This is a genomic window from Paenibacillus montaniterrae, from assembly GCF_018403185.1.
GTDB classification, from domain to species: domain Bacteria; phylum Bacillota; class Bacilli; order Paenibacillales; family Paenibacillaceae; genus Pristimantibacillus; species Pristimantibacillus montaniterrae.
Genome location: NZ_BOSE01000004.1, coordinates 403,510 through 461,180, shown reverse-complemented (window position 1 = coordinate 461,180; position 57,671 = coordinate 403,510). Strand labels below are relative to the sequence as shown.

Sequence of the window (57,671 nt, the reverse complement as noted above, 5' to 3'; positions counted from 1 at the left end):
AAGAAATTATTGAGGATGTAAATGTGACCTCTTTCCCTGATCTCGTTTATATGAATTTGTCTGCGCTGCAGGATGTTAGTGGATTAGAAGGAAAGGTTACAGGGGCAATGCTGGATATTAACAGTAGCTCGGAGCCCCTTTCGCTTGTTCGTTTACTGGAACGTACCATTGAGTCGCCGATTGCTTACCAGCTTGTCACAGAGAGTGATTTGGCCAAGCAAAATGCCGAGGGTTTGCGTTCGATTTCTTTCATTGTGATAACTGCCTCCTTAATTGCCAGTCTTGCTATTGTCCTAAGCAACTTTAACCTCATGCTGCAAAGTATTGTACTGCCAATGATTGTTTTACATAGTAACGGTGCTAATAAAAAACAGCTGTTTTCTATTATACTGTATCAACTTGCTGCTGTTATTGGGATAGGAAGTGTTGTTGGAGTCGTTATTGCAGCATTGCTTAGCATGTCCAGCTCAGCACTTCTGGAGCGAATATTTTCTATTTCGAGTGTTGAGACTTATATGGACTGGGGATCGCTTTTATTTTATATGGTGATTTATGGGGCGTTATTGTTTATATTGTTGTTGCCTCTGTTAGCTCGTGGTTTCTCTCAGCTACCACTTCAACATCGCAACATGGTGAAAGAAAAGGAAAGAGGGTTGTCAAAGCCGATTCAGAATTTTTCGTGGCTGCTGCTATCGGGTTCAGTTATTCTAATTATTAGTATTTTATTTTTTTCAGGCCCTGTATTGCTCTATTTACTTGCAGGCATAATGTTTGCCTGCGGAATATGGCTCCTGCTTCCGACTATTTTTCATCATTGGCTTTCGTTTAAGATAAATAGCATTATCCGAAAAAAACAAAAAGAGAAAATTATTGCTTTTCAGTACTTATCACTTTATTTTAAGCAAAATGTATTAATCATTATGGCAATCGCGATTTCTATTAACGTGCCTGTAATTGGTTTTACTGTTTTTGATACTGCCAAAAAAGCAAACATTAATATTGTGAATGAAGAGTTTGTTGCGGACATTCATTTGTACAGCAGTAGTATTACAGTAGCTTTACCAGAGCATGCGGCATCAGATGTGTCACAAATAGAAGGTATAAAAACAGTCATACCAATCAGTCAAGATGACTGGGCTTCGGTCATAAATGTGAAGGCGGTAGAGGAAGAGCAACGGTATGTAAATCTGTACTATAAAAAAAGCGATTTGCAGCAGTTGGCAGGTAAAGGACTTCTGCCCGCTTTACCTAAGGATTTATCCAATATCGTCGTTTTAACAAAGGATTATGCCAAGGAACTGGATGTTGTTGTAGGTGACCAATTGCTTTTGCTTGATCCTGAGCATGATGATCAGCAGCTTGGAAATCTTGAAGTTGCTGCCATAGTTGAAGGATACTTACCTGGTTCAATGAGTATTGACAAAATAGCATATGTAGATGCAAATCAATCTATCATCGGTGCTGACCAAGCGTCACCTGCAGGAAGTCGGGCAAGAGAATGGAACACGCTGCTTCTTTACATAGAAAACGAAAGCCGAGAGGCTATCTTTGAAGAATTAGAGGCGTATGCCTCGTTTTATACCAATGTCCGCTTCGGCGACAAACAACAAGCTTTGAGCTCGATGGAAGAATTTGCAAATCAAAGATTTATTTTTCTATATTCGATAGTTGCGGTTACCTTACTTGTAAGTGCAATTGGTATTTTTTATACAATGAAGGCCTTCGTATACCAGCGACGAAAAGAGTTTGCGATCTTATTTAGCATGGGCCTGACGTTTAACCAGGTGCGTAGAATGCTAGCATTGCAAATTTGCTGGTTTTGCTTTATTGCCAGCTTAACAGGTGTCGTGACAAGCATAGCACTTTCAGGAGCCTTACTGCTGGCAATGGAAAGTCCTATGATTTCAATCTCCTGGATATTTATATGCAGTATAGTATTAGGACTGATTGGATTTGGCTATATGCTGTCGTGGGTGCTTTCGCGAGACCTGCGCTCAGCATCGATACCACAATTAATGAAGAACGTATGAATGAAAAAGCAGGTACATTTCTCATCCAGAATAAGATGAGAAAATGTACCTGCTTTTATTATTGCGATTACTTAAAATGTTGACTGATTCTATATAAGATAAATCGAGATGATTGCTAAATCAACTTCCGCTTACTTCTCCTGAAACACAAACTTCTCAATGACGTGCGCGACGCCGTCCTCGTTGTTGTCCAGTGTGATATAGTCAGCGATGTCCTTCAGGCTTGGTACGGCGTTACCCATTGCCACGCCTAGTCCGGCTACCGATATCATTTCACGATCATTCCAGGCGTCGCCAATTGCGATCGTTTGCTCCATTGTGCAGCCGATATGCTGAGCCATAAATTGCAGCGCATGTCCTTTTGTACCTTCCTTATGCATAAACTCCAAAAAGTGCGCCTTTGATTTTGTAATATGCAGCTGATCGCCCAGCATGTCCTGAAGAATGCTTTTATGATGATCAAGCACCTCAGGCTCGTCAATGATCAGCATTTTATGATTAGGCTTGTCAATCAACTGTTCAAAATCAGGCTCGATTACATATGGGATATTGGAAAGCTTGGAATAAGCCTGAATACGAGCATTATCTTCCGTTCCGTACAATACATCATTTACATACAATTGCAAATGCAGCCCATGCTCCTTTGCGTAGCCAAGCAGCTTGCGCGCTGCGTCAACGGGCACATTTCGCTCATAAAGCACCTTGCCGTCAATCAGAGTTTTGACTAGCGCTCCCTGATAGGTGATAATAGGTACATTGAGTTCAATTTGTTTGGCAATTTGTTGAGCGGAAGCAAACATTCTGCCTGTAGCCAGTGTCACGGTAACACCCGCTTCAATGGCGCGCTCAAGCGCTTTTTTTGTGCGCTCTGTAACTTGGATCTCATCGTTAAGCAGTGTATCATCGATATCGATGGCGATTAATTGATAAGTCATTGTCGTAAAACTCCCTTCAGCCTGCTGTACATGTACATAATCTTGATTGTAACGAAAACCATACCGACATACAAGGAGAAACAACGATGGAACAACATTTCGACCAACCTAAGCAAAACAAGTCAGGCAACAAGTTTAATCAATACCTTATTCTGCTCATTGTAGTCGCTTTAATCGGCGGATTTTTTGGCGGTCAGGCGTGGGCCAAGCGCCAGTACTCCATTATGGAGGTGGAAGACTTTGATCTGCTGCAAGCCTCATATAATCGTATTCACGAAAAGTTTTTGTACGATATTGACGATGAGCAATTAATCAACGGGGCGATTTCCGGGATGGTAAGCTCGCTTGAGGATGAATATTCGCAATTTTTACCCGACGAGCAGGGTGAGAAATACGTGGAATCGTATCAGGATAATTTTTACGGAATAGGGGCGGAAATTAGAAATGATAATGGACGCTACTTTGTATCTTCGCTAGTAAAGGATATGCCGGCAGAAAAGGCTGGACTGAAGCCGGATGATGAAATTGTTGAGGTTGACCGCGAGTCTATTGAAGGTCTTGACTTTAATGAGCTGCTCGGCAAGGTACGAGGCGAGAAAGGGACGAAGGTTATTATCGGGGTACTAAGAGCAGGCTCGGAGGAAGTGTTGGAATTTGAAATTGAGCGTGCGGAAATTCCACTGCATACGGTTTATTCGGAGCGGCTTGAGCAGGATCTCGGCTTGATTTCGATTACCCGCTTCAATAAAAATACAGATGTTGAATTTGCTGAAGCGCTGCAGCAGCTTGAGGCAGAAGGCGAGCTTAAAGGCTTGATTATTGATTTGCGCTCCAATCCGGGCGGCTTGCTCGATGAAACGGTTGCGATCGCCAACATGCTAGTTCCGCAAGGAAAGAAAATTCTTGACGTTGTCTATAAAAATGCAAGCAGAACGACCAGCTATGTTTCCAAGGCGCAGGAGGTTTTCGATAAACCGATTGCGGTGCTGATCAATCAATATTCTGCTAGTGCCAGTGAGGTGCTAAGCGCGGCCTTAAAGGAATCGGCAGGCGCATATATTGTTGGTGTAACCTCATATGGCAAAGGCGTCGTGCAAAGCTTTGAGCCATTTAATGAAGGATCGGTGCTCGTGTTAACAGAAGCGGAGTGGAAGACACCGAGCGGCAACGGCATCCACAAGGTAGGCGTAGAGCCAACTCATGTTGTTGAGCTGCCAGACTATGCCAATCTGCACAGAATTCCGTCTGATGTCGAGTTGAAGCTAGGCAGCTATGGCGAGCATGTTGAGCTGTTAAAGCAGTATTTGCAAGTTCTGGGCTATGAAGCATCTGATGAAGGCATATTTGATGAGCAAACCGAGCAAGCCTTGAAGCAGTACGAGCAAGCCAAAGGACTTCCTGTCGATGGCGTTTACTCGGCACAGGATGGAGCGGCAATGGTCGAGGATATTGGGGCAAAGCTTGCAGAAAACGATACTCAATTGAAGAAAGCAGAGGAGCTGCTGCAGCAGTCAGCGCAATAAGCGATACTGTAAGCAGTAGTGCTGCATGAAATTATAGCAAATGGGAATAGTAAAGCTGCATACTCACTAAGGCAAAAGCGAGCCGCATGTGAGCATGCAGCTTTTTGCATGCAAGGAACTGCCATTTTGTCAAATTAGATTGACTTTCTCGTTGATAATCATTATCATCATCTATATTGGAATTCGCGATGCTAAAGGACGGGAAGGTGCAACATGAAGATCAAGTATTGCAAACGCAGCTTGGAGCAGGGACTGAAGCCTGTTTACAAGCGAATAAAGAAGAAATTCCCCGAGGTCAAACAGAAAAAGACGGGCTGTCTCGGTCAATGCAAATCATGTAAATCCGGCTGCTTTGTTATGATCAAGTCACAGCCTTTGGTAGCCGCGTCTCCCGATAAGCTGTACAAAGCAATTAAGAAGGTTGTTGGATAAATGTTTGCCATAAAATACTAAAACTACTTTTCTTGTTTTAATTTCTATGTTAGAATTATTACAAATAAGAAAAGCGAGGTGCACAACAATGAAAGACCAATTAGCTAAAGCACTTAATGATCAAATGAATTATGAATTTTATTCCGCTCATGTGTATCTGGCAATGGCAGCATACTGTTCCTCTGAAAATTTGGACGGTTTTGCAAACTTCTTCCTCGTGCAGGCAGAGGAAGAACGATTCCATGGCATGAAAATTTATAAATTTTTGAATGATCGCGGCCAGCGCGCAACGATTCAAGCACTTGGCGAGCCTAACAATACGTATTCCTCGATGGTGGACGTATTCGAGCAAGGCTATAAGCATGAGGTAGCCAATACGAAACGCTTCTACGATCTTTCGGATTTGGCGATTCAAGATCGCGAGCATGCAACCATCAACTTCCTGAAATGGTTCATTGATGAGCAGGTTGAAGAAGAAGCATTGTTTGATGGTATTATTACAAAGCTGAAACGCATCGATCAAGACAGCAACGCCTTCTATATGATGGATGCAGAATTCGCTGGACGCAGCTTTGATCCAGCGGCAGAGGAATAAAAAAGCGCAGCAGCAAGCGCGGTCATCATGAATAAACATAAGCTTAGCCTGACTCAAGCCGTATCAATTGGCGAGAGTCAGGCTTTTATTTTGCTTCTTTTTTGCTTCCGATTTCGCTACAATAGTAAAATGAGCTTATTGCACAAGTTTAGCTATCAACATTTTATAAGATGAGGGTGTACAAAATGAAGGTCGTACTTTCGACATTAAATGCTAAGTTTATTCATACATCGCTTGCGCTGCGCTGCTTGAAGGCGTACAGCGGTCATAAATTTGATATGGATATTGCCGAATATACCATTAAGGACCCGGCGATGAACATCGTTTCTGATTTGTTCTCGCGCAATCCTGACGTAATCGGTTTTTCCTGTTACATTTGGAACATTGAAGAGACGATTGTTGTTATTAATATGCTGAAAAAGATCAAGCCGGAGCTGCAAATTGTGCTAGGCGGCCCAGAAGTCAGCTACGATACGGATTACTGGATGGAGCGTCTGCCTGACGTTGATTTTATTGTTATGGGGGAAGGCGAGGAGACGTTTGATCATTTGCTGACGGAGATTGCAACGACGCAAAAATACCATATGGTATTTGGCATCGCTTATCGCAAGCAGCTAGATAGCGGAAAAGAAATTCGCATCAATCCGGGGCGGCCGAAGCTTGATCTCAACACGCTGCCTTCGCCGCATCGCTTTGTTGAGGATTTGCCGCAGCTTGGCAATCGCATCGTTTACTTTGAGACAAGCCGCGGCTGTCCGTTCAGCTGCCAGTTTTGCTTATCGAGCATAGAGGTTGGCGTTCGCTATTTCGATATCGAGCGGACTAAAGCAGATTTGCTATATTTGATCGACAGCGGCGCGAAGCTGATTAAATTTGTCGATCGCACCTTTAATATTAAGCGGGATTATGCGCTGGAAATGTTCAAATTTTTAATTGAAAATCATCGCGGCTGCGTGTTTCAGTTTGAAATTACCGCAGATATTATGCGGCCCGAGGTGCTGGATTACTTGGCTGAGCACGCTCCACCAGGCATTTTCCGCTTTGAAATCGGCGTGCAGTCGACGAATGATCCGACGAATTTGGCGGTACAGCGCAGACAGAATTGGTCCAAGCTTGTTCGCACGGTCACGAAGGTTAAGGAGTCGCAGAAGATCGATCAGCATTTGGATTTGATTGCAGGCTTGCCGCTCGAAAATTATGATACCTTCCGCGGCACGTTTAATGATGTATTTGCGCTGCGCCCTGAGGAGCTGCAGCTTGGATTTTTGAAGATGCTGCGCGGAACCGGCTTGCGCAAAGATGCTGACAAGTGGGGCTATATCTATATGGATCATGCGCCATATGAAATGCTCGGCAACGAGCTGATGCCATTTGCCGACATTGTACGGATTAAGCGGGTAGAGGATGTGCTGGAAAAATATTGGAACGCTCATCGCATGGATCATACGCTGCTTTATTTGGTCGATCATGTGTTCAGCTCGCCGTTTGACTTCTTCCAAAGCTTCGGCGACTATTGGGAGGCGCAGGGCTGGCAGAAGATCGGGCATCAGCTGGAGGATTTGTTCTCGCGGCTATGGTCGTATTTGAATGCAGCGAAGGAAGCGGGACAAGAGCTGGATTTGCCTGTTATTGTCGGTTTGATGAAGCTGGACTATTATTTGAACCATCGCTATAAGCCGCGCAAGGTATGGTGGGAGCAGGAGCTTGACAGAGCCGAATGGTCAAGCTTGCTTAAGGCTCTTGCCGAGCGGCCGGAGCAGGTGAGTGAGCAATTTGCCAGCTACGGCTATCAGGAGCGCGAGCTGCAAAAGCATATCGTGATGGAGAAGGTTCCGTTTGATATGCCGCATTATTTGGCGACTGGCGAGCTGATCACAGGTGACGGGGTAGAGTCGCTGCTTATTATGATGTATGTGCAGGAGCAAGGCGAGCAGAAGCCAACTGCCAAGCCGTATAGCATACGGCTGTCAGGCGCAGAGAGAAGTAAAACATTTTAAGGAAACTGAGTATCGCTATTGAAGTGAAACAACGTTTTCGCTAACTGTAAAGAATATGAGACACAGAATGCTCATAATAGCGTTATAGAATTCGTTAAAGGTGCACGTCCTATTGTCAACCTATGCTGTTATTACTTATCAGTCTAGGCTAGCAACCATATATGGCGGAAAACAAAGGAGCTATGCCTTGGAAATGCCTTGCCAGTTTTAGACGAACTGGCAAGCTCATTTCCTGCATAGCTCCTTTTCACTTTTTATGCTGCAAAAAGCTGTTACACGCTCGGTACAACTGAACGCAGCACGGTCAGTTTGCCGTCCAGTGTGTAGGCGCCTAGTGTTGCAGGAAGCAGGAAGCATTCGCCTGCTTTAATTACTTGCTGCTGATTGCCCCAAGCAATGCTGCCTTCGCCTTCGGCAATGACGAGAATTTCAAAGCTGTCGCTCGATGTGGCTAGCTCTGTTGTGTTGGTAATGATCCCTTTATCGACCTTGAAGTAAGGCGAGGTTGCAATAGTCAGCCACTCGCCAGCCTGCATCACGCTCGTATCGCAATAGGTTGCTCCCGCTCCCTCGTAGGCAATAACCGCTAGCGAGTCCTCGATATGCAGCTCGCGCAGCTTGCCGTCTAGTCCCGGACGATTGTAGTCGTACAGACGGTAGGTTGTGTCAGAGTTCTGTTGAATTTCAGCAACGACCACTCCTGAGCAAAGCGCATGCACAGTACCTGCCGGGATATAGAACGCATCTCCAGCTTTAACCGGCACCTCCTGCAGCAGCTCCATGACATGGTCGCCTTCCAGCGCAGCTGCAAGCTGCTGCTTCGTAACCTGATCTTTAAGGCCGTATATAATTTTGGCGCCAGGCTTGGCCGATAGAATGTACCACATTTCAGTTTTGCCCAGCTCGCCTGCTGGCAGCCTGTCATAATCGTCGGTCGGGTGAACCTGCACAGATAGGTCATCATTGCAGTCAAGCAGCTTGATCAGCAGCGGGAAGCGCTGGCTTTTGCCTGACAAGCCATTTTTGCCAAACCATTGCTGGCCGAACTGTTCGCGAATTACATCGAGGCCTGTGCCGGCAAGCGGCCCGTTAATCACTTTAGTAATACCGTTCGGATGATCGCTAATCATCCAGCCCTCGCCAATCGCGCCTTCTGGCGGAGTTAAACCGAAGCCCTCCAAGGCTCGTCCACCCCAAATACGTTCCTTGAATTGCGGCTCGAACTGCAACGGATATGGAACAATCTCGCCTGGCTCGAACAGCTCAAGCGACTCGCCATCCGGTCCATAGAAGAAGAAATACTTTGAGCCGTCTGGCAATACAGTAAGCGCATCATCCTGCAGCTTAACCTCAGGCAGCTCCTTCATCCGCCTAAATTCCTGCTCAATCTCGCTGACGGTGAAGGCGATATGATGCACCTTGCCTTCAGCAGGCAGCTCGGAGTTATACCCTTGAATCAGCTCAAGCACAGTGTCCTCGGAGTCTGGATAAGCGAGAAATGCCAGCGTAATCACACCGTTGGAATGCGGCATTGTGCGCAAATGCTTCATGCCCAGCACCTTCGTATAGAAGGCGACAGACGCTTCAATATCTTTGACCATAAGGCCTACATGCTCAAGTTTTTTAATAGCCATATAAGTTCTCCTTTACTAGTGACAGTATGTTATATGTATAAATTAGTGCCTAAACCGCAGCAGCATTGCCTTTTCGCTCAATTGCAATCAAATATGGAGCATTTGGCCGCTGAGGCTGGCGGTAAAGCACGCAATGCGCCAGCTCATGCGGCAGTGAACTGGCCCACTGCTCGACGACTTGTGCTTCAACATCGCCGCCTGCATGTCCAGGATAAAGCGTGCATGTCATAATGCCGCCGGCACGAAGCAGCTGCAAGCCTTGCTGCAAAGCCTGCAGCGTAGAGGTTGGCTCCGTAATAATGCTTTCATCGCCGCCTGGAAAATAGCCAAGATTAAACATAATCGCAGCAACAGGGCTAGCCGCATAGCCTGCCATATTGGCATGACTGTCCTTAATCAGCCTCACCTGCGCCAGCTTATGCTGCTCATCAAACGCCGCCAGCCTACGTGCCGTTTTGTCGAGCGCCTCCTGTTGAATATCGAAAGCGAGCACGCAGCCTTTAGGGCCGACCAGCTCAGCAAGCATAAGCGTATCAACGCCGCCGCCTGCTGTCGCATCAATTACGGTTTCACCGCGCTCAACTCGCTCACTAATCCAGCGCTGTGCCATAGTCAATACAGAATAAAAGCCCATCGCGTTATTCTCCTGGCACCCAAAGCTTGCCCTGCCAGCTGTTGCGTCGCTCCAGCTCGCGGTCAATCGCATTAAGCACTTCCCATTTTTTCAAGCTCCACGTCGGACCAATCAACAGCTCGCGCGGCGCATCGCCGGTGACGCGGTGAACGATCATCTCAGGAGGCAAAAATTCGAGCGTATCGACAACCAGCTTTACATATTCGTCCTGCTCGAGAAAGCGAAGCAGGCCAGCTTCATATTGCTTGACCATCGGTGTTTTACGCATCAGATGCAGCAAATGAATTTTAATGCCCTGCACATCCATTTGTGCCACTTGACGGCCTGTTTCCAGCATCATCTCATGCGTTTCCTGCGGCAACCCATAGATGATATGGGCACAGACGCGAATGTTGCGCTCACGCAAGCGCCGCACTGCATCGAGGTAGCAGGCTGTGTCATGCGCGCGGTTAATGAGCTGGGAGGTTGATTCGTGCACCGTTTGCAAGCCCATTTCCACCCACAGATAGGTCCGTTCGTTCAGCTCGGCCAAATAATCTACAACATCATCGGGCAGACAGTCTGGTCGAGTAGCAATCGACAAGCCGACCACGCCGGGCTGCTCTAAAATGACTTCATAATAGTCACGCAGCGTTTCAACTGGCGCATACGTGTTGGTATAAGCTTGAAAATAGCCGATGTATTTGGCATCGGGCCATTTTTGATGCTGGCGGTCCCGAATGGTGTTGAACTGCGTGACCAAATCATCACGGCGGCGTCCAGCGAAATCGCCTGAGCCGCGCGCGCTGCAGAAGGTGCAGCCGCCCTTGGCAATCGAGCCGTCGCGATTGGGGCAGGTGAAGCCCGCATCCAGCATGACTTTAAACACCTTTGTTTGGAATTGCTCGCGCATTTCATAGTTCCAGGTATGAAATTTTTTTTCTCCCCAAACAAGAGGCTGATCTGTGGTGCTTTGTATATTAATCATCTTTTACCATCCTTTTCGCAACTTCATCCTTAATTGTAACGAAAAATGAAGCGAAAAGCCATGTTTTCTATTAGCTGTCTAACACAATGTTCGGAAATGATTAGCAGCCCAAAACGATGCTGGAAACTTGATAAATATTACATGATATGTTATATTAAAAGTGCGATAAATCAACAAACTAACCTTACATGAACAATTTGGAAACGGATACAGCTTCGCATAATTTTCTTCATTTTTCATATCCTATAAATGAGGTGATTACAGATGGAAAAAACTAAAATTCCACATGGTGACGAAGTGGTAACAGTTGAGCTAACAGTTAAGGAGTTGATTGCACTTACTGGTGTACGCTTGTATGACAACAATTCCTCGAAGATTTCAGCATATAAAAAATTGAACCATACATTAGAGAAGGCATGGAGCGCGGACAAGGAAGATTCTGCACTAGCCTAAGCTGATGCTTGAACGATGCCTTCTCAGCAATACAAAACATAGGGCTGATTGACTCTCCTTGAGCGAGAGGTTCAATCAGCCCTTTTTCTAACGATAAGATTCTATCAGATTGAAATGAATTAATTTACAGGGATGAATTTCCACTTTTGATTATCGCCGCCCCAATAGCTGTATTGGATCACATTTGAGCCGTTTTCAGTTCCGGATGCATCAAGTGCTCTGCCGCTATTGCGATTAACGATGCGATAGGAGTCATTGCCGACATAGATAATGCTCCACTGCTGATTATTTCCTCCCCAGTAATCGTATTGAATGACATTGCCGTGATTCTCGGTCGAGGATTGATATACATCAAGCGCCTTGCCGCTGTTGACATTACTTATTTTATAGTAGCTGCCTGCTGCTTCTACAGTCCATTTCTGATTGTTGCCGCCCCAGTAGCTCCAAATCGCTACATTTGCTCCGTTTTGCGTAGATTGATCTGCCACATCAAGCACTCTGCCGCTGGCAACATTAACGATTTGATAGTTCGTTCCTGGTGTAAATTCACCGCCTGTCGTACTGCCTGTCACAGTGCCGGCAGCCGTATCAATATCGATGCTCGGATACCAGTTCATCTCGAGCGTTGTGCTGGTAGGGAAGGAAAGCGGCAGCCAAACATAGCGTGAATGGTTGACTGGCTCGCTCCAAGCGCCTGCCCAGCGATCTCCCATATATAAATAAGAAGTCGTATTGCTGCCCTCGATCGGAATGACGTAAGCGGACTGCGAGCCATAGGTTGTGGAGTCGCCAAAATTAACCGGGTTGCTCCACGTGCCTTCAATGCTCGATGCGGTTGCATATTTCGCTTGATTCGGATTCCAGCCGGTTGCACCGGATGTAATCATAAAATACGTTGCGCCGCGCTTGAATACGGCAGGCGCTTCACGATACTGCCCCTTCCAAATCGTTTGGATCAGCTCATCGACGCCTGTAAAATCCTCAGTCAAGCGAAAGATGTTCATATCTGAATTTGCAGCCGTTCCTTTAGTAGAGGAAAAGAGATATGCTGTTCCGTTATCATTGAAAACGGTCATATCACGAGATTCATAGCCAAGCGGGCGGAAGCTGCCATGATACGTGTAGGGGCCTTCGATGTTAGTGGCTGTGGCAACTGCCACTCTTCCTTCTGAATAATCGACTCCGTTTTCCTTGTGCATCCACATCACATATTTGCCTGTTTGGCTGTTGTAAAGCAGCTTCGGCCGCTCAATATTTGCAGTAGCCAGCTCGCCGCCCATATTTTTGCTAAGCAAATGAGCGCGGAACTCCCAATTTTTCAGGTCAGTGGAACGATAGAGGGAGACAAGGTTTGTCCCGTCGCGATTTTCACCAAGCCAGTAATAGTAGCTGCCAACCTTGATCATACCTCCACCATGTGCATGGACGATGTTGTTGTTCGTATCGCGAAACTGAATGCCATTTACAACATTTACCGATGCTGCATAAGCGTGCTGTGAAAAAGCAGTCGAGCCGAGGATGCCAATCATCATACATAGCGCCAGCAGAAAGCCAATCCATTTTTTGCTGCTTAAGACTGACAAGGATTCAATCATGTTTCATTCCTCCTTAAAATGTGGTTGCGCCCTTTGTCCAATATTGAGACGTTTGTGACTGGGCAGTTCAAGCGTAGCAAGTTCGCTCCATAGCTGACAATTGAACAAACCGAATATTTGTTCATAAAGATGAGTTTTTTGATTTCATAAATTTGCTTTATTTGTAAAATATTGATCTTCGCCAATCTTTTAAGCAATACCATGGCATTGAAGACTAGCAAAAGGACTTTACAAGGGAGCGGAAGTTATGCACAATTATATCTGAATTGTGAAGCTGGACTGCAATGAAGATAAGGAGACAGGCACATGCGCTTAAGAGGTAGAAAAGGAATTTTAGAAAGCATCGCGTCGCAGACGGATCTGGTCGTACTGGATGCTGCGCAATACAAAGGGAAATGGCGGGAGTTTTTTGGCAATGATCGACCGATCTATGCTGAGCTTGGCATGGGCAAAGGACAATTTATTAGCCAAATGAGTGTGCGCAATCCCGAGATAAACTTCATCGGGGTCGATATGTATGATGAGCTGATTCGTCGGGCGAGTGAAAAGGCTCGTGCTGTCTGGCAGGAAAAAGGCGAGGCTGCGCCGCCCAATCTTGCACTGCTGCGAGCGAATATTGAAAATATTGATGAAATGTTTGAGGAAAATGAGCTGGAGCGCATCTTTTTGAACTTTAGCGATCCGTGGCCAAAAAGCAAGCATGCGCGTCGGCGTTTGACGCATCCGCGCTTTGTCGAGCGCTATATCGATAAATTGAACGAGAAGGGCGAGATCCATTTTAAGACGGACTCGCAGTCGCTTTTTGAGTTTTCGTTAAACAGCTTTGCAGATATGGGGCTGGTGATGCGCAATATTTCGCTCAACTTGCACAAGGACGAGCCGCGAGAGGATTTGGTATTTACCGAATATGAAACAAAGTTTCATCAAATGGGACAGCCTATTCATCGCGTAGAGGTTGTCATCGGCGAAGCGGCACTAGCTCAGCATCGTGAACAGCTAAAAACGAAATATCGCATGTGAGAATTTTTTAATATGTGAATGAATGTTGAAGTTTTTGCATGAACCTAATGCGTCAAAAAAAGCAAGCGGGCATCGTGACCGCTTGCTTTTTTTCTTCCGAATAAGCTCTGACCTTGCTTTGTTTTAATTTCCTGTTGGCGTATGCCAAAAGTATTGAATGATCATCGCTGTAACTGTGCCGATAAAACCTCCCGCCAGCACGTCGGAGGGGTAATGCAGTCCCAAATACATGCGCGACCAGCCAACAGAAACTGCAATTACGACAAGAATCGGCACAAGAAAGAAAGGGAATAGTGAAGCGTTTAGTACCATTGGTGTAATGAATGCAAAAATTGCCGTAGTATGTCCTGATGGGAAAGAAGGATCAGCCAGCGGCTTTAAGCCTATATTGACATTTGGCAACGATTGATACGGTCTCAACCGTTTGAATTTATTTTTGAGCAGGGCAACAGGGATATGGCTGACTGCAAGAGCCGCTAGACATTTCCACCCTACTGTAGATATTTCGTTTCGCCCGATAAAAGCGATAATGAGCGAGCAGCAAATCGTAAACGTTGCGCCCCCCATATGTGTAATTAGACTCAGCCAACGATGCAAAAAACGATAGGCGAACGTGTGATTAAAGCGACGATTTACCCAAATTAATAAGCGATCTTCATGGAATCTGAGCCAATTAATCCATTTTTCCATGTATGACATCCTTCCGCAAAACCCCAGTCAACTGCTGAGACAAATCCATTTTATTAACTATACTATACCACTTTAACTTAATTTATGGGTAATAGAAACATTTATTTATGGTAAAGCTAACATTAATCTAGGCATAAACATTTGCCAATAAATGTGAGAACAGGCTTTATTGCAAGCTACGTAAAGAAAAACGAAACAGATGCTTCGATGCAAGCGCTTTTCCAGCGTAATGCGAGCAGATTAGCCTGAATTTCCATTTTGACAAGAGCTGTGCTTAGACCGCACAATCACTATGATTGTGATTATAGAGAGAGAGAAAGAACCGAATCACAATCGCTTCACCAAAAAGAAGTAAGATGTGTTAAGGGGGCTATGCATCATGTTTTTAACAGTGGCATTTATCATTGTTCAAGTTTTCTTGGCAATTATCGCACTGTATCAGTTTGTGCTTTCGCTGTTTGGTTTCAAGAGACATAAAACAAGACCAAAGCAAAAGCCACAAAAATCGTTTGCTGTGCTGGTTGCAGCACACAACGAGGAGAAGGTTGTCGGTGCGCTAATTGAAAACTTGAAAGCAATGGATTATCCAAAAGAACTGTACGACATTTTTGTCATTTGTGACAATTGTACAGATGCTACAGCGGACATTGTTCGCGAGCATGGCGTATATGCCTGTGAGCGAACGAATGACAAGCAGCGCGGCAAAGGCTATGCGATTGAGTGGATGCTCAAGGAGCTTTGGGCAATGCCTCGCCAATACGATGCTGTCGTAATGTTCGACGCCGACAATTTAGTGAATGAAGATTTCTTAAGCTTGATGAATGATGATTTATGTGCAGGGCATAAAGTAATTCAAGGCTATTTGGACACGAAAAACCCATCCGACTCATGGATTACAGCGGCTTATGCGATTACGTACTGGTACTGCAATCGCTTGTGGCAGCTTTCGCGAATGAATTTGCAAATGAGCAATTTTCTTGGCGGAACTGGTATGTGCTTTGATTCCAAGCTGCTTAAGGAAATGGGCTGGGGCGCAACGAGTCTGGTTGAAGACTTGGAGTTTTCCATGCGCTGCGTGCAGCGCAACGTTTATCCGGTGCTGAACTATGAAGCAAAGGTGTATGACGAGAAGCCGGTTACGTTCAAGGCTTCCGCTCGCCAAAGACTGCGCTGGATGCAGGGGCATTTTAATGTCGCTCGCAATTATTTCTTTCCATTGCTGTGGGCAGGAATTAAAGAGCGCAATCTGACCAAGATTGATTCGGCTGTTTACTCGATCTCCGTTTACAATACGCTGATTGGCTTTTTGCTAACCGTATTTCTGTGGATTGATTTGGCTCTCCCGGCAGACAATGTGATCGTGTCAATTTACAGCCAATTTCCAGTTTGGCTAGTTGCAATCGTCATTGCATGCTCTGTGCTGCCATTCCCGGCGGCGATGATAATCGAAAAAGTGAAATCGTGGAAAATGTATGCGCACTTACTTACGCTGCCGCTGTTCCTTATTTCCTGGTGGCCTATTACGTTTTACGCTTTTTTCACTCAGAACAACAAAGTATGGAGTCATACCGAGCATACGCGAGTTGTACGGATTGAAGAGGTGCGCGGCAAATAGTGGAGAATGCGCTATTGACACCGCAGCATCATTATGATAAATTTACTAAGGTATGTGAATAGTTACATTGCACAAGTAGAAGCGCCCGCTTCTCACCTGATTCGGCTCGGCTGACTGGTTTGCGATGATGTAAGCATAGCGAAACATATGAAATCAATATGTTTTTATGAATACATTACGTTTATGAGAATGCGGGTTCTATCGAGCCCGCATTTTATTATTTTTTGTGCAGGTAATTTTTTTAGGAGGTGTAACATTATTAGCAGAGAACATCAAATCAACGACGAGATTCGCGCAAGAGAGGTTCGTCTCGTTGGTCCAGAAAGTGAACAAATCGGTATCAAGCCGCTTCGCGAAGCCTTGCAAATGGCGGCAGACTTGAATCTTGATCTTGTTAACGTTGCTCCTACAGCGAAGCCGCCAGTATGCCGCATTATGGACTATGGCAAATTCCGCTACGAGCAGCAGAAAAAAGAGAAAGAAGCTCGCAAAAATCAAAAAGTTGTTGACGTCAAGGAAGTTTGGTTCCGTGCAAACATCGAGGAGCATGACTACCAAACGAAGTTCCGCAACGTTGTCAAGTTCCTGAAGGATGGGGACAAAGTTAAAGCCTCTGTGCGATTCCGCGGTCGTGAGATTACGCATGCGGACATCGGAAAACGCATCCTTGAGCGTTTGGCGTCTGAGGTTGCCGAAATATGCAATGTTGAGCGCGCTCCGAAGCTTGAGGGACGGAGCATGATTATGATTTTGGCACCAAAAAACAACAGCTAAGCTGTTGCATCACAATTAAGGAGGATAACATAAATGCCTAAAATGAAAACACACAGCAGTCTTAAAGACCGCTTCAAAATTACTGGAACTGGTAAAGTGAAACGCTATAAAGCTTACAGAAACCACTTGCTTTCTCACAAGTCTGGACGTCAAAAGCGTGTTCTTGCAGGCCAACCACTAATGGCTGCTGGTGACGTTCGTCGTATTAAGCAAAACCTAGACAATCTTAAATAATTGAACAATAAATTGATAATACCTACAGGAGGTTTCTAATCATGGCAAGAGTTAAGGGCGGATTTGTCCGCACACGTCGTCGCAAAAGAATTCTTAAACTAGCTAAAGGCTATTTCGGATCCAAACATCGTTTATTTAAAACTGCTAAGGAGCAAGTTGGTAAGTCACTTATGTATGCTTACCGCGATCGTCGCAACAAAAAGCGCGATTTCCGCAGACTTTGGATCGTTCGTATTAATGCTGCGGCACGTATTAACGGTCTTTCCTACAGCAAATTCATGCACGGCTTGAAGCTTGCTGGCGTTGAAGTCAATCGTAAAATGCTTGCAGACCTTGCAGTAAACGATATCGCTTCTTTCAACGCTTTGGCTGCTGTTGCAAAAGAAAAGCTTAGCGCTTAATTGCTGTTGAAAATATAGACGCATACAAAGCTTTGTGCTGGTCCTATGGACAAGCGCAAAGCTTTTTTAATTTGTATTGGCGTAGAAGCTGCTGCGGCACTGAAGGCTTCTTAGCTGTACAAGGATGCTGCTTCGGCTGCGCACGCAGTATGCTACGCCCTGGAAAGCCTATGAGACGAGCGCCTGCGCAGCAGCGTGCCTTTGCCCGCGTATGCCCGCGAAACAGGTCGCGCAGCGTGTAAAATTATCTTGCTTATGCTGGACATACATACAGTCCTGTCCGTTACGTATCGCATATGCTGTTGTATACAGTGAAGGAGGTGCGAGTAAATTGAAAGAAATCAATAAGGCCTCGCTTAAAAAATATGTGGGACGTTACATCCAGATTAAACAAGCAAATGGCTCCGTTGTGAGAGGAAAGCTTGTTTCGGTAGACAAGGATCGTGTTTATATCAAGCCTGTTCGCAATCGAAATGGCAAGCAAGTTACAAGCAACTGGATTATCGGGCTGTTTCTGCTTGGCATCGTTTTTGTCGGCTTAATCGGGTTTGGTGTTGGCTTCGGTGTTGGCAGATGCTTTAAGCCTTGCTGCGGCATACCTTGCAATCGTCCGTGTGGCTGCAAGCGTCGTAGACTCTATAGACGATCAAGATATGCATAAAGAATAGCGTTTCTTGCTAAACTAGAAAAGAGCAGCAGTTTTGTTGTTGACGTTTCGATTTAATCGTCTTATAATGATGAAAAGGAAACGCACTGCATGCTTTGCATGAGTCAGTGTATAAATAATCGGCATCGATGAGGAGAAGTATTTAGGGCTCTACTGCTCAGAGAGTGTTGGATTAGCTGCAACCAACACCAGAATCCCTTTATGCGAGTCACCTCGGAGCTATTTTCCTGAACAGCTCTTGCTTATTAGGGAAAGTCGCAAGGCAAGCGTTAAAGTGCTAAGGTAGAACAGGATTGTATTTTAAATATGCCTGTTGAACCTGCTAAGGTTGTTTATCGCGAGATAAGCAGCGAATTTGGGTGGTACCACGGAAGATTTAGCCTTTCGTCCCTGTACTCTTTAATGGAGTATTAGGAGACGAAAGGCTTTTTTGCTTTTCGAGAGGAGGATTACTAATGGCAACAACTAATGTAATAACGAAGTCAAGAGCAGAGCTGATTGAAAGAATTTCTAAGCCGGAAGTGGTTTCAGGCTCCGAAATTTTATTGCGCAGTTTACTGCTTGAAGGTGTAGAATGTGTATTTGGTTACCCGGGCGGCGCAGTGCTTTATATTTATGACGCGATGCACGATAATCCGGATTTCAATCACGTTCTAACAAGACATGAGCAAGGTGCGATTCATGCTGCTGACGGCTACGCGCGTACTAGCGGCAAGGTTGGCGTATGTATCGCAACATCAGGTCCTGGAGCAACCAATCTTGTGACTGGAATTGCAACAGCTTATATGGATTCTGTACCGTTAGTCGTCATTACAGGCAATGTCATGAGTACATTGATTGGTACAGATGCTTTCCAGGAAGCTGATATTACTGGTATTACAATGCCGATTACCAAACATAGCTACCTGGTGCGCAACGTTGAGGACTTGCCGCGCGTGATCCATGAAGCATTCCATATTGCGAATACTGGACGCAAAGGTCCGGTTCTAATCGATATTCCAAAAGATGTTTCCGCTGCGAAAACATTGTTTAAGCCAGTAACCGAGGTAAGCATTCGCGGATATAACCCAACGGTTAACCCGAATAAGCTGCAGGTTGAAAAAATGATCAATGCGATCAAGGAAGCCAAGCGTCCAATTATTTTGGCCGGCGGCGGCGTTGTCTACTCCGGTGCTCATGAGGAGCTGCTTCAGTTTGTAGAGAAAACGCAAATTCCGATTACGACGACTTTGCTTGGCTTGGGCGGCTTCCCAAGCGGTCATCCGCTTTGGCTAGGAATGCCGGGCATGCATGGTACGTATACAGCTAACATGTCCTTGCAGAGCGCAGATTTGCTAATTAATATCGGAGCTCGCTTCGACGACCGTGTAACCGGCAAGCTGTCCGGCTTCGCGCCGCATGCGAAAATTGTTCATATTGATATTGACCCAGCAGAAATTGGCAAAAACGTACACACGGAAATTCCGATTGTTGGCGACGTCAAGTCAGTCCTGCAAACAGCGAATCAGCTGGCAGTCCGCGCTGAGCTTGCTGACGAATGGAGAACGGAAGTGCTGGATTCCAAAGCGAAGCATCCGTTCAAATACAAGGATTCGGATACTGAGCTGAAGCCGCAATGGGTCATTGAAATGATTCATGAAACAACAAACGGCGATGCGATTGTAACAACAGACGTTGGCCAGCATCAAATGTGGGCAGCGCAATATTACAAATTCAACAAGCCGCGTTCTTGGGCAACCTCCGGCGGGCTTGGCACGATGGGCTTCGGGTTCCCATCTGCAATCGGTGCGCAAATGGCGAATCCGGATCGTCTCGTTGTATCGATCAACGGTGACGGCGGTATGCAAATGTGCGCGCAAGAGCTTGCGATTTGTGCCATCAACAATATTCCGGTTAAGGTTGTTATTTTGAACAATCAAGTGCTTGGCATGGTTCGTCAGTGGCAAGAGTTGATCCATGAAAATCGCTTTAGCCACATCGATCTTGCAGGCAGCCCTGATTTTGTCAAGCTTGCAGAAGCATACGGCGTTAGAGGCTTCCGAGCAACGAACAAGGAAGAAGCGCGCAAGGCTTGGGAGGATGCTATGAATCACCCTGGTCCTGCTGTTGTTGAATTCGTTGTTCGCCGTGACGAAAACGTATATCCGATGGTTCCTCAAGGCGGCACAATCGATCAAATGATTATGGGGGATGCAGAATGATGAAGCATACGATCGCAGTTATTGTGAACGATCAGCCAGGCGTTCTGCAACGCGTATCTGGCTTGTTCGGCAGACGTGGATTTAATATTGAGAGCATTACCGTTGGCGCCTCGGAGGAGGCAGGCTTGTCACGTATGGTCATCGTCACTTCTGGCGATGATCATACGCTAGAGCAAATTACAAAGCAGTTGTATAAGCTGATCGATGTTATTAAAGTTATTGATTTGAGTGCAAATCCGATGGTTTCTCGTGAGCTTGCTCTTATTAAAGTACAAGCTGAGCCTTCAGCGCGCCCTGAAATTCTTGGCGTTGTCGATACTTTCCGCGCTTCTGTTGTCGACATCGCTACGCATTCCTTGATGGTGCAGGTTGTTGGTGATACAGAAAAAATCGATGCAATGATCGAACTGCTTAAGCCATACGGTATTCGTGAGATTTCAAGGACTGGGGTTACAGCATTGAACCGCGGTAACGTCAAGTAAGAGGTAGCTTCAAAAGCAGGGCTTTGATGACGATGATTGGCGTTGTAGCTGATTCGGCGGCGAATCTTGAACGCTAGCGAAAACTGCGGTGCTCACGTAGCAAGTGCCTACGCTGCGCTCCTCGTTTTCTACTAGCGTCCAAGCTTCTTGGTCCTGAAAGCCCAGCTTTTGAACCCTCATTGGAAGAGGTAGCTTCAAAAGCTGGACTTTGATGACGATGATTGGCGTTGTAGCTGATTCGGCGGCGAATATGTCACGCTACCGAAAGTTCCGGTGCTCACGTAGCATTTGCCTACGCTGCGCTCCTCACTTTCTAGTATCGTGCCATCTTCTTGGTCCTGAAAGCCCAGCTTTTGAACCCTCATTGGAAGAGGTAGCTTCAAAAGCTGGACTTTGATGACGATGTGATGCTCTGGAGCGTAGTCGGCGGCGAATCTTGAACGCTAGCGAAAGGCTTATGCTTTCGAAGTATGTTTTCTGCGAAAACATTTGAGGTGCTCACGTAGCTTTTGCCACGGCTAGCGCTCCTCGTTTTCTACTAGCGTCCAAGCTTCTTGGTCCTGCACTCAAAAAAGCGACTTGAGGATGCTTTGCTCCGGAGCGCTGAGGTTCAAAAGCAGCACTTTTTAAACTCTATTGAAAACATGATAGAATAAAGCTAATACCTTTTGAGCGGGAATGTAAGAGGGAGATGGTTCTCTTTCTTACATACCCGTTCAAAAGGGTTATATTAAAGGAGGCAGTTATAGAAATGGCAGTTACATTGTACTATGAAAAAGACGCTGATTTTAGCGTACTGAATGGAAAAACTATTGCAGTTATCGGTTATGGTAGCCAAGGTCATGCACAAGCTCAAAACCTTCGCGACAGCGGTGCTAAAGTGGTGATCGGACTTCGCCCTGGTAAATCTGCTGAAACAGCTAAAAAGGATGGCTTCGAGGTTTTGACTGTTGCTGAAGCTACTAAAATTGCTGATATCGTTCAAATTCTTCTTCCAGACGAGACTCAAGCTCGCGTTTACAAAGAAGAAATCGAGCCAAATCTTAAGCAAGGCGCTGCGCTAATGTTCTCGCATGGCTTCAACGTTCATTTTGGACAAATCAAGCCATCTGCTGACAAGGACGTATTCCTGGTAGCTCCTAAATCTCCTGGTCACATGGTTCGTCGTACGTACGAAGAAGGCTTCGGCGTTCCTGGGCTAATCGCAATCTATCAAGATGCTTCTGGCAAAGCAAAAGACCTTGGTCTTGCATATGCTAAAGGGATCGGCTGTACACGTGCTGGTGTAATCGAAACAACATTCAAGGAAGAAACTGAGACTGACCTATTCGGTGAGCAGGCTGTTCTTTGCGGTGGTGCAACTGCACTTGTTAAAGCAGGCTTTGAAACATTGGTTGAAGCGGGCTATGCGCCTGAAATGGCTTATTTCGAGTGCTTGCATGAGCTTAAACTAATCGTTGACCTCATGTATGAAGGTGGACTAGCTACAATGCGCGATTCCATCTCCAACACTGCAGAATACGGTGATTATGTAACTGGTCCTCGCATCGTGACAGAAGAAACGAAAAAAGAAATGAAACGCGTTCTTGAAGATATCCAAGCTGGTCGCTTCGCACGCGATTTCATCCTTGAAAACCAATCTGGCTTTGCTATGATGAACGCTACACGTCGCAACGAAGCTGCTCATCCAATCGAGCAAACAGGTAAGCAATTGCGCGAACTAATGCACTGGATTAAAAAATAATTAATCATCGTGCAGAATGATATAGCCAGGGCGTGTTCTCGGGGTTCTGAGCCATACGCCTTGCCTTAATATGACGTCTAGCAGAATGCAGCCATGCATTTTGCTAGACGTTGCTGCTATTAGGGGGATTTTTGAATAGAGTTATAGCTGTAACCTATAACTTCAATAGCTATTATATCTTGGTCAAGCCACATCATTTAAAGGTATAATAGGCTTAAATCTAGCCAAGCCTCGCGCTTTGCTATATACGTTGAACTGATGAACGTTAAAAAATATTAAGGAGTGTCACTAATGTCTGAAGTGAAAAAAATTGCCGTACTAGGCGGCGACGGCATCGGCCCGGAAGTCGTTGGAGAAGCATTAAAGGTATTGAAAAAAACAGAAGAACTGTTCGGATATAAATTTGAAACAGAGCAGGCTCTTTTTGGCGGAATTGCAATTGATGAAAAAGGCACGCCGCTGCCGCAGGAAACATTGGATCTTTGTCTGGCTTCCGATGCAGTATTGCTAGGCGCTGTAGGCGGTCCTAAATGGGACAGCAACCCTGCTGCATTGCGTCCTGAAACAGGTTTGCTCGGCATCCGCAAAGCGCTTGGCCTATTCTCCAATATTCGTCCAGCTACCGTATTCGACTGCTTGAAGGATGCTTCTACGTTGAAGCCAGAGGTATTGGAAGGTACTGATCTAATCGTTGTTCGCGAGCTTACTGGCGGTATTTATTTCGGAGAGAAATCTCGTCGCGACACAGAAAATGGTCAAGAAGCGATTGATACTTGCGTTTACAACGAAAAAGAAGTAGAGCGCATCGTTCGTCAAGCATTTGATATTGCGATGACACGCAGCAAACGTCTTGCTTCTGTGGACAAGGCAAACGTGCTTGAAACTTCTCGTCTATGGAGAGAGGTTGTTATCCGTGTAGCAGCTGACTATCCTGAGGTTGAACTGGAGCATGTATTGGTAGACAACTGTGCGATGCAGCTGTTGCGCCGCCCAGCAAGCTTCGACGTTATCGTGACTGAAAATATGTTCGGAGACATTTTGTCTGACGAAGCAGCTATGTTGACAGGCTCTATCGGCATGCTGTCCTCTGCTTCACTTGGCGAAGGCAGCTTCGGCTTGTACGAGCCGGTTCATGGCTCTGCACCTGATATCGCTGGACAAGGCATCTCCAACCCGATTGCAACGATTCTATCCGTTGCATTGATGTTCCGTTTAACCTTTGGTTACCATGATGCAGCACAATCCATTGAAGATGCTGTTAAAGCGGTACTTGACGCTGGACATCGTACAGGAGATATTGCTGTAGATAAGAGCTCTGCTGTGGGGACGAATGCTATGGGTGACCTAATCGTAGCAGCAATGAAAAAGTAGAAGTAGCTCGAACGCTCGACTTTGATGACGATGATTAGCGCTGTAGTTTATTCGACGGCGAATCTTGGACGCTAGCGAAAGTTCCGGTGCTCACGTAGCTTATGCCTACGCTGCGCTCCTCACTTTCTACTAGCGTCCAAGCTTCTTGGTCCTGAAAGCCGAGCTTATTGAGCCTTTATTTGAAGAGGTAACTCAAACGCTCGACTTTGATGACGATGATTCGCGTTGTAGCGTAGTCGACGGCGAATATGTCACGCTACCGAAAGTTCCGGTGCTCACGTAGCTAGTACCTACGCTGCGCTCCTCACTTTCTAGTATCGTGCCATCTTCTTGGTCCTGAAAGCCGAGCTTATTGAGCCTTTATTTGAAGAAGTAACTCAAACGCTCGACTTTGATGACGATGATTAGCGTTGTAGCTTAGTCGACGGCGAATATGTCACGCTAGCGAAAGTTCCGGTGCTCACGTAGAAAGTGCCTACGCTGCGCTCCTCACTTTCTAGTATCGTGCCATCTTCTTGGTCCTGAAAGCTGAGCTTATTGAGCCTTTGTTTGAAGAGGTAACTCAAACGCTCGACTTTGATGACGATGATTAGCGCTGTAGTTTATTCGACGTCGAAGCTTGGACGCTAGCGAAAAGCTTATGATTCCGAAGTATGTTTTCTGCGAAAACATTTGAGGTGCTCACGTAGCTTATGCCTACGCTGCGCTCCTCACTTTCTACTAGCGTCCAAGCTTCTTGGTCCTGGAAGCCGAGCTTATTGAACTTTTATTGAAAATTCTATAAACAAGCTTCAAGCTGCTTTTCGCCTTGAAGCTTGTTTTTGCATACTTTTGAACGACCAGGTATAAGACTGGATTTATGTTCACATAATATTTATAATTATTACAAATAAATATTGCTTATAATCTTGACACTTGTTTATTAGAATGATAACATTTATCAATAGATAAAATCTAAAATTAGTAATTGGATAAGAGGAGGAAATAACATGGCAGATCGTTTGGTAGGTCGTCAAGCACCAGATTTCACTATGGAAACAGCATTGGGTGATGGTTCAGATTTTGGTACTGTTTCTCTTTCAGATTACAAGGGCAAATGGCTAGTGTTGTTTTTCTATCCACTAGATTTCACATTTGTATGCCCAACTGAAATTACAGCGCTTAGCCTGGTTGCTGATCAATTCAAAGCTCTTAACACTGAAATTCTTGGTGTTTCTATCGACAGCAAACATACTCACCGTGCATGGATCAACACGCCGGTTGAAAGCAACGGTCTTGGCAAATTGAACTTCCCGCTTGCTTCTGATATTACAAAAAGTGTTGCCAAAGACTACGGTGTACTTATCGAAGAGGAAGGCGTTGCGCTTCGTGGTCTATTCATTATTAACCCTGAAGGTGAAATTCAATACCAAGTGGTTAACCACAACAACGTTGGCCGCAGTGTAGATGAAACGCTTCGCGTGCTTCAAGCATTACAATCTGGCGGACTTTGCCCAATCAACTGGAAGCCAGGTCAAGCTACTCTTCAAGTTTAATTGTTTACCTGAGACTTATTATAATGTGGTAGAAAAGTGCAAAGACTGTTTCTTGAAAGATTATTTTCTTTCGAGAAGCAGTCTTTTTTAATTTGCAGTTTTCGGCATAAACCTTCTATTTAAAATGAGCGCGGAAATATTGCGGAATTTTCAGTTGATTGCCTTCTTAACTGTGAAAGCTTACAATAAAATAGCAATAGTAGAACGATTGATGTACATAATGGAGGGATCGGATTGACGTTATATAAATACGAGGATATCGCATCGGAAGCCGATGGCCTGCTGCTGCCAGTTACGGCAGTGGAGCTTGAAGCATTGCAAAATGGACAGCCTTTAGTACAGCCGCAGATCGATAAGCAGCTGCAGCTGATGCTGGATAATCAAACCTTTCGAGTGAAGCAAGGCAGCTCTGCGGCGATCGCCACGCTTGGCTTGCTGCCGCAGCAATATGTAGTAGTTGTAGTTGTCGAGCAAGCTGCCGGCGGCTGGCGTGAAGCTTTCGCTCAGGCGGCAGGCAAGCTGAAGAGCTTGAAGCTGTCTTCTATAGCGATTGATATTAGCTCGCCTGCGATTGCTGCGGCGCTGCAGGCAATTGGCGAGAAGCAAGCGTTGAAAGCGGCGATTGAAGGGCTTCAGCTTGCCCTGTATGAACGCCAGGTAAGCAAAAAAGAACAGCAGTCAGCTGTTGAATTGCAGCGGATCAGCTTTGTACTTAATGACGAACAGCTTGCCCGGCAAGCAGACTATGCGCAGGCGGTTGCTGAGGCTGAACATATAGTAGAAAGTGTAAAGCTGGCAAGGGATTTAACGAATATGCCGGGCAATGATTTGACGCCAGAGCGCTTGGCTTTTTATGCTGAGGAGCTGGCTCAAAAGCTGGAGCTTGATATTGAGGTGCTCGATGAGTGGAGCTGTGCTGAAGAACAAATGGGAGGCCTGCTTGCTGTTGGACAAGGCAGTGTAAATCCTCCGCGAATGATTATAATTCACTATGAAGGAAATGCTAATTCTAGTGAGAAATGGGGGCTTGTCGGCAAAGGCATAACCTTTGATACGGGCGGAATTTCGCTCAAGCCGGCGGCAGGCATGGAAGACATGATTTCGGATATGGGCGGCGCAGCGGCTGTATTAGGCGCCATTCATGCAATTGCATCGTTAAAGGTGAAGGCTAATGTCGTCGCTGTTATTCCGACTGCGGAAAATATGCCTTCCGATCGTGCGCTAAAGCCGGGCGATGTCATTCGCACGATGAGCGGGCATACGGTAGAGGTTGTCAATACAGACGCTGAAGGCAGACTTGTCCTTGCTGACGGACTTACATCGGCAATTAAGCGCGGAGCGACTAAGCTGATTGATGTGGCGACGTTAACTGGTGCAGTATTGGTTGCGCTCGGCACAGAAGCAACAGGCGCAGTCAGCAACAACGATGAGCTGATGAATCAAGTTATCGCCGCATCGGAAAAAAGCGGAGAACGGGTTTGGCAGTTGCCTGCATATGCTGAATATAAGCAGCTTATCGCCAGTGATGTAGCGGATATGAAAAACAGCGGCGGTCGGCATGCAGGCTCGATTACAGCAGGCTTGTTTCTTGCAAATTTCGTAGAGGATAAGCCGTGGGTGCATCTGGATATCGCAGGTACAGCCTATATAAACCGTGCACGCAGATGGGAGCCCAAAGGAGCAACTGGCGTCATGGCAAGGACACTTTACGAACTAATCGCTGAAAAAGATCGATAAAGTGAACTTAGGCAAGAATTTCTAAGGATCTATACGCTATTTCGATGAAACCGATGCCAAAAGAGCTATTGAAGCCTTTTCATTATTGTACTAGAATATAGAGAAGTTACGAAGCTGTGACTTTATGAGTTTGTGAACACGCACTTTATGTGCGCATCTCCTTAAATTTTGTGCGATTTGCACGAATGACAATATCAAGATCTAAAAGTATAGAGAGGGTGGAATATACTGCAATGAGCATCCATGATGAGCGCATTTCTTCTCCTTGGAAGAGCTACTATGGTCCGAACTATGGTTATGTTCTAGAGCAATATGAGCTTTATTTGCAAGATCCCAATCTGGTAGACCCTTCCGTTCGAGAGTTATTTGTTCGTTGGGGGGAGCCTCCTGGCGAATTCGTAGCTGATCAAGCATCTGCTACAGCAGGCAACGCTTCGGAAGCACGCGCTTCCTTGGCAAACAACAACATCCAGTTAGACAAAAATATGATTCAAAAGGTAGTGGCTGCACACCAATTGATGTTGAATATCCGTCGTTACGGACATCTTGGAGCAGATATTAATCCTCTTGATTTAAGCCCGAAAGCAGACACTAAGCTGCTTGAGCCTAAAACTTTTGGCTTGACAAAGCAAGATCTTGAAGCAATTCCTGCATCGCTTATATGGAATAATGCACCATCCACCATTACGAACGGATGGGAAGCTATTTTACGCTTGCGTGAAATTTACGCTCGCTCTGCTGCGTATGAATTTACTCATATTCATGATGAGCAGGAGCGCGAATGGCTATTTAAACAAGCTGAATCCGGCTCCTTCCCTGCGCCGCTATCTGCGCGCGAGAAAGAAGCGCTGCTGGAACGTTTGCTGCAAGTAGAAATGTTCGAGAACTTTATCCATAAAACATTTGTTGGGCAAAAACGCTTCTCCATTGAAGGCCTGGATATGCTTGTTCCAGTGCTTGATGAAATTGTCCGCACAGTTGCACATGATGGCGCTCAGCATATTCTTATGGGCATGGCGCACCGCGGTCGCTTAAATGTGCTTGCGCATGTGCTTGGTAAGCCATATGAAAAGATTTTTTCCGAATTCCATCATGCACCGAACAAAGCGCTTGAAAGTGCCAAAACGGTCAACTATGGCTGGACAGGTGACGTTAAATACCATATGGGTGCTGATCGCGCTGTTCATGAAGGTGAAACGGTTCGTGCCAACATCACCCTTGCCAACAATCCTTCACATCTTGAGTTTGTTAACTCTGTCGTTGAAGGTTATACGCGTGCCGCGCAAGAAGATCGTACTAAACCTGGTTATCCTAAGCAGGATCTTCATGCTGCCGTTACAATCTGTGTCCATGGCGATGCAGCATTTATCGGCGAAGGCATCGTGGCAGAAACATTGAACTTTAACAATTTGGATGGCTATCGCAATGGCGGTACAATTCACATCATCGCCAATAACCGACTTGGCTTTACAACCAACAGTCAAGATTCTCGCTCTACACATTATGCGAGTGACCTAGCGAAAGGCTTCGATCTTCCGATTGTGCACGTGAATGCGGATGATCCTGAGGCTTGTCTTGCTGCGGTCAGATTGGCATGTGAATATCGCCTGCGCTTTAATAAAGGCTTTGTTATCGATCTGATCGGTTATCGTCGCTACGGTCACAACGAGATGGATGATCCGGAAGGAACTCAACCGTTGATGTACAAAATGATTCGCAATCATCCGACTGTAAGCACGATTTATGCTAATCAGCTTGTTGAAAATAACACGTTGACGAAGGAGCAGGTTGAAGGCCTTCGCAATAAAACGGCGGAAGTGCTGCAAAATGCTTACGCGGCAATGAAGAAGCAAGCTGACAAAAAAGAAAAACGTGAAAAGCAGGAAGAATTTATCGTTCCGGAGGATGTGAAAACATCACTGCCAATCGAGCAGCTTCGTGAAATTAATTTGGAAATGCTGAATCGTCCAGAAGGCTTTACGGAGTACGGCAAGCTGCAGCGTATTTTGCAGCGCAGAGCTGTAAGCTTGAACGATGGGGAAAAAGTGGACTGGGCTCATGCAGAGGCATTGGCATTTGCAACAATTTTGGCAGATGGCACACCAATCCGCATGAGTGGACAGGATTCCGAGCGCGGTACATTCTCACATCGTCATATCGTGCTTAATGACAATGTGACCGGCGAAAAATTCTCGCCACTGCATTATATCCCGCAAGCGAAAGCATCATTTGCCATTCACAACAGCCCGTTATCCGAAACGGCAGTGCTTGGCTTTGAATATGGCTACAATGTGTTTTCTCCAGAAACATTTGTTATTTGGGAAGCACAATATGGCGACTTTGCCAACGTAGCGCAAGTAATCTTTGACCAATTTATTAGTGCCGGACGCGCGAAATGGAAGCAAAAATCAGGTATCGTCATTCTGTTGCCACACGGCTATGAAGGGCAAGGACCTGAGCACTCCAGTGCTCGTCTGGAGCGCTTCCTGCAGTTGTCAGCTGACAATAACTGGACAGTCGCCAACCTGACAAGTGCGGCGCAATACTTCCACTTGTTGCGCAAGCAAGCAAAAATGCTTGGCAGTGAAAATGTTCGTCCATTAGTGCTAATGGCGCCAAAGAGCTTGATTCGTAATCCGCGAGTTGCTTCGCATGGAATTGAATTTAGCGAAGGCTCGTTCAAGCCTGTGCTGCCTCAATTCAGTTTGACTGAAGCGAAGGCTCAGCGCGATAAAGTAAAACGTCTCGTATTTGGTACAGGTAAAGTGATGGTTGATATTGAAGAGGCATTGTCCTCGGCAGCGCCTTCCGAGTATGAGTGGCTGCGCTTGGCTCGCATTGAGCAATTGTACCCATTCCCGCAAGCTGAGGTTGAACGCATTATTAAGCTGTTCCCGAATCTTGAGGAAGTTGTTTGGGTACAGGAAGAGCCGAAAAATATGGGCTCTTGGTTCTACATGGAGCCTAGACTGCGTGCGCTTGTGCCAAATCAAGTGAGCGTAAGCTATATCGGTCGCCAGGAGCGCGCAAGTACAGCAAGCGGTCATCAAGAGGTTCATGTTAGAGAGCAGCAAGAAATTATTACGTCTACGTTAAATGGACAGCCATTTGAATCGAATATCGTAAGGGGGTAGCTACTAGTGGCAGAAATTATTGTACCAGAGCTTGGAGAATCAATTTCAGAAGGAACGATTACAAAATGGTTTGTTAAGGTTGGAGATACCGTTAGTCAAGGCGATGTTCTACTTGAGCTTGAAACGGATAAAGTAAATATTGAAATCAGTGCAGAAAGCAGCGGGGTTGTAGCTGCGATTAATAAGCAGGACGGCGAGGTTGTTGGCGTCGGTGAAGCAATTGGCTCCATCGGCGAAGGGGCAGCAGCACCAGCCCCTGCAGCCGAAGCAGCACCAGCACCAGCCGCTGAGCCAGCACCAGCAGCGCCAGCTCAAGCAGCAGCGACAGCACCTGCTCCTGCACCAGCAGCAGCCGCTAATGGTGGTGGGGCAGTTACAGCGTCTCCTGCAGCCCGCAAGCTGGCACGCGAGCAAGGCATTGACTTGAATCAAGTGCAAAACAAAGATGCGATTGGACGTATCTACCCTGATAATGTTCGTTCTCATGGCCAGCAGCCTGCAGCGCCAGCTCCAACACCAGCGCCTGCAGCAAAACCAGCGGCAGCGGCAGCGTCTCCGTCAGTAGCAGGCAAAGCTGTTGAACGCAAGCGTATGTCTCGCCGCAGAGCAACGATTGCTAAGCGTCTTGTAGAAGCGCAGCATACTGCAGCTATGCTGACAACCTTCAACGAAGTGGATATGACTGCGATTCTTGATCTGCGCAAACGCCGTAAAGAGTCGTTCTTCGAGAAGAACGAAGTCAATCTTGGCTTTATGTCCTTCTTCACGAAAGCAGTTGTCGGTGCATTAAAGCAATTCCCATTGCTGAATGCAGAAATTGATGGCGAAGACATTGTCATTAAGAAGTTCTACGATATCGGTATTGCAGTAGCCGCGAAGGAAGGCTTGGTTGTACCAGTCGTTCGCGATGCTGACCGTTTGGGCTTTGCTGAAATTGAGCGCACAATTGGCGAGCTTGCGAAAAAAGCTCGTACTAACACATTGACGCTTGAAGAACTGCAAGGCGGCAGCTTTACGATTACAAACGGCGGAGTATTCGGCTCCTTAATGTCAACACCAATTTTGAATACGCCGCAGGTCGGCATTTTGGGCATGCACAAAATTCAAATCCGTCCAGTTGCTATTGATGCAGAGCGTATGGAAAATCGCCCTATGATGTACATCGCTCTTTCTTACGATCATCGTATCGTTGACGGCAGCGAAGCGGTTCGTTTCCTCGTTACGGTAAAAGAATTGTTGGAAGATCCAGAGCAGCTATTGCTTCAAGGATAACGATAAATATAATGTTGAGAAAAAACCTTTCGAATTTTTTTTGTTCGAGAGGTTTTTTCTAGTTAATGGCAAATATATATAGTGTGATAGGTTTGAAGGAGGTACAAATTATGGAATTGTCTAATTTTACGTACGATTCGAATCCAAATGCATCCTTGCTAAAGCACACAGCAGCTCGTAATTATCCGTACTCCTACAGTCAATCCGACAACACTAAATCCAACAGCTATCTCAAGTTTGAGGCTTTAATTAAAGAGCAGTCCAATTTTTACTCTGTTTTAATGGATCATGTTGTAGCAGGTGTTTTTGTCATATATGAACATACGTTTATTTATGTGAATTCGTATTTTGCACAATTACTCGGATATGCTGTCGAAGAAATTATTGGACAGCCAGTTGAACGCTTTATTGAAGAAGAGGATTGGCTGCTTCCGCAATCGTTTGAAGGAATATTGGATAGTGAAATAACAAAGCGTCAAATTTTCAGATGGAATGGCAAGCATAAAAACTCATCAATCGTCTATTTTGAAGGCAAAAGCACGTCCATTAAGCATGACGGCGTCATTTACTATTTGTCCACCGTACAGGATGTGACCATCAAATACGAAAAAGAGCGAGAGTTGATCCGCAATGCCAAAATGTATCAGCGCATGCTTATGACCATTCCAGAGCCCATCTACATAACTGTTGACTACTCCATCATTTTTGCAAACCGCCATGGCCTGGATTTGCTTGGCAAAAGACATGTAAGCGGCTTGTCAGAGCAGTCCTTTCTTGATTATTTTGATGAGAAGGACCGCGCCGATGTCATGCATGATTTTCAAAGCGCACTGCTCCTGGAAGAAGCAACACCTTTCCGTCAGCAGCAAATGATCATCAACAACCGTGTTATTGAAGTGGAGCATTCCAGCGTCAAAATTGAAAACTACATTGGCAGAACTGCTATTCTAACCGTCATTCGTGATCTTACCGAGCGTCGTCAGGATGAGGAGCGGCTAGTTCGCTCCGAAAAGCTGTCTGTCATCGGCCAGCTTGCTGCTGGCGTTGCGCACGAAATTCGCAATCCGCTAACGGCTCTGAAAGGCTTTACCCAGCTGCTTCGCAATAAATATACGGAGCACAGCTACTATTTTGATATTATGGGAAATGAGATTGACCGCATTAATTTAATTGTTAACGAATTTATGACGTTAGCCAAGCCGCATTATAACGCTTTTCAGTTCAACAACATCGTTTCAATCGTGCAAAGCGTACTGTCGATCCTTGATACCCAAGCAACCCTGTATGGCGTAGAGCTTGATTTTCAAGCGCAGCAAAATTTGCCGAACCTGTATTGCAATGAAAATCAATTAAAGCAAGTATTTATTAACGTTATTAAAAATGCGATAGAAGCGATGCAGGATGGCGGCAGGGTAACAATTGCGATCCGGTTTGAGCCGGCGGAGCAAATGCTTCATGTTAAAATTCAAGACCAAGGGGTAGGCATGCCGGAGGATGTGCAAAGACGAATCGGCGAGCCGTTTTTAACGACGAAGGAGAAAGGAACCGGGCTTGGGCTTATGGTCAGCTCAAGAATTATCGAAGAGCATAAAGGCACGATGCTGATTACGAGCAAGGCAGGGGAAGGAACATTAATTGATATCCAGCTTCCTCTCCATATGGAGTATATGAGCAACGGCTAACGGCTAGCTTGGCGATCTATGCTGCAACGAATCTGGATGTTGCAATCCAGATTCGTTGCAATGCCCCTCTCAAGCCCCTGCTTGATGATGACAAATCTCGTTATCTTAATCAAGTAACTGGTGCTGGCGGCGGTACTGCTCGGCGGTCCAACCGGTTGCCTGCTTGAAGGCGCGTGAAAAATGAGCCAAATGCTTAAAGCCAACTTCAAGGCTTATATCGGTAATCGTTGCCTGGCTGTCGACCAGCAGCAGCTTGGCTTCATATATCCGCCGCTCCAAAAAGTATTGAAAAATGGTCGTTCCGGTCACTTCCTTGAATGTTTTGCTCAAATAATATTTATTTAAGTGCAGCTCACTTTGCAGCTGGTCTAGTGTAAGATCCTGTCTGAAATGCTGCTCAATGAATGTAATAATATCCTGTGCGTGCTTTTCTTTAGTCGTTGTACTGCTATGCTGGCTTTGCATCGGCTGCTGGCAAAGCTCACTAATGAACAGCAGTAGCTCGAGAAACACAACATGGCTTTTTTGATAGGCATAGGAGTTGTTCTGCTTCATCAATTGAGCCAGCTTATGCAATAATGCCTCGCATTCTTCCCGCTCTGCTCCCTTCAGCGACAAATGGACATTTTTAAGCTCAGTGAATGGCAAAAGCAAATCGCCTGTGAAGCTGGGCTGAATATGCTTTGCAACATAGGTAGGGTCAAAATGTATAATGCTCCGTCTATAAACATCCCGCCGCTCAAGCAGCGCTTTATGCAGCGTCATCCCATGCATTAGTATTAGATCGCCAGGCGCCAGCTTGTAAATGCGATCATTTATGAGGTAGCTGACCTGTCCTTCATAAAAGTAGTAAATTTCGTACTGATAGTGAGTGTGATACTTTAATGTATTGGGGATATCCGTTAAATAATTTACAGTAAATGGTTCAGCCGCAACTCCCAATCTGTTCACCTCTAATCATTCCTTCTAATGTGTCTAGTATACACCAATCTCGGTTAAATGGAGCAATAAATCGACTAATTCTAGCGAAGCCTTATCATGTTGTAAGTGCTAACATGAAGGTAGAATACATGATGGAGGATGATAATGTGAACGAGGTGCGAGTTGGAGTTATTGGCTTAGGCAATATGGGCAAGGGACATATCGGTTATATGCTGGAGAACAAGGTAAAGGGTTTGGAATTGACTGCAGTTGCGGATAAAAGCCAAGCGGCACGAGAGTGGGCTGAGCAGAACTTGCCAGCGGAAACAACCTTTTTTACAGATCCCTACGAGTTGATTGCTTCACCGCTAATAGATGCCGTGCTTATTTGCACGCCACATTATTCTCATCCCGAGCTTGCTATCGCTTGCTTCGAAAAGAACAAGCATGTGCTGATTGAAAAGCCTGCTGGCGTATATACGAAGCAAATTCGAGAAATGAACGAAGCTGCAGCGAAAAGCGATGTCGTATTTGCAATTATGTATAATCAGCGCACCAACCCGCTCTACCAAAAGCTGAAGGAGCTTATTGACAGCGGCGAGCTTGGCGAGATTAGACGCACCAACTGGATTATTACAAATTGGTTTCGTTCGCAAAGCTACTATGATTCAGGTACATGGCGGGCCACCTGGGGCGGAGAAGGCTCCGGCGTGCTGCTGAACCAGGTTATCCATCAGCTTGATCTGTGGCAGTGGACGATCGGCATGATGCCAAAGCGCTTGCGGGCGTTTTGTTATTTTGGCAAGCATCGCCAGATCGAAGTGGAAAATGAAGTAACCGCTTACGCAGAATATGAAAACGGGGCAACAGGCATTTTTGTTACGACGACAGCCGAAGCGCCTGGCACGAACCGTTTTGAAATTGCGGGGACTAAAGGGAAGATCGTGATTGAGGATGGCAAGCTGACCTTTAGCCGGCTGCGCGTAAGTGAACCGGAATTTAATGAAAGCTTTAAAGGAGGCTTCGGATCGCCTGAATGCTGGACCTTTGAGGTGCCGATTAAAGGAGAGTACCCTGATCATCGCGGCATTACACAAAACTGGATAAATGCGATTTTGCACAATGAGCCGTTGCTTGCTCCAGGTGCGGAAGGAATTAAAGGGGTCATGCTGGCCAATGCGATGCTGCTTTCAACTTGGGAAGACAATTGGATTGAGCTGGATTTTGATGAGGAGCATTATTGGAACCAGCTGAAAAAACGAATCGAAACATCCAACTACAAGGAGGAAGTAATTCATGGCGTTTAATGCTAGCGACGGAATGAACTATGCGCCGGTAGGCAAGCCTTCGCCGGTTGTAAAGCCTGGCGAGTTTTGCTTTGCGGCTACGGCGCTGGATCATGGCCATATTTATGGCATGTGCAATGGCTTAATTGAAGCTGGTGCGACTTTAAAATGGGTTTATGATGCTGATCCTGCCCGCGTGGCACAATTTCAACAGCAATATCCTGAGGTTAAAGCGGCAGCAAGTCTGGAAGTGATATTGGCGGATGCCGATATACAGCTAGTTGCAGCTGCCGCTATTCCTAATAAACGAGCTGAGCTTGGCATTGCGGTGATGAAGGCCGGCAAGCATTATTTTACAGATAAAGGTCCATTCACAACATTGGAGCAGCTGCAGCAGGTGCGTGCCGTATACGAGGAGACTAAACGCAAGTATGCCGTTTACTATAGCGAGCGCCTGCATGTTGAAAGCGCCGTTTATGCTGATCATTTAATTAAGCAAGGAGCAATTGGCAGAGTCGTGCAAATGATCGGGCTCGGACCGCATCGTCTGAATGCAGCCTCTCGCCCAGACTGGTTTTTCCGCAAGGAGCAGTATGGCGGGATTATTGCCGATATTGCCAGCCATCAGATTGAGCAGTTCTTATATTTCTCGGGAAATACTGAGGCAAAGGTTGTCAGCAGCGCAGTAGCGAATTACAACAACAAAGGGTATCCTGAGCTCGAAGATTTTGGCGAGGCTTACTTAAGAGGAGCCAATGGCGCTGCGGGATATGTTCGAGTAGACTGGCTGACGCCAAACGGATTGCGCACATGGGGAGATGGCAGAACGATTTTGCTAGGAACAGACGGCTATATCGAGCTGCGCAAATATGTCAACATTGGCTCAGGAGATGGCGCGAATCATTTGTTCCTCGTAAACGGCGAGAAGGAGCAATATATTCAAACGACAGGATTAGTTGGATATCCTTTTTTTGGACAACTAATACTTGATACTTTGCAGCAAACAGAGTACGCTATGACACAAGAGCATATTTTCAAGGTGGCGGAGCTGACGCTATTAGCGCAGCAGCAAGCGGAAAAGCTTGAAGGTTAATTCGATTTTTAGTCGCTTCAGCTTTAATCTAATTCGCAAAAAAATCAAACGCTGCTCGCCCAATACAAGATATGCTAGAGAAGCAAACAAGAAGGAGTGCAGAAATTGAAACCGTTTTTAGATGATAACTTTTTATTGCAAAATGAAGCAGCCATTGCACTATACCACAACTATGCCAAGCAGATGCCGATCATTGATTACCATTGTCACCTGAGCCCTCAGGAAATTTATGAAAATAATAGCTTTAATAATTTAACAGAGGCTTGGCTGGCAGGCGATCACTACAAATGGCGGATCATGCGAGCCAATGGAGCTGTCGAGGAGCTGGTGACAGGCGGTGCTAATGTAACGGACTATGAGCGCTTTGCAGCCTATGCTGCCGCATTGCCGCAAGCCATTGGCAATCCATTGTATCACTGGTCACATTTGGAGCTGCAACGCTATTTTGACGTGAAGGAAACGATTAATGAAGCGAATGCGCCTCTTATATGGGAAAAGGTTAATGAGAAGCTGCAAACCGGTCAGTTCCGCCCGCGCGATCTAATTGCGAAATCGAATGTAAAGGTCATTTGCACGACGGATGATCCGATTGATTCGCTCGATTATCATAAAAAAATTAAAGAGCTGGACAATTTCGATGTGCAGGTGCTGCCATCCTTCCGTCCTGATAAGGTGCTGGAAATAAACAAGGCAGGCTTTGAGGAATGGATCGCCAAGCTGGAGCAGGTCACTAGCCGCAAATTGGCAGATTACGACGAACTGCTTGCAGCGCTTGCCGAGCGTATTGCCTATTTCGATGAAGCGGGCTGCAAGGTGTCCGACCATGGAATGGACTATGTGCCTTACAGCGAAACGACCAAGGAGCAGGCCGCGCAAATTTATGCCCGCAAGCTGGCAGGCGAGACAATCAGCTTTGAAGAGGAGAAGCAGTATAAAACCTATACCTTCTTATTTATGGCGAAGCTGTATGCGAAGCATGGCTGGGTCATGCAGCTGCATATGAACCCTACACGCAACAACAATACGCGCATGTACGCCAAGCTCGGCGCGGATCGCGGCTATGACGCGATTAACGATGCGCCGGTAGCGGCACCGTTAAAGGGCTTGCTAGACGAGCTGGAGCAGGAGGATTTGCTTCCTAAAACGATAGTTTACTCGCTTAATGCCAACGACAATGAAATTTTGGCAGCCTTGATCGGCTGCTACCAAGGCGGAGGCGTAGCAGGCAAAATGCAGCTAGGCTCAGCTTGGTGGTTTAATGATACGAAAAAAGGGATGATTGCACAGCTTGAAAGCTTGGCCAATTTCGGACTGCTCGGACAATTTGTCGGCATGCTGACCGATTCCAGAAGCTTCCTAAGCTTTACGCGCCATGAATATTTCCGCCGCATTTTGTGCAATTTGATCGGTACATGGGTAGAGCAAGGCGAGCTGCCATATGATCTCGATCATCTTGGCAAGCTGGTGGAGGGGGTGTGCTACTATAACGCAAAAAACTACTTCACCTTCTAGAAGAGGTGGTTTAAAAAGTCCGAAGTTGATGACGATGTGGTTGCTTTGGAGCGTAGTCGACGGCGAATCTTGAACGCTAGCGAAAACTGCGGTGCTCACGTAGCTCTGCTCTACGCTGCGCTCCTCGTTTTCTACTAGCGTCCAAGCTTCTTGGTCCTGAAAGCCCAATTTTTAAACTCTCATTGGAAGAGGTGGTTTAAAAATTGGACTTTGATGACGATGTGGTTACGTTGTAGATTAGTCGACGGCGAATATAGCACTCATCGGGAGCCTGCGGTGCTCACGTACCAAAAAACGTACGCTGCGCTCCTCATTCCCTAGCTTCATGCTATCTTCTTGGTCCTGAAAGCCCAATTTTTAAACTCTCATTGGAAGAGGTGGTTTAAAAATTGGACTCTGATGATGATGTGGTTGCTTTGGAGCGTAGTCGACGGCGAATATGTTACGCTAGTGAAAGCTGTGGTGCTCATGTGGCTTTGTGAGGTGGAGAGATGCAAATTATATATAGGAAAATAATTGTAGCATCAATTACCGGTACAATTCATTCTATATTGTTGGGATTGATATTTTCTGCACCTTTTGGTGAGTCAGATGAGTCACATTTTTTACTGGATTTTATTGCAGCTACCCCGACTTATATGATGTATGTTTTACCTGTTGTGTATACTTACGGTATAGTCTGTTCTATTATAAGTGATAAGATCGGCAGTTTTTTAGCAAAAAAAAGTGATGATAGTCGAATTGAAATATTGGTATCTGCTTCTCTTCATATTGTATTTGGCCTGTTTTTATTAATATTCAGTCTTATAGGGGCAGTAATTTTTTTCTTAGTCGACAGCTTATTAATAAAAATGAAGCAGAAATATAATTTACTAGGGGCTATATCAAGTTTATTGCTGCCAATATCGTTACTTTGTGTGCTTATTAGCAGGTCAACTTAATGACCTGCTTTTTCTTTATTCATGGTGGGTGTCGCTGGTTGCATTATTGGTGTCAGACATGCCCTGACAACGAGCTACTGGGCTGTGGGCAGCAAAAAGTTAAGCATTTGTGGAGCGACGATATTGAGCGCGATGCAGATTAGATCGCTATGAAAGGCGACTCGCCCAAGCATAAAGAAGGCGAAGCCGCCTACAATGTCAAACGCAAAATAGCGTTTTATTGTGTTCATGTCAATAAATAGCACCGGGAATTGCTGAGCGGATGAATTAGCCATACTTTGTCTCACGAAACCCTCCTTCAACAGGCAATGTAACATCTCAATCTTATGAGGCAGAGCTTGAACATTATGCCTGTTCGCTGGAAGGCGAATAAATTTCTTTCAGCGTTTCTATAAAAAATTGCACGCGCTTAGGCACATAGTGATCCTTTAGCCATATTAATCCGATGTCGGAGGTCAGTTCCCCATCGGCAAGCGGAATAATTTTGATGCGCGGGTCCATAAAGGAGCTAAGCACTGATCGCGGCAGCAAGGCTACGCCCATGCCTTGCGCGATAAGCGCCAGTGTAAGCGCAACAGATGAGCATTCGCATATGATGGTAGGCTCGAAGCCTTGCTTGCTGCACGCGGCAAGCACCTGCTCATGCATATGGGTGGTTTGATCCGTTTTCAAGGTGAGCAGCGGCAGATCAGCCAGCTCGCTCAGCTCAAAGCTTGCCTTATCGTGATACTGCGACCACATTGTCGGTACAATAACGACAAATGGATCGGAGGGCAACGGCATGACCATAAGCTGCTTTGGCTCTGTCAATGCCTCGAAAGGCAAGCGGGCAAAGACGAGATCGATCGCATGCTTTTCAAGCTGCTCGCCAAGATAGTAATGATCGCCCTCCAATATTTTATAGCTTACCTGTGGATATTTTTGACTGAATTGCTCAATCGGATAGGGCAAGAGCGAGCTGCAAGAAAATACGGCACCTATCGAGAGCACGCCGCGCACGCCTTGCTCCAGCTCCTTCATTTCCTCGATCGTTTCATTGAATTGGGAGAATAAAGACTCTGCCTTGCGCTTGAGATGGATGCCGGCATCGGTTAGCTTCAAACCTTTCCCATGACGGTCAAACAGCTTTACTCCAAGCTCGTCCTCCATTTGCTTAAGCTGACGGCTTAATGGCGGCTGTTCCATATTGAGCAGCTTGGCAGCTCGAGTAATTTGCCCCTCGCGGGCAATCATCAAAAAATATTTAAGCTGTCGCATATCCATGGCAACGCTTCCCTTCGTTATTCCCATACTTAAAAGGTATAGATATAAAATCTAATAGATATTATAAATATACGTCAATAAATGTTATCATTCAATTAACAACATTAAATTCAAGGGAGAGTAACTCTAATGGCAGAGCAAATTACAATAGAGCGCGCACAGCAGCTGAAGCAAAAACCTGATGAAAATAAGCTAGGATTTGGTCAATACTACACAGATCATATGTTCATACTTGAATACCATGCTGACAAGGGCTGGCATTCAGGTCGCGTTGTACCTTATCAAAACATTTCGCTTGATCCTGCTGCGAAAGTATTCCACTACGGACAAACTGTATTTGAAGGCTTGAAGGCTTATCGCACAGAAAGCGGCATTAAGCTGTTCCGTCCTACGAAAAACTTTGAGCGTCTGAACAAGTCCAACGCTCGTCTAAGCATCCCGCCAATCGATGAGAAGCTGGCTTACGAAGGGCTAATTCAATTGCTGAATGTCGATCGCGACTGGGTTCCATCAGTTGAAGGCACGAGTCTGTACATTCGCCCATTTATTATCGCAACCGAAGCGGCGCTAGGGGTAAATCCATCGCTAAGCTATCTGTTTATGATCATTATGTCGCCTGTTGGCGCGTACTACGCTGAAGGGGTTAATCCGGTTAAAATTCATGTAGAATCCCATTTTGTACGTGCAGTTGCTGGTGGTGTGGGAGAAGCAAAGACAGCGGGCAATTACGCAGCTGGCCTAAATGCACAGGAAGAAGCGAAGGAGCAAGGCTACTCACAAGTATTGTGGCTTGACGGCGTTCATCGCAAATTTATTGAAGAAGTAGGAAGCATGAACGTATTTTTCAAATTGAATGGAGTAGTTGTGACGCCAATGCTGAATGGCAGCATTTTGGATGGCATTACACGCAATTCGGTTATTACACTGCTTAAGCATTGGGGAGTTCCGGTGGAAGAGCGCCGCGTTTCAATTGACGAGCTAATCGAAGCTCATCACAACGGTACGCTTGAGGAAGCATTTGGTACAGGAACAGCAGCGGTTATTTCGCCAATCGGCGAGCTCAGCTACCATGGCGAGAAGTATGTCATTAATGGAGGCGAAACCGGCGAGCTGTCTGCAAAAATTTATGATACGATTACTGGCATTCAAAATGGCAAGCTGGAGGATCCATTTGGCTGGCTAGTAGCACTAGATTAAACCAATAGGATAAAGGGATTAACGATGGGCACAAGCTCTCGTTAATCCCTTTTTTGTCCATCAAAACGGGCGAGCTGGCCGACTCTCAACAGAAAAGTCGGAATAGTAAAACAATGAGGTCTGGATTGAGGTAGTACAGCACGCATACAGACGATATACTAAAAGAGGAAGTCAAAAAATTCAACCATAAAACGTATTGCGAAGGAGGGGGAATATGCACTTTAACGAGCATACAAAGCTGGGTGAAATTATGGCGTGCCCAGCAACGAAAGCCATTCTATTTTCCTATTTGCCGCAGTTAAAGGATTCGCCATATTTATCCTTTTTAAAACGCTCCTCATTAGCGCAGCTTGCCGAAAACAAACTGATGAGCGGCAGCTTAAGTGAACATCTGCCTAGCATCCTGAAGGATTTGGCGCATACTGAAGTGCTGCTTGAGCCTGAGCGTGTTTATGAGCCATCTGAGCATTATGAAGCAGCTGGTGTAGAGATTGCATCGGCTGCTTTAGAGGCGCCGGGTATCGCAGAAAAGTGGGGAATATTCGAGCTTGCCATAAAGGGGCCGAAGCATGGCAACCCATTTGTCGATGTGCAATTATTTGCCGATTTTAAGCAGAATGATCAAACGATTACGGTAAGAGGGTTTTATGATGGCGACGGAATGTATCGGGTTCGATTCATGCCTGGAACAGAAGGCGTATGGCAGTTTACAACCTCAAGCAATGCAAGGTCCTTGCATCAGCTCAGCGGAGAATTTCTTGCTGTACCTGCTGCAGCCGGCAACAACGGTCCGGTGCGAGTTGCCAATACATTTCATTTTGCATATGAAAACGGAAAGCGCTATATTCCGGTAGGCACAACCTGCTATGTTTGGAATCATCAGCCGCAAGCGCTGCAGGCGGAAACGCTGGCTAGCTTGAAGCACTCACCCTTCAATAAGCTAAGAATGTGCACCTTTCCTAAGTCCTACCAATACAACAACAATGAGCCGGAGCTGTTTCCATACGAAGGCTCGCTGGAAAACGGCTTTGACTATACCCGGTTTAATCCGAGGTTTTTTAGACAGCTGGATGAGCAAATAGCGGCATTGTGCGAGCTTGGCATCGAAGCCGATCTTATCCTGTTCCACGCCTATGACCGCTGGGGCTTTTCCGAAATGAGCAAGCAAGCGGACAATCGTTATTTACAGTACGTCGTTGCACGCTTGGCTGCCTACCGCAATATATGGTGGTCGCTTGCTAACGAATATGATCTAATGTGGGCCAAGGAGGAAGAGGATTGGGAACGCTTTGCGGCAATTGTTACAAGTGAGGATCCGTACAAGCATTTGCTTTCCATTCATAATTGCCATCATTTTTACGACTATTCAAGACCTTGGGTTACGCATTGCAGCGTGCAAAGAGTTGATGTGTACAAAACAGCCGAGTATACCGATCAATGGCGCAAGCAGTGGAATAAGCCGATCGTAATTGATGAGTGCGCTTATGAAGGGAACATTGATATGGGCTGGGGTAATATTACGGGCGAGGAAATGGTTCGGCGCTTCTGGGAGGGCGCCGTGCGCGGCGGCTACGTAGGTCATGGAGAAACCTACTTGAACGATGAAGAAATATTATGGTGGTCGAAAGGAGGCAAGCTGCATGGAACAAGCCCGGCGCGAATCGCTTTCTTGCGCGGCATTATGGAAGAGGGGCCAAGCGAAGGGCTTAATCCCTATAATGCGGAATGGGATGCTGCTTCTGCAGCCGTTATCGATCATTATTATTTGTACTATTACGGCTTTAATCGCCCCAGCTATCGCTTGTTTTCAATGACGCCGGCTGTCCGCTTTCATGTTGATATTATAGATACGTGGAATATGACGATTACAAGATTGCCAAATACGGTAGAAGGTACTTTTCGCATTGAGCTTCCAGCCAGGCAGTATATGGCGATTCGCTTAATCCGAGCAGAGGAGGCTTTACATGAGTAAACGCACTGAACGACGCATGGATGGAATCGTTATCGTAGAACAACCGAATGGTCCAACACTTGGCTATAGCGAGCATTCCAAAGTGCAGTTAATTGAACAAGACGGAAAATGGTTTAAGGATTTGAGCAAGGATGGCAAGCTTGATCCATATGAGGATTGGAGGCTCACTCCAGAGGAACGCGCCCGAGACCTTGCTTCCAAGCTGAGCATCGAACAAATTGCTGGATTGATGCTATATAGCGCACATCAAGCTGTGCCTGCCAATCAAGGCTTTTTCCCTGCTACTTATCGGAATGGCAAAGGCTACGATGAAAGTGGAGCAGCTCCGTCTGAGCTGACCGATCAGCAGATCCAGTTTCTTACGCGCGATCATGTTAGGCATGTGCTGCTGACTGTTGTAGAGTCGCCAACTGTTGCTGCCCAGTGGAATAATAATGTACAAGCTTTAGTAGAGAGTCTGGATTGGGGCATTCCTGCCAACAATAGCTCGGATCCGAGACATGGCTCAGACAGCAGCGCAGAATACAACATCGCGGCAGGCGGTAAAATTTCTATGTGGCCAGAACCGCTAGGACTTGCTGCTACATTCAATCCGGAAATCGTTAAGCAGTTTGGGCAAATTGCTGCCAAGGAATATCGAGCATTGGGAATAACGACAGCGCTTTCACCGCAAATTGATATCGCGACAGATCCACGCTGGGGCCGCTTTAACGGCACATTTGGTGAAGACCCTCAGTTGTCCACGGATATGGCGCAGGCTTATATTGACGGGCTTCAAACCTCAGAGGGCAAGCAGGAAATTATTGATGGCTGGGGATACGACAGTGTCAATGCGATGGTCAAGCATTGGCCGGGCGGCGGATCAGGCGAAGGAGGGAGAGACGCGCATTTCGGTTATGGCAAATATGCGATTTTCCCTGGGAACAATTTAAAGGATCATCTGAAGCCGTTCACCGAAGGAGCATTCAAGCTTCAGGGCAAAACAAGACAAGCTGCTGCAGTCATGCCATACTATACCATTTCCTATAACCAGGATACGAAATACGGAGAAAATGTAGGCAATTCCTACAGCAAATATTTGATTACTGATTTATTACGAGAAACCTGCCATTACGATGGCGTCGTCTGTACCGATTGGGGGATAACGGACGACGAACCGCAAAATATTGAAAACTTATTTCCGGGCGGCAGAAGTTGGGGCGTTGAGGAAGGCTGCTCTGTTGCCGAGCGTCATTATAAGCTTATTATGGCGGGCGTAGATCAATTTGGCGGCAATAATGCGGCAGGCCCGATCATTGAGGCGTATCAGATTGGGGTCAAGCAGCTAGGAGAACAAGCGACTCGCGCTCGCTTTGAAAAGTCGGCGTATCGGCTGCTGTTGAACTTTTTCCGCACAGGCTTGTTTGAAAATCCTTATTTAGAGCCGGAAAAAAGCCAGCAAATCGTTGGTCATCCTTCATTTATCGAAGCGGGATATAGAGTTCAGCTTGAGTCAATTGTTTTGTTAAAGAATAAAGGCGGGCTGCTGCCGCTGGCGGCGAACACGAAGGTATACATTCCACGCCGTTATGTTGCACCAGGAAAGGACTGGTTCGGGTTCCCGATTGCCGCAAGTAATGATCATCCGTTTTCGCTGGCGGTAGCAGGCAAAACCTTTACCATTGTTGATCGTCCCGAGCAAGCGGATGTTGCTCTAGTCGGCATTCAGGGAGCAGCAGGCGGTACCGGCTATAGCGGTGAAGATAAGGAAAATGGCGGCAATGGCTATGTGCCAATCAGCCTGCAGTATCGACAATATTGCGCGGAAACAGCCCGTGAGCATTCAATAGCCGGTGATTCTCGCGCCAAAGATGTGTACAATCGCTCGTACAAAGGAAAAAGCGTGAGAACACATAATGAATCTGATCTTGATCTTGTGCTGGAGACGAAACGGCTCATGAACGGCAAGCCGGTTATCGTATCGTTATTGCTCAACAAGCCGACTATTGTGAGCGAATTTGAAGCGGAAATTGATGCGCTGCTAGTAAACTTTGGCGTACAGGATCAAGCGATCTTCGATGTATTAAGCGGCGCCTTTGCGCCTAGAGGACTTTTGCCTATGCAGCTTCCTGCTCATATGGCTACGGTAGAAGCTCAATTGGAGGATGTGCCGCATGATATGGAAGTCCATGTTGATGAGTGCGGCAATGCTTACGATTTTGCGTTTGGCTTAAGCTATACTGGTGTAATTGCAGACGAGCGCGTTCAAAAGTATGCTGTGCAACGCGCAAAATAGGTTTTTCGTAAAATAGACTTCATAAGAGGAGAAGATAGCGATGACTAGACTGAAAGCGCGGATGAATTCATTACGTTTCAAATTAATCGCTACGCTTCTCCTTATCATTATCCCGCTCATCATTATGTTGATTGTCAACACCGTGTCATCGGTTAATGTCATTCGCTCTCAAGTATCGCAATCGAATAAAAACATGCTTAGCCTTTATATGAATCAGTCTGATCTGATGCTGCAGGAGGTAGACAAATTTTTAATCAATTTGTCGGAGTTTGAATCCGATATCGTCATTTTCGATGCGCTGCGCTCCAGAAATGAAACCGCCTATTCGCTTGCCAAAATTAGAATCCATAACGCGATGAAGAAGGAGCTGTCATCGATCAGCATGGATGCTTTTTTCATTTATTCGATTCGCAATGAAGAATTGGTGCTTGCGAGAAGCTTTGGCGATGAATACGCCGATCGTGAAAAGCTTGAGCAAGAAATATTAACGATGATTCATACAGTGGCAGCAGAAACGGATTATTCCAAATGGCAGGTGTGGACAGGTGCAGGTGGAAATGAACATTATATTTTTCATCTTGTTCGCACAGGCGAAACCTATGTTGGTGCTTGGATTGACAGCGAGAGCTTGCTGCAGCCGCTGCAATTGATTAATCTTGGCGAAGACGGTGTAACGCTGTTGACCAATCATGAGAATGAGCCAATTACGAGCACATTCGGGCTTGATGAGAAGCAAATCGATTTTAGCTATTCGCCACAATCCTACACATTAACAGGGGCGAACGACAGCTGGCTGTTAATTGGAGAACCTTCTCAGGTAGGCGCCTACAACATAGTAGTGCTAATGCCGGACAAAGAAATGATGCAGCAGCTGCCGCTCATTCAACGAATTACCACGATTATATTAATTGCGGTTATCCTTGTACTGCTTATCTTCTTCTATATGATCCAGCGTATTTTTTTAACTCCGATCAAGCGTCTGCTTATAGCAATGCGCAAGCTTAGGGCAGGAGACTGGAATATGCGGATTGAACCGCAAAAAACATCTACAGAGTTCGGGATCGTCAACGAGACATTTAATCAAATGATTTCAGAAATACACAATTTGAAAATTAATATTTATGAAGAAAAAATTAATTTGCAGCGTGCAGAATTGAAGCATTTGCAATTACAAATCAATCCGCATTTTTTTATGAATTCACTAAATATCATCTATAATTTAGCTACGATGAAAGATTATAAACTCGTGCAGGAAATGACGCGATGTTTAGTCAGCTACTTTCGGTTTATGTTCAAAAGCAATTCTTACTTCGTCTCGTTACGTGATGAATTGGCGCATACATCCAATTATTTGCGAATTCAGCAGCTGCGCTTTCCACACAGTTTAATTTACCATGTAGAAGGCTCAGAGCAGGCAATGAAAGTTGAAGTACCGCCATTAATCGTTCAAACAATGGTGGAAAATACTATTAAATATACCGTTAATAATGAGCGGCCTACTACGATCAATGTACAAGCAGTTATCGAATCTGTTGACGATCATCAGGTGCTGAGTATTACAATTAAAGATACAGGCCCCGGATTTTCAGAGGAAGTACTGGCCAAGCTTGGCTCAGAGCAGCTAGAGCATGACGGAAGCGGAGAGAAAATCGGGATATGGAATGTAAGGCGTCGTTTAAAGCTGCTGTATGAGGAGCGTGCCCACATTTACTTTTATAATGAGCAAAATGGCCGCTATGGCGCTGTAGTCAGATTTGAAATCATCCTGAACTAGGAGGCGACGAATCATGCATCATATTCTAATCATTGATGATGAAGTTCATGCTGCGCGAGGACTGCAGGCTGGCATAGGCTGGAGTAGGCTCGGCATAGCTGCAGAGCATGTTCACTTAGCCTACAGCGTCCAGCAAGGTCAAGAACTGTTTAAACAATTTCCGATTTCAATTTTGATTTGCGATATTGAAATGCCGCAGCAAAACGGCATGGAAATGCAGGAATGGGTACGTGAGCATTACCCCGATACGCTGACAATCTTCCTGACCTGTCATTCCGATTTTGTATTTTTGCAGCGAGCATTGCAGCTAAGCAGCTTTGATTATTTGCTCAAGCCGGTTGATTATGAAGAGATTGAGCAGGTTATTGGCAAAGCTCAGCGCCAGCTTGCCGAGTCCAAGGCGAAGATGAGCTATGAAGCGATGTACGACCACTATCGCAAGCTATGGGAGTCCCAAAGACCGATTGTGGCAGAACGATTTTGGCAAGGACTGCTGAATCGCAGCTTTCCATCCAAGCCTTCTGTTATTGCCGAGCAGTTGTCGCGGCATGGATTGGAGCATCACCCGGAGGTTCGCTATTTGCCGATTTTACTCAAGATTAGAAGATGGTATAAAATTTTGACGCAACGCGATGAGCAAATTATGAAGTATGCGATTTCCAACGCAGTACAGGATGGTTTGCAGCGAGCAGGAAAAGAAGCAATCACTGTCTCGCTCGACAATGAGCAAGGTCTTATACTTTTCATCGTTGCAGCTGAGGGAGATCATGCTGTATGGTCAGGCTTGGACGATGGCGGTGACATGCTGATCAAGTTTTGCAATGAGCATCTTTATTGTGATATTTCTTTATATGTTGGCACAGAAGTCGCTATATCAGAGGTAGTTAACGTAGTCGATAAGCTGATTGAGCTGAATAAAAACAATATTGTGCAAATCAATACAATTATAATGCTTGAGGAATGGCGTGAGCAGCCGACGAAAATGCCGGACGTGCAATGGTCACAATGGCTGTGCTGGATGAAGGAGCAGCAGGAGCAGCTGTTGTTTGAGCATGTCTCGCTTTATTTTAATAGCTGGAAGCAGGAGCAGATTTGTATTGATGCTAAAGGCGTGGAAGCTTTTTATCAAGAGTTTTTGCAAATGATTTACACCTATTTATATCAGATGGGCTTGCACGTTAACCAAGTATTCGATCAAAAAAGCTTGGCAGGTCAATCGAAGGAAGTGCTGCATTCGGTGCATGCGCTCGAGGAATGGGTTGTTTATATTATACAGGTGGCGATGAATCGGGTTCATACCATTAAAAAAAGCATGACCGTGGTAGAGAAGGCCGTACAATATATTAAAGATCATATCGGTGAGCAGCAGCTGTCGCGAGAAGATATTGCTCGCCATGTCTACTTGAATCCCGATTATTTAACAAGAGTATTCAAGAAGGAAACAGGGATGTCGATTTCTGATTATATGCAGCAATGCAGGCTCGACTACGCCAAGCGCTTGCTTAAGGAAACGAACCAAACGATCAGTGAAATTGCGGTCGCTTCCGGCTACTCTAATATTTCATATTTTTCTACTATTTTCAAAAAGTTCACATCGCTTAATCCAGTAGATTATCGCAAGCAGCAGCGGCAAAACCAAGCGATGTAGTTATTAGCACCTCGGAGCAAAGTCATCCTTCAGTCAAATCAGCAAAAAGCTGGGCAGAAATCTTCTGTCCAGCTTTTTGTGTCCTTCAGCCTGCTTGCCGGTTAAAGCCTAAAGGAGTACGTCGTAAAACTGTAAACAACAGGTCGTATTAGTGGTAAGCAAATGAAAGCGCTGTAAATTACAATTAGCTTATCACAGAAGAAAGAGGGAATGGACTATGGGGCAGACCAGATGGGGACAAACATGGAAGCAGGTTGTAAGGTATCGTGCACTGTTGTTTATGATGATACCTGGACTCATTTATTTGGTCATTAACAACTATATTCCGATGGCGGGCATTGTTATTGCATTTAAGGACATTAACTATGCAAAGGGCATTTTTGCAAGTGATTGGATTGGCTTGAAAAACTTTGAGTTTCTTTTCAAAACGAATGATGCTTTCATTATTACGCGCAATACCATTTTGTATAATGGATTCTTTATTATTTTGAATACGGTCATTGCGATTGGGCTGGCGATTCTGCTTAATGAAATTCGCAACGCCGTAGCCAAACGCTTCTATCAAAGCATCGTGCTGCTGCCGTATCTCATTTCGATGGTTATTGTCAGTTATTTAGTAGTCGCGATGCTGCATGTTGAAAACGGCTTTATGAATAATACAGTGCTGCCGCTGTTTGGGATCGATCCAATTGCGTGGTACTCCAAGGCCGAGTATTGGCCATTTATATTAACGATCGTAAATGTTTGGAAAAACATCGGCTACTTGTGCATCATTTTCCTTGCTTCAATTGTAGGTATTGATCATGAATATTATGAAGCTGCTACTATAGACGGCGCAAGCAAATGGGCACAAATTAAAAGCATAACGGTTCCGCTCATTATGCCGACGATCATTATTATGACTTTATTGGCCATCGGTCGTATTTTCTACTCTGATTTTGGTTTATTCTATCAAGTACCGCTTAATTCTGGAGCGCTCAAATCGACAACAGATGTGATTGATACGTATGTGTACCGCGGCTTAATGCAGCTTGGCGACATCGGAATGTCGTCAGCAGCCGGTTTATATCAGTCAGTGGTCGGCTTCGTGCTTGTATTGCTATCGAACTATATTGTGGCGAAAAAAGATAGAGACCAAGCGCTATTCTAAGGGGGAGATTACATTGAGAAGCAATGAGATGAATCAGACAGCGTTGAACATCTTTATGGTGGTCTTAACTGCTGCTTGCTTGCTGCCGTTTCTTTTATTGATCATTTCGTCATTTGCCAGCGAGCAGTCCATTATTAAGCTCGGCTATACGTTTTTTCCGAGTGAATACAGCTTAGAAGCCTATAAATATTTATGGGGCGAATCAAGCTCATTATTGAGAGCTTACGGCATTACGATTTTAATTACGGTAATCGGCACTTCAGTAGGATTAACGATTTCAGCGCTGCTTGCTTATCCTTTAAGCAGAGGGGTATTGCCCTTTAAGTACTTTTTTTCCTTCGTTGTCTTCTTCACGCTGCTGTTCAATGGCGGTTTAGTACCAACGTATTTGGTCTATACAGAAATCTTTCATATGAAAAATACACTGCTTGCTTTAATTATACCGGGGCTGCTGACCAATGGCTTTTTCATCCTGCTTATACGCACATATTTTGCAACATCAATTCCTGTGCCGATTATTGAATCAGCCTATATTGATGGAGCTTCTGAATACCGAATCTTCTTCAGTATTGTTATGCCGCTTTCGCTGCCAATTCTCGCTACTATCGGGCTAATGCTGACGATCGCTTATTGGAACGATTGGTTTAACGGTTTGATTTATTTGACCGAGCCGCGGCTGTTCAGTATTCAAAATCTGCTCAATCGGATGCTGACTAATATTCAATTTTTGCAGCAGAACTCATTTGCCGGCAATAATGCTTCAGCTATCGCTGCTAATTTGCCTACTAATGCCGTGCGGATGGCGATGGCTGTTATCGGTGTTGTTCCATTGCTATGCGTTTATCCGTTTTTCCAAAAGTACTTTGTTAAAGGGCTTGTGGTTGGTGCAGTTAAGGGCTAGGAAGTGTCTGGCTCTGGATTTTCACTATAGAAAGTCACATTAAAAAGGAGGAAAATATGATGAGATTAACATTTAAGTTCAACGCAATGCTATCATTATTGCTAGCTTTAGCTTTGTTGCTTGCCGCATGTTCAAGCGGCGGCTCCCCAGAGAGAGAGAATCCGACAAATTCAGAAGGAGGTGACGACAAGCCAGTCGAGCTCGTGTTTGCTTTTCTTAATGTCGCCAGCATATTCAAGGATTTGCAGAAGGTGGAGGATGAAATCAACAAAATTACGCAGGAAAAGATTAATGCGAAGATTAAGCTTATGCCAATTGATGTAGCGGCATGGACGCAGCAAACGAATCTGATTTTAGCTGGCAGCGAGCCGCTTGATTTGATCGTATCATCAGCCACGCTTAATTACAGCAGTCAAGTTGCAAAAGGTCAGATCATTGCGCTGGATGACCTGATTGAGCAGTATGCGCCAGACATCAAACATACAATGCCTGCAGAAATTTTGGCAGGTGCAAAGCTGAATGGCGTTACCTATGGCATCCCAAGCGTCCGCGATTTTGCGACAGATTACGGCTATATTGCGCGTAAAGACATTTTGGACAAGCATAATATTGATCTAAGCACCGTTAAAACGTTCGAGGATTTAACCGCCATCTTCCAAATCTTAAAGGAAAAAGAGCCGGATATGTACCCGATTGTGCAACGCTCGCAAACGGTAACGATTGTTACTGATATGTTTACAGGATATATCGACGGACTGGGCAATAATATCGGGGTTTTAAATTATGATGATGACAGCACCCAATTATTCAATCTGTTTGAGTCGGACATCTACCGTAAATATAGCGAGCTGGCACATGAATGGTATAAGAAAGGCTTCGTGCCGCCAGATGCTTCCACCTCTCAAGAAAGCAATACAGCAATGATGAGAGCGAATAAAGCGATCGGTTATTTGTCCAACTTTAAGCCAGGCTTTGAAAATCAAGAAAAGGTCGCGAACGGCATGGAAATGGTGGCAGTTCGCATTACGGAGCCAGTATCTAGCTCGTCAACCGCAGCTTCATTTATGATCTCAATCGCAAAAAATTCAAAAAATCCTGAGAAAGCAATGGAAATGATCAATCTGCTGTATACGGATAAAGATATTGTTAATTTACTCGACAATGGCATTGAAGGGATCCATTATGTACAGGCTGGAGATGGGACGATTAAATTGCCTGATGGCGTAACCGAGCAAACCTATCTGGCCACTCAATGGATGATCGGCAATAACGCTCTCGCTTATCCTTGGCAAGGCACAGCACCGGATATATGGGATCAGATGAAAGCGTTCAATGAAAGTGCCAAGCTGTCTAAAGCGATTGGCTTTGTGTTTGATACAACCAACGTAAAAACAGAGGTGGCAGCTGTGCAAAACGTACTCGACGAGTATCGTCCCGGCATTGAGTCCGGAACATTGGACCCATCAACAATAGCGGATTTTAATAAGAAGCTGAAGGATGCAGGTCTTGATACGATGATCGCTGAAAAGCAAAAGCAGCTTGATGCATGGCTGCAAACACAATAAGTAGAAGGACGGAGGCTTGAGCATGAGCGAAGATCCGAATTACTACACATGGCTGCAACTGCTGCAGGAGCGTACCATCACCCGGAAAGAAGGGGAGCTCAAAGTAGTGACCAAGCGTATTCCCGAGCTTGATCAAGAAGGCGTGCTTGATCCGCGTGTGCTTAATATTAATAAGTCGATGCAGTTTGAGCATGCGGAGCACCTGGAGCTAAATGCTCCATCCTCATTAGCTCAAATTCGCGCGTCAATGGGCTGGCCGAATACAGATTTGTCTAGCGGAGTCGATACAGTTGAACGACAAATTATCGGTACAGAAGCAGAAATAACTGTTAGAATTTATACGCCAAGTGTAGAAGGCCTTAAGCCAGCGATTGTGTTTTTTCATGGCGGCGGATTCATTGGCGGCTCGCTTAAAACAGTGGAAAATCCATGCAAAGGACTGGCAGAGAAGGCAGGAGCGGTCGTCATATCCGTCGATTATCGTTTAGCGCCTGAGCATCCGTTTCCTGCGGGTTTGACTGATTGCTGGGACACTGTTGTGTGGGTACATGAGCATGCGGAACAGCTTGAGGTTAATCGAGACTGGATTGCAGTCGCAGGAGATAGCGCGGGCGGCAATTTATCGGCTGTTTGTTCAATCATTGATCGTGAAAAAGGAACGGACTATATTAAGTATCAAGCGCTTATTTATCCAACAGTATGTATGGCCGCAGTCAATCCTTACTTTTCATGGTCAATTGATCAATATACAATCAGCGAACAGGCTGAGTTAATGACTGGCATTGTGATGGGGCTTGCACCTAAAGAACATAATGCGATTCTAAATCTTTATGTACAAAGCAAGGTGGACGCGCAACATCCGCATGTTTCGCCTATATTTTATGAACATGTCGATCAACTGCCAACGACATTAATCGTCACTGCAGAGTACGATGGCTTGAAGATCGAGGGGAAAGCGTACGCCGCACGTCTGGCTGCAGCGGGAGTAGATACGACTTATATATGCTATAAAGGAATGGACCACGCTTTTATGGATAAATACGGACTGTATCCACAAGCGGAGGATTTAATGACGGAGATTGCTGCCGGCTTTAAGTCTGTAATCGCTAAGTACAGTTAGGAAGTGTCTGAAAAACTGTTCTTATAAACAATAAGCAGGATTAGCGGCATCAATGCTTGCTAATCCTGCTTATTTGTTTCATGAGTTAGACAGCCAAATATGCAATCGCCCGTTGTCTTAAGACGGCTTCTTCGTAAAAATGGTGAGTGTCGTGATCATCCGGCAAAAATTTAAGCTGATGCAGAGCAATAGTGAACAAGTAAATTGCCCGCTCATCATAATCGATCGATTGCTGCAATTGAGTTGCGACCTGCTCTGCCAGATCAGGTATGGATGAAGGACCTACGAATGGTGATAACTGCTGCTCCCAGTCCTGAACGTTAAACGTCAGGTCGGAATCATCGACGAATATTTCACTCCAGCCATAGCCTCGGTTGCTGGAAATTCTTAAGCAAACGCGATAGCCGTTAGCATCTACTGCCAACGCTGGAATGACAAATACTTCGATGCGTTGAATATGAAGCATGACTGCTTCTTCCTGCACGTTTTGAAATTCATTAGATGGACAAATAGACATTGAACATCTCTCCTTTGCACGCTGACGAGGTTAGCTGTCGGGTTCGGGCTAGAGAGTAGGCCCTACCTGCTATTCTTACAGAGAATAGAATGGATTCACCCCTTAAGACGTTTGGTTCCCCCGCTTTTTCTGGCGAAAAATTAAGCGAATGTATAATAATAGTTTAAGGGTTTTCAGATCGTTTGTAAATGAAACCGTTTCTCCAATAAGATAAACGAATCAGTGGACAGCCCGGTGCACAATTATTTTTATTTTGCGTTATTTTACAATTTCAAGTATGATGTTAAAAATAGAACTGATATTTAAAGTAAAAGGAGCAACTGATATGCAATCCAAAACAACACATTGTAAAATCGTTGATTGTACGATTCGTGACGGCGGTCTAGTAAATAACTGGGATTTCAGTGTTGAATTTGTACAGCACTTATATAAATGCTTGAATGAAGCTGGCGTTGATTATATGGAAATCGGCTATAAAAACTCTCCCAAGCTGCTAAAGGGCGCAGATTCTGCAGGTCCGTGGAGATTTTTGGACGATAATTTCCTGCGTGAAGTCATTCCTAACAAAGGGCATACAAAGCTTTCCGCACTTGTTGATATTGGCCGCGTTGACGAAAATGACATTTTGCCGCGCAGCGAAAGCATGCTGGATCTCATTCGTGTTGCCTGCTACATTCAGGATGTAGACAAGGCGCTTGAGCTTGTGCAAATTTTCCATGATCGTGGCTATGAAACGACGATTAACATTATGGCGCTGTCCAATGTATTGGAAAATCAACTGCTGGAAGCGTTCAAGCTAATTAACGACAGCGTAGTTGATTTTGTATATATCGTTGACTCCTACGGAAGCTTGAAGCCAAGCGATATGAATTATTTGGTGGACAAATTCCAGGAGCATTTGCCGAACAAGCGACTAGGCGTTCATGCGCACAACAACCTGCAGCTTGCTTTTGCTAATACTTTGCTTGCTGCTGGAAAAGGCGTTGAGCTGCTTGATTCATCTGTGTACGGAATGGGTAGAGCAGCAGGAAACTGCAATACCGAATTGCTGGTAACTGAGCTGCAAAATACAAAATACAATGTCCGTCCAGTATTGGATATGATTGAGAAGTATATGGTTCCAATGCGTGAAAAGGTAGAGTGGGGCTATATCATCCCTTACATGATTACAGGCATTCTGGACGAGCATCCTCGTTCTGCGATGGCTTGCCGCAGTTCAGAGCAAAAGGATCAGTACGTAGATTTTTACGATCAGCTTACGACACCCGAAACGGCTAACAAATAAAATCGCGAGCTCTCAGATATAAGCTTCTGTCAGCTATCGCGTTAAGCTTTAAGGATAGTTCATTGTGAACTATCCTTTTTTGCACGTATTCGTCTTGCTGGAGCCTAGAGCGATGCATTCCCTCAAGCGAGCCAATTAATAAAGCTTGCCCTGGCGATACAAAATATTGCACAGCCTCATGACAGCTTGGTTATAGCAGCACTGCCGCAGCTGCTGTGGATGCTCAAAAAAGACAGGCAGCACTTGATCGAGTGTAGTTCGCATTTTGTCATAGAGCATTTCATACACATGCTCTTCAGTAAAATACTGGGTATCCCGGCCCTGCAGCCATTCAAAATAAGACACGATGACACCGCCTGCATTGGCTAAAATATCGGGAATGACAATAGCATGACGCTGCGCCAATATGTCGTCAGCTTCGCCTGTTATCGGCGCATTTGCCCCTTCGACAATAATGTTAGCCGTTACACGATGTACATTATCTTTATGCACCTGCTCCTCCAACGCCGCGAGGAACAGCACATCAACATGTTGATAAAGCACAGCTTCACGATCAAGCAATTGAGCTTCAATGCCCGCTATTTCCAATAGCTGCTTCGTGGCCGGCAGCTCACCTTGATGGGCTTGTGTATATGCAATCAGGCGATCAATTTCCAGTCCTTGTTCATTATAGAGCGTAACATTACGGTCGCTTACCGCTACAACACGGTGCTTATGGTTCGGATCACGGAATGCTTCTTGTGCAATTACGGAACCAACATTGCCAAAGCCTTGTACTGCAATCGACAAAGGCCTGTTCAAATAAGCTTTGACCGACTCCAGGTATGGATTATTATATGCTTGCAATTGGCTTAGGTGATTGATAACAAAGTGCTGCAGCAAATATTGCAGTACGAAGTAAACGCCTTTACCGGTTGCTTCGCGTCTTCCAAGCGAGCCGCCGAAAGCAATGCTTTTGCCGGTAAAGCTGCCAAGGTACGGCTGACCAGGATGAGTGCTCTTATACTCGGCGGTCATCCAGTCCATTTCACGTTCGCCTGTGCCCATATCTGGAGCGGGTATATCCTTGTCAGGGCCAAGAATATCAGTGAAATATTGCACATATTTTTTACAAATTAAATAAAGCTCGCGCTCCGAATATTGTCTCGGGCTAATGCCAACGCCGCCCTTTCCGCCGCCGAACGGAACATTGTGCAGTGCATTTTTCAAGGTCATTAGCGCCGCAAGGTTGGTAACCTCATCTTCATTGACCGATTCATGAAAACGAATTCCGCCTTTATATGGCCCTAAAGCGTCATTGTGCTGAATGCGATAAGCTGGTATTCTTACAACGACTCCGCTGTCAAGCGTAATTCGCAAAAATGCTTTGTGGGTTTTGTTCGGAGTAGACAGGATGGCGCCAAGTGATTGAAATGCCTGTTCTCGTGTCTCTCCGGCAAGATGTGGTAAAATAGAATTGTTTGCTAATAATACACGTAACGATTGCTCGACAATTGCGCTTGTTTGTCTGCCCAAAGATATCATCTCCTTAAACTTTTCAGTTAGCTTAGCGTCTGACTTCCATGCAGATGAAAAGAACAATCGAAGCATAAGAGCAGGCTAACTTTTCATGTTAAATTTCAGACAATGTCGTATCTTATACTAGGATGTACGACTATGCGGGAAAGATACTTTAAAACAGCGTTTTGCAATGAAACAGTTTAACTCTACATAGAAGCATTCATTACATTATAGCAAATGTTTACAATAACAACGCAATCAAAGTCGGATTTTTGAACAACCGATTCCAATGAAGTTCAAAAATTCGGCTTTCAGGACCAAGAAGCTTGGACGCTAGTTAGAAAAGGAGGAGCGCAGCGTAGGCACAAGCTACGAGAGCACCGGACTTTTCGCTAGC

46 protein-coding genes, 1 pseudogene, 1 riboswitch and 2 other annotated features (1 of these 50 running past the window's edge) are annotated in these 57,671 nt (G+C 45.5%); of the genes and pseudogenes, 35 read left to right on the top strand and 12 right to left on the bottom strand.

Going from position 1 to position 57,671, the window contains the following annotated elements; translation table 11 throughout:
- On the top strand, positions 1 to 2,030 hold the 3' portion of the coding sequence (locus KJS52_RS13600; protein ID WP_213515989.1) for an ABC transporter permease. Its footprint begins 493 nt before the window's first position; the window shows 2,030 of its 2,523 coding nt (coding positions 494-2,523); the start codon falls outside the window, past its left edge; it ends in the stop codon at positions 2,028 to 2,030.
- 131 nt (positions 2,031 to 2,161) lie between these two features.
- Here the strand turns inward: KJS52_RS13600 and KJS52_RS13595 are convergent, their stop codons facing one another.
- Positions 2,162 to 2,965: a Cof-type HAD-IIB family hydrolase gene (locus tag KJS52_RS13595; protein WP_213515987.1), complete on the bottom strand. Its 804-nt coding sequence runs from the start codon at positions 2,963 to 2,965 to the stop codon at positions 2,162 to 2,164.
- 86 nt (positions 2,966 to 3,051) lie between these two features.
- Here KJS52_RS13595 and KJS52_RS13590 point away from each other — a divergent pair, with 86 nt between their 5' ends.
- The 4 genes from KJS52_RS13590 to KJS52_RS13575 all read left to right on the top strand — a co-directional run bounded on the left by KJS52_RS13590 (position 3,052) and on the right by KJS52_RS13575 (position 7,512).
- Complete coding sequence (locus tag KJS52_RS13590) at positions 3,052 to 4,488, top strand: S41 family peptidase (RefSeq protein ID WP_213515985.1); 1,437 nt, start codon at positions 3,052 to 3,054, stop codon at positions 4,486 to 4,488.
- 213 nt (positions 4,489 to 4,701) lie between these two features.
- Positions 4,702 to 4,920 (top strand): DUF1450 domain-containing protein, encoded by a 219-nt coding sequence (locus KJS52_RS13585; RefSeq protein WP_213515983.1) that lies wholly within the window; start codon positions 4,702 to 4,704, stop codon positions 4,918 to 4,920.
- 88 nt (positions 4,921 to 5,008) lie between these two features.
- Positions 5,009 to 5,515 carry a ferritin gene (locus KJS52_RS13580; protein ID WP_213515981.1) on the top strand — a complete coding sequence of 169 codons (507 nt, stop codon included), beginning with the start codon at positions 5,009 to 5,011 and terminating at the stop codon, positions 5,513 to 5,515.
- Positions 5,516 to 5,700: 185 nt separating this feature from the next.
- Entirely contained in the window at positions 5,701 to 7,512 is a 1,812-nt protein-coding gene (locus KJS52_RS13575) for a B12-binding domain-containing radical SAM protein (protein ID WP_213515979.1), read from the top strand.
- A gap of 272 nt (positions 7,513 to 7,784) precedes the next feature.
- Here KJS52_RS13575 and KJS52_RS13570 read toward each other — a convergent pair whose 3' ends face one another.
- The 4 genes and pseudogenes from KJS52_RS13570 to mnmL all read right to left on the bottom strand — a co-directional run bounded on the left by KJS52_RS13570 (position 7,785) and on the right by mnmL (position 10,747).
- On the bottom strand, positions 7,785 to 8,774 hold the full coding sequence (locus KJS52_RS13570; protein ID WP_373871362.1) for a type I phosphomannose isomerase catalytic subunit: 990 nt from the start codon (positions 8,772 to 8,774) through the stop codon (positions 7,785 to 7,787).
- Between the two features lie 9 nt (positions 8,775 to 8,783).
- Positions 8,784 to 9,146: pseudogene (locus KJS52_RS27395) on the bottom strand (VOC family protein); the annotation flags it as partial.
- A gap of 49 nt (positions 9,147 to 9,195) precedes the next feature.
- Positions 9,196 to 9,780 carry a tRNA 5-(aminomethyl)-2-thiouridylate-methyltransferase MnmM gene (gene mnmM, locus KJS52_RS13565; RefSeq protein WP_213515978.1) on the bottom strand — a complete coding sequence of 195 codons (585 nt, stop codon included), beginning with the start codon at positions 9,778 to 9,780 and terminating at the stop codon, positions 9,196 to 9,198.
- A 4-nt stretch (positions 9,781 to 9,784) separates the two neighbouring features.
- The gene (gene mnmL, locus KJS52_RS13560) at positions 9,785 to 10,747 is read right to left on the bottom strand and encodes a tRNA modification radical SAM protein MnmL/YtqA (RefSeq protein WP_213515976.1); all 963 of its coding nucleotides are present in this window, start codon (positions 10,745 to 10,747) and stop codon (positions 9,785 to 9,787) included.
- A gap of 264 nt (positions 10,748 to 11,011) precedes the next feature.
- Between mnmL and KJS52_RS13555 the strand changes: the two genes are divergently transcribed.
- Positions 11,012 to 11,200 carry a hypothetical protein gene (locus KJS52_RS13555; protein ID WP_213515974.1) on the top strand — a complete coding sequence of 63 codons (189 nt, stop codon included), beginning with the start codon at positions 11,012 to 11,014 and terminating at the stop codon, positions 11,198 to 11,200.
- Positions 11,201 to 11,319: 119 nt separating this feature from the next.
- On the opposite strand, the gene KJS52_RS13550 is transcribed toward KJS52_RS13555, so the two are convergent.
- The gene (locus tag KJS52_RS13550; protein ID WP_213515973.1) at positions 11,320 to 12,795 is read right to left on the bottom strand and encodes an RICIN domain-containing protein; all 1,476 of its coding nucleotides are present in this window, start codon (positions 12,793 to 12,795) and stop codon (positions 11,320 to 11,322) included.
- A 306-nt stretch (positions 12,796 to 13,101) separates the two neighbouring features.
- Between KJS52_RS13550 and trmB the strand changes: the two genes are divergently transcribed.
- Positions 13,102 to 13,815, top strand: a complete 714-nt coding sequence (gene trmB / locus KJS52_RS13545; RefSeq protein WP_213515971.1) for a tRNA (guanosine(46)-N7)-methyltransferase TrmB — start codon at positions 13,102 to 13,104, stop codon at positions 13,813 to 13,815.
- A 123-nt stretch (positions 13,816 to 13,938) separates the two neighbouring features.
- Here trmB and KJS52_RS13540 read toward each other — a convergent pair whose 3' ends face one another.
- Positions 13,939 to 14,505 (bottom strand): phosphatase PAP2 family protein, encoded by a 567-nt coding sequence (locus KJS52_RS13540; protein ID WP_213515969.1) that lies wholly within the window; start codon positions 14,503 to 14,505, stop codon positions 13,939 to 13,941.
- A gap of 379 nt (positions 14,506 to 14,884) precedes the next feature.
- Here KJS52_RS13540 and KJS52_RS13535 point away from each other — a divergent pair, with 379 nt between their 5' ends.
- From KJS52_RS13535 to KJS52_RS13470, 14 genes are all read left to right on the top strand, one after another.
- A complete protein-coding gene (locus KJS52_RS13535) occupies positions 14,885 to 16,120 on the top strand; it encodes a glycosyltransferase family 2 protein (RefSeq protein WP_213515967.1) in 1,236 nt (411 codons plus the stop codon).
- A 67-nt stretch (positions 16,121 to 16,187) separates the two neighbouring features.
- Positions 16,188 to 16,345 (top strand) — a sequence feature (ribosomal protein L20 leader region).
- The gene (gene infC / locus KJS52_RS13530; RefSeq protein WP_213516182.1) at positions 16,310 to 16,894 is read left to right on the top strand and encodes a translation initiation factor IF-3; all 585 of its coding nucleotides are present in this window, start codon (positions 16,310 to 16,312) and stop codon (positions 16,892 to 16,894) included. Its footprint overlaps the feature before it by 36 nt.
- A gap of 33 nt (positions 16,895 to 16,927) precedes the next feature.
- Positions 16,928 to 17,128 carry a 50S ribosomal protein L35 gene (rpmI, locus tag KJS52_RS13525; protein ID WP_213515965.1) on the top strand — a complete coding sequence of 67 codons (201 nt, stop codon included), beginning with the start codon at positions 16,928 to 16,930 and terminating at the stop codon, positions 17,126 to 17,128.
- Between the two features lie 41 nt (positions 17,129 to 17,169).
- A complete protein-coding gene (gene rplT / locus KJS52_RS13520; protein WP_213515963.1) occupies positions 17,170 to 17,529 on the top strand; it encodes a 50S ribosomal protein L20 in 360 nt (119 codons plus the stop codon).
- A 331-nt stretch (positions 17,530 to 17,860) separates the two neighbouring features.
- Entirely contained in the window at positions 17,861 to 18,190 is a 330-nt protein-coding gene (locus KJS52_RS13515) for a hypothetical protein (protein ID WP_213515961.1), read from the top strand.
- 122 nt (positions 18,191 to 18,312) lie between these two features.
- Positions 18,313 to 18,591, top strand: a binding site (T-box leader).
- Positions 18,592 to 18,651: 60 nt separating this feature from the next.
- On the top strand, positions 18,652 to 20,397 hold the full coding sequence (ilvB, locus tag KJS52_RS13510) for a biosynthetic-type acetolactate synthase large subunit (RefSeq protein WP_213515959.1): 1,746 nt from the start codon (positions 18,652 to 18,654) through the stop codon (positions 20,395 to 20,397).
- A complete protein-coding gene (gene ilvN, locus KJS52_RS13505; RefSeq protein WP_213515958.1) occupies positions 20,394 to 20,879 on the top strand; it encodes an acetolactate synthase small subunit in 486 nt (161 codons plus the stop codon). The genes ilvB and ilvN overlap by 4 nt, the downstream gene beginning before the upstream one ends.
- Before the next feature lie 751 nt (positions 20,880 to 21,630).
- Entirely contained in the window at positions 21,631 to 22,623 is a 993-nt protein-coding gene (gene ilvC / locus KJS52_RS13500) for a ketol-acid reductoisomerase (RefSeq protein ID WP_213515951.1), read from the top strand.
- 291 nt (positions 22,624 to 22,914) lie between these two features.
- Positions 22,915 to 23,994 (top strand): 3-isopropylmalate dehydrogenase, encoded by a 1,080-nt coding sequence (gene leuB / locus KJS52_RS13495; RefSeq protein WP_213515949.1) that lies wholly within the window; start codon positions 22,915 to 22,917, stop codon positions 23,992 to 23,994.
- 989 nt (positions 23,995 to 24,983) lie between these two features.
- Positions 24,984 to 25,529, top strand: coding sequence for a peroxiredoxin (locus KJS52_RS13490; protein WP_213515947.1), 546 nt, complete (start codon positions 24,984 to 24,986; stop codon positions 25,527 to 25,529).
- A 234-nt stretch (positions 25,530 to 25,763) separates the two neighbouring features.
- Positions 25,764 to 27,266 (top strand): leucyl aminopeptidase, encoded by a 1,503-nt coding sequence (locus tag KJS52_RS13485; protein WP_246563519.1) that lies wholly within the window; start codon positions 25,764 to 25,766, stop codon positions 27,264 to 27,266.
- Positions 27,267 to 27,499: 233 nt separating this feature from the next.
- Positions 27,500 to 30,400, top strand: coding sequence for a 2-oxoglutarate dehydrogenase E1 component (locus KJS52_RS13480; protein WP_213515945.1), 2,901 nt, complete (start codon positions 27,500 to 27,502; stop codon positions 30,398 to 30,400).
- 6 nt (positions 30,401 to 30,406) lie between these two features.
- Positions 30,407 to 31,672 (top strand): 2-oxoglutarate dehydrogenase complex dihydrolipoyllysine-residue succinyltransferase, encoded by a 1,266-nt coding sequence (odhB, locus tag KJS52_RS13475; protein ID WP_213515943.1) that lies wholly within the window; start codon positions 30,407 to 30,409, stop codon positions 31,670 to 31,672.
- Between the two features lie 110 nt (positions 31,673 to 31,782).
- Positions 31,783 to 33,354, top strand: coding sequence for an ATP-binding protein (locus KJS52_RS13470; RefSeq protein ID WP_213515941.1), 1,572 nt, complete (start codon positions 31,783 to 31,785; stop codon positions 33,352 to 33,354).
- A 105-nt stretch (positions 33,355 to 33,459) separates the two neighbouring features.
- Here KJS52_RS13470 and KJS52_RS13465 read toward each other — a convergent pair whose 3' ends face one another.
- Positions 33,460 to 34,305 (bottom strand): helix-turn-helix transcriptional regulator, encoded by an 846-nt coding sequence (locus KJS52_RS13465; RefSeq protein ID WP_213515939.1) that lies wholly within the window; start codon positions 34,303 to 34,305, stop codon positions 33,460 to 33,462.
- A gap of 137 nt (positions 34,306 to 34,442) precedes the next feature.
- Between KJS52_RS13465 and KJS52_RS13460 the strand changes: the two genes are divergently transcribed.
- The 4 genes from KJS52_RS13460 to KJS52_RS13445 all read left to right on the top strand — a co-directional run bounded on the left by KJS52_RS13460 (position 34,443) and on the right by KJS52_RS13445 (position 39,107).
- Entirely contained in the window at positions 34,443 to 35,582 is a 1,140-nt protein-coding gene (locus KJS52_RS13460) for a Gfo/Idh/MocA family protein (RefSeq protein WP_213516178.1), read from the top strand.
- Positions 35,572 to 36,654, top strand: coding sequence for a Gfo/Idh/MocA family protein (locus KJS52_RS13455; protein ID WP_213515937.1), 1,083 nt, complete (start codon positions 35,572 to 35,574; stop codon positions 36,652 to 36,654). The genes KJS52_RS13460 and KJS52_RS13455 overlap by 11 nt, the downstream gene beginning before the upstream one ends.
- 105 nt (positions 36,655 to 36,759) lie before the next feature.
- On the top strand, positions 36,760 to 38,166 hold the full coding sequence (gene uxaC / locus KJS52_RS13450; protein ID WP_213515935.1) for a glucuronate isomerase: 1,407 nt from the start codon (positions 36,760 to 36,762) through the stop codon (positions 38,164 to 38,166).
- Positions 38,167 to 38,657: 491 nt separating this feature from the next.
- Positions 38,658 to 39,107, top strand: coding sequence for a hypothetical protein (locus tag KJS52_RS13445; protein ID WP_213515933.1), 450 nt, complete (start codon positions 38,658 to 38,660; stop codon positions 39,105 to 39,107).
- Between the two features lie 74 nt (positions 39,108 to 39,181).
- On the opposite strand, the gene KJS52_RS13440 is transcribed toward KJS52_RS13445, so the two are convergent.
- A complete protein-coding gene (locus KJS52_RS13440) occupies positions 39,182 to 39,394 on the bottom strand; it encodes a hypothetical protein (RefSeq protein WP_213515931.1) in 213 nt (70 codons plus the stop codon).
- Between the two features lie 58 nt (positions 39,395 to 39,452).
- Positions 39,453 to 40,370 carry a LysR family transcriptional regulator gene (locus KJS52_RS13435; protein WP_213515929.1) on the bottom strand — a complete coding sequence of 306 codons (918 nt, stop codon included), beginning with the start codon at positions 40,368 to 40,370 and terminating at the stop codon, positions 39,453 to 39,455.
- A 129-nt stretch (positions 40,371 to 40,499) separates the two neighbouring features.
- Between KJS52_RS13435 and KJS52_RS13430 the strand changes: the two genes are divergently transcribed.
- The 9 genes from KJS52_RS13430 to KJS52_RS13390 all read left to right on the top strand — a co-directional run bounded on the left by KJS52_RS13430 (position 40,500) and on the right by KJS52_RS13390 (position 53,972).
- Positions 40,500 to 41,567, top strand: coding sequence for a branched-chain amino acid aminotransferase (locus KJS52_RS13430; RefSeq protein WP_213515927.1), 1,068 nt, complete (start codon positions 40,500 to 40,502; stop codon positions 41,565 to 41,567).
- Between the two features lie 214 nt (positions 41,568 to 41,781).
- Positions 41,782 to 43,539 (top strand): DUF5605 domain-containing protein, encoded by a 1,758-nt coding sequence (locus tag KJS52_RS13425; RefSeq protein WP_213515925.1) that lies wholly within the window; start codon positions 41,782 to 41,784, stop codon positions 43,537 to 43,539.
- Positions 43,532 to 45,814 carry a glycoside hydrolase family 3 protein gene (locus KJS52_RS13420; protein WP_213515923.1) on the top strand — a complete coding sequence of 761 codons (2,283 nt, stop codon included), beginning with the start codon at positions 43,532 to 43,534 and terminating at the stop codon, positions 45,812 to 45,814. Before KJS52_RS13425 ends, KJS52_RS13420 begins: the two co-directional genes overlap by 8 nt.
- 40 nt (positions 45,815 to 45,854) lie before the next feature.
- Positions 45,855 to 47,588, top strand: coding sequence for a sensor histidine kinase (locus tag KJS52_RS13415; protein ID WP_213515921.1), 1,734 nt, complete (start codon positions 45,855 to 45,857; stop codon positions 47,586 to 47,588).
- A 13-nt stretch (positions 47,589 to 47,601) separates the two neighbouring features.
- Complete coding sequence (locus tag KJS52_RS13410; protein WP_213515919.1) at positions 47,602 to 49,236, top strand: response regulator transcription factor; 1,635 nt, start codon at positions 47,602 to 47,604, stop codon at positions 49,234 to 49,236.
- A gap of 217 nt (positions 49,237 to 49,453) precedes the next feature.
- On the top strand, positions 49,454 to 50,386 hold the full coding sequence (locus tag KJS52_RS13405) for an ABC transporter permease (RefSeq protein WP_246563516.1): 933 nt from the start codon (positions 49,454 to 49,456) through the stop codon (positions 50,384 to 50,386).
- A gap of 28 nt (positions 50,387 to 50,414) precedes the next feature.
- The gene (locus tag KJS52_RS13400) at positions 50,415 to 51,287 is read left to right on the top strand and encodes a carbohydrate ABC transporter permease (protein ID WP_213516174.1); all 873 of its coding nucleotides are present in this window, start codon (positions 50,415 to 50,417) and stop codon (positions 51,285 to 51,287) included.
- A gap of 59 nt (positions 51,288 to 51,346) precedes the next feature.
- Positions 51,347 to 52,852, top strand: coding sequence for an ABC transporter substrate-binding protein (locus KJS52_RS13395; RefSeq protein ID WP_213515911.1), 1,506 nt, complete (start codon positions 51,347 to 51,349; stop codon positions 52,850 to 52,852).
- A gap of 22 nt (positions 52,853 to 52,874) precedes the next feature.
- On the top strand, positions 52,875 to 53,972 hold the full coding sequence (locus KJS52_RS13390) for an alpha/beta hydrolase (RefSeq protein WP_213515909.1): 1,098 nt from the start codon (positions 52,875 to 52,877) through the stop codon (positions 53,970 to 53,972).
- 85 nt (positions 53,973 to 54,057) lie between these two features.
- Here the strand turns inward: KJS52_RS13390 and KJS52_RS13385 are convergent, their stop codons facing one another.
- Complete coding sequence (locus KJS52_RS13385) at positions 54,058 to 54,489, bottom strand: hypothetical protein (RefSeq protein WP_213515907.1); 432 nt, start codon at positions 54,487 to 54,489, stop codon at positions 54,058 to 54,060.
- Positions 54,490 to 54,493: 4 nt separating this feature from the next.
- A riboswitch (cyclic di-AMP (ydaO/yuaA leader) is annotated at positions 54,494 to 54,646 on the bottom strand.
- Between the two features lie 168 nt (positions 54,647 to 54,814).
- Between KJS52_RS13385 and KJS52_RS13380 the strand changes: the two genes are divergently transcribed.
- Positions 54,815 to 55,774, top strand: coding sequence for an aldolase catalytic domain-containing protein (locus KJS52_RS13380; protein ID WP_213515905.1), 960 nt, complete (start codon positions 54,815 to 54,817; stop codon positions 55,772 to 55,774).
- A 135-nt stretch (positions 55,775 to 55,909) separates the two neighbouring features.
- Here the strand turns inward: KJS52_RS13380 and KJS52_RS13375 are convergent, their stop codons facing one another.
- The gene (locus KJS52_RS13375; protein WP_213515903.1) at positions 55,910 to 57,289 is read right to left on the bottom strand and encodes a Glu/Leu/Phe/Val family dehydrogenase; all 1,380 of its coding nucleotides are present in this window, start codon (positions 57,287 to 57,289) and stop codon (positions 55,910 to 55,912) included.
- Positions 57,290 to 57,671: the final 382 nt, after the last annotated feature.

Coding starts and splice junctions, on each gene's coding strand:
- KJS52_RS13405 (WP_246563516.1), top strand. CDS start 49,454: ATGGGGCAGACCAGATGGGGACAAACATGGAAGCAGGTTGTAAGGTAT.
- KJS52_RS13395 (WP_213515911.1), top strand. CDS start 51,347: ATGAGATTAACATTTAAGTTCAACGCAATGCTATCATTATTGCTAGCT.
- ilvN (WP_213515958.1), top strand. CDS start 20,394: ATGATGAAGCATACGATCGCAGTTATTGTGAACGATCAGCCAGGCGTT.
- KJS52_RS13575 (WP_213515979.1), top strand. CDS start 5,701: ATGAAGGTCGTACTTTCGACATTAAATGCTAAGTTTATTCATACATCG.
- KJS52_RS13550 (WP_213515973.1), bottom strand. CDS start 12,795: ATGATTGAATCCTTGTCAGTCTTAAGCAGCAAAAAATGGATTGGCTTT.
- KJS52_RS13410 (WP_213515919.1), top strand. CDS start 47,602: ATGCATCATATTCTAATCATTGATGATGAAGTTCATGCTGCGCGAGGA.
- KJS52_RS13595 (WP_213515987.1), bottom strand. CDS start 2,965: ATGACTTATCAATTAATCGCCATCGATATCGATGATACACTGCTTAAC.
- KJS52_RS13420 (WP_213515923.1), top strand. CDS start 43,532: ATGAGTAAACGCACTGAACGACGCATGGATGGAATCGTTATCGTAGAA.
- ilvC (WP_213515951.1), top strand. CDS start 21,631: ATGGCAGTTACATTGTACTATGAAAAAGACGCTGATTTTAGCGTACTG.
- mnmL (WP_213515976.1), bottom strand. CDS start 10,747: ATGATTAATATACAAAGCACCACAGATCAGCCTCTTGTTTGGGGAGAA.
- KJS52_RS13390 (WP_213515909.1), top strand. CDS start 52,875: ATGAGCGAAGATCCGAATTACTACACATGGCTGCAACTGCTGCAGGAG.
- KJS52_RS13555 (WP_213515974.1), top strand. CDS start 11,012: ATGGAAAAAACTAAAATTCCACATGGTGACGAAGTGGTAACAGTTGAG.
- KJS52_RS13580 (WP_213515981.1), top strand. CDS start 5,009: ATGAAAGACCAATTAGCTAAAGCACTTAATGATCAAATGAATTATGAA.
- rplT (WP_213515963.1), top strand. CDS start 17,170: ATGGCAAGAGTTAAGGGCGGATTTGTCCGCACACGTCGTCGCAAAAGA.
- mnmM (WP_213515978.1), bottom strand. CDS start 9,780: ATGGGCTTTTATTCTGTATTGACTATGGCACAGCGCTGGATTAGTGAG.
- KJS52_RS13540 (WP_213515969.1), bottom strand. CDS start 14,505: ATGGAAAAATGGATTAATTGGCTCAGATTCCATGAAGATCGCTTATTA.
- KJS52_RS13480 (WP_213515945.1), top strand. CDS start 27,500: ATGAGCATCCATGATGAGCGCATTTCTTCTCCTTGGAAGAGCTACTAT.
- KJS52_RS13385 (WP_213515907.1), bottom strand. CDS start 54,489: ATGTCTATTTGTCCATCTAATGAATTTCAAAACGTGCAGGAAGAAGCA.
- KJS52_RS13445 (WP_213515933.1), top strand. CDS start 38,658: ATGCAAATTATATATAGGAAAATAATTGTAGCATCAATTACCGGTACA.
- KJS52_RS13415 (WP_213515921.1), top strand. CDS start 45,855: ATGACTAGACTGAAAGCGCGGATGAATTCATTACGTTTCAAATTAATC.
- KJS52_RS13470 (WP_213515941.1), top strand. CDS start 31,783: ATGGAATTGTCTAATTTTACGTACGATTCGAATCCAAATGCATCCTTG.
- infC (WP_213516182.1), top strand. CDS start 16,310: ATGCGGGTTCTATCGAGCCCGCATTTTATTATTTTTTGTGCAGGTAAT.
- KJS52_RS13535 (WP_213515967.1), top strand. CDS start 14,885: ATGTTTTTAACAGTGGCATTTATCATTGTTCAAGTTTTCTTGGCAATT.
- ilvB (WP_213515959.1), top strand. CDS start 18,652: ATGGCAACAACTAATGTAATAACGAAGTCAAGAGCAGAGCTGATTGAA.
- rpmI (WP_213515965.1), top strand. CDS start 16,928: ATGCCTAAAATGAAAACACACAGCAGTCTTAAAGACCGCTTCAAAATT.
- KJS52_RS13425 (WP_213515925.1), top strand. CDS start 41,782: ATGCACTTTAACGAGCATACAAAGCTGGGTGAAATTATGGCGTGCCCA.
- KJS52_RS13590 (WP_213515985.1), top strand. CDS start 3,052: ATGGAACAACATTTCGACCAACCTAAGCAAAACAAGTCAGGCAACAAG.
- leuB (WP_213515949.1), top strand. CDS start 22,915: ATGTCTGAAGTGAAAAAAATTGCCGTACTAGGCGGCGACGGCATCGGC.
- KJS52_RS13585 (WP_213515983.1), top strand. CDS start 4,702: ATGAAGATCAAGTATTGCAAACGCAGCTTGGAGCAGGGACTGAAGCCT.
- KJS52_RS13430 (WP_213515927.1), top strand. CDS start 40,500: ATGGCAGAGCAAATTACAATAGAGCGCGCACAGCAGCTGAAGCAAAAA.
- KJS52_RS13400 (WP_213516174.1), top strand. CDS start 50,415: ATGAATCAGACAGCGTTGAACATCTTTATGGTGGTCTTAACTGCTGCT.
- KJS52_RS13455 (WP_213515937.1), top strand. CDS start 35,572: ATGGCGTTTAATGCTAGCGACGGAATGAACTATGCGCCGGTAGGCAAG.
- KJS52_RS13435 (WP_213515929.1), bottom strand. CDS start 40,370: ATGGATATGCGACAGCTTAAATATTTTTTGATGATTGCCCGCGAGGGG.
- KJS52_RS13490 (WP_213515947.1), top strand. CDS start 24,984: ATGGCAGATCGTTTGGTAGGTCGTCAAGCACCAGATTTCACTATGGAA.
- KJS52_RS13380 (WP_213515905.1), top strand. CDS start 54,815: ATGCAATCCAAAACAACACATTGTAAAATCGTTGATTGTACGATTCGT.
- trmB (WP_213515971.1), top strand. CDS start 13,102: ATGCGCTTAAGAGGTAGAAAAGGAATTTTAGAAAGCATCGCGTCGCAG.